The sequence below is a fragment of the Planosporangium spinosum genome (assembly GCF_049999945.1).
Classification (GTDB): domain Bacteria; phylum Actinomycetota; class Actinomycetes; order Mycobacteriales; family Micromonosporaceae; genus Planosporangium; species Planosporangium spinosum.
The window spans coordinates 170,408-226,046 of sequence record NZ_JBLYUB010000004.1; the positions used below are offsets into that span (position 1 = coordinate 170,408).

Consider the following 55,639-nt stretch of genomic DNA (forward strand, 5'->3'; position numbering starts at 1 on the left):
TCCGACGCCCAGCATGCCCGGATCGTCTCCGCGATCCTGGCCGGCGACCCGGCCGGGGCCCGTACCGCCATGGAGGAGCACTGCGACGCGACCGCGACGCTCTTGCGCGGCCTGCTCAGTTAATGGTTCGCTATTAGTCCTTTGATTGGGGTGAGGCTGGATGCTCACGCTCGAGGAGCTGCGCGTCGCCGTCGCCGAGTCCACGATCGACACGGTCGCCCTCGCCGCCACCGACATGCAGGGACGGCTGCAGGGCAAGCGGTTCCACGCCCAGCACTTCCTGGACGAGGTCGTACCCGGTGGCAGTGAAGGCTGCAACTATCTGCTGGCCGTCGACGTCGACATGAACACCGTCGACGGCTACGCGATGTCGAGCTGGTCGAACGGGTACGGAGACTTCGCGCTGGTGCCCGACTTCGACACCCTGCGCCGGACACCCTGGCAGCCCGGCACCGCCCTGGTCCTGGCCGACCTGACCTGGTTCGACGGCGCCCCGGTCGCCGCCTCGCCCCGCCAGATCCTGCGCCACCAGTTGGCGCTGCTGCGCGCGCACGGGCTGGTCGCGTACACCGGCACCGAACTGGAGTTCGTCGCCTACCGCGACTCCTACGAGGACGCCTGGCGCACCGGGTACCGCGACCTGACACCGGCCAACCTGTACAACGTGGACTACTCGCTGCTCGGCACGGCCCGGGTCGAGCCGCTGCTGCGCCGCATCCGGCGCGAGATGGCCGGCGCCGGGCTGGCCCCGGAGAGCGCCAAGGGCGAGTGCAACCTCGGCCAGCACGAGATCGCCTTCCGGTACGCCGACGCACTCACCTGCGCCGACAACCACGCCGTCTACAAGAACGGGGCGAAGGAGATCGCCGCGCAGGAGGGCATGGCGCTGACCTTCATGGCCAAGCCCAACGCGCGCGAGGGCAACTCCTGCCACATCCACTTCTCGCTGCGCTCGGACACCGGTGAGCCGCTCTTCGGCGACGGCCACGGCATGTCGACGCTGATGAAACAGGCGCTCGCCGGGGTGCTCGCGACGATGCGGGAGTTCACCCTGCTGTACGCGCCGAACATCAACTCGTACAAGCGGTTCCAGCCGGGCTCGTTCGCCCCGACGGCGGTGCGCTGGGGTACCGACAACCGCACCTGCGCGCTGCGCGTGGTCGGCCATGCCCCGCACGCGCTGCGCTTCGAGAACCGGGTACCGGGCGGCGACGTCAACCCGTACCTGGCCATCGCCGCGATCGCCGCCGGGGTGCGGTACGGCGTGGAGAACGCCCTCGAACTCGAGGACGCGTTCGTGGGCAACGCCTACGCCGACGACACCGCGCCGCGGGTACCCGGCACGCTGCGCGAGGCGGCACGGCTGTGGGAGTCGGGAAAGGTCGCCCGGCAGGCGTTCGGCGACGACGTGGTCGCGCACTACGCCAACGCCGCGCGGGTGGAGGTGGCCGCCTTCGACGCGGCCGTCACCGACTGGGAGCTCTACCGCGGCTTCGAGAGGTTGTAGGCCATGAAGGTGATCAACCCGGCGACCGAGGAGGTCGTCGCGGACGTCGAGGCGACGGGGCCGCAGGCCACCGACGCCGCGATCGACCGGGCCGCGCGGGCGTTCGAGTCGTGGCGGGCGGTGGCGCCGGGCGACCGGGCCCGGCTGCTGCGCCGGTTCGCCGCCGCCGTCGACGCGCACCTCGACGAGCTGGCCGGCCTGGAGGTGCGCAACTCCGGGCACACCGTCGGCAACGCCCGGTGGGAGGCCGGCAACGTCCGCGACGTGCTCGACTACTACGCCGGCGCGCCGGAGCGGCTGTCCGGCCGGCAGATCCCGGTACCGGGTGGCCTCGACGTGACGTTCCACGAGCCGCTCGGCGTGGTCGGGGTGATCGTGCCGTGGAACTTCCCGATGCCGATCGCCGGCTGGGGGTTCGCGCCGGCACTGGCCGCCGGCAACACCGTCGTGCTCAAGCCCGCCGAGCTGACCCCGCTGACCGCGCTGCGCCTGGCCGAACTGGCCCTCGAGGCGGGCATCCCGGAGGGCGTCTTCACCGTCCTGCCCGGCAAGGGCTCGGTGGTGGGGCAGCGGTTCGTCACCCACGCAGGCGTCCGCAAGGTCTGCTTCACCGGCTCCACCGAGGTCGGCAGGCAGATCATGGCCGGCTGCGCCGACCAGGTGAAGCGGGTGACCCTGGAACTGGGCGGCAAGAGCGCCAACATCGTGTTCGCCGACGCCGACCTGGCGGCCGCCGCCGCGGCCGCGCCCGCCGGGGTCTTCGACAACGCCGGCCAGGACTGCTGCGCGCGCTCACGCATCCTGGTCGAGGCGGCCGTGTACGACCGCTTCCTGGAACTGCTGGAGCCGGCCGTCACGGCGTTCCGGGTCACCGACCCGGCCGACGAGTCGGCGCAGATGGGCCCGCTGATCTCGGCCCGGCAGCGGGACGTCGTCGCCTCCTACGTGGACGGTGCCGAGGTGGCGTTCCGTGGCTCCGCACCCGACGGCCGCGGTTTCTGGTACCCGCCGACCGTCCTGCTCGCCCGCGACGGCCGGGAACCGCACTGGCGGGAGGAGGTCTTCGGCCCGGTCGTCTCCGTGCTGCCGTTCGATTCCGAAGCCGACGCCGTCCGGATCGCCAACGACACCGAGTACGGCCTGTCCGGCTCGATCTGGACCCGGGACGTCGGCCGGGCGATCCGGGTGGCCCGGGGGGTGGAGTCGGGCAACCTGAGCGTCAACTCGCACTCCTCGGTGCGTTACTGGACGCCGTTCGGCGGCATGAAACAGTCCGGCCTCGGCCGCGAACTCGGCCCCGACGCCCTGGCCTCCTTCACCGACATCAAGAACGTCTTCATCTCGACGGAATCATGATCCTGACGGATTTTCCGTGTCCCAGCACGGAAAATCCTTCAGGATCACGGGATAGGGGAGGGCCCAGTGGATCGGTTGCGGGACCGGGTGGCCGTGGTCACGGGAGGCGGCAGCGGCATCGGGCTGGCCACCGCCCGCCGGTTCGCCGCGGAGGGCGCGAAGGTGGTCGTCGCCGACCTGGACGCGGCCTCCGGCGAGGCGGCGGCCAAGGAGGTCGGCGGCGAGTTCGTCGCGTGCGACGTGTCGGTCGAGGCGTCGGTGGCCGGGCTCTTCGACGGCGTGGCCGACCGGTACGGGCGGGTGGACGTGGCGTTCAACAACGCCGGTATCTCGCCGCCCGACGACGACTCCATCCTCACGACCGGGCTGGACGCCTGGGAACGGGTGCACCGGGTCAACCTCACCAGCGTGTACCTGTGCTGCAGGTACGTCCTGCCGCACATGCGCCGGCAGGGTAAGGGATCGATCATCAACACCGCGAGCTTCGTCGCGCTGATGGGGGCGGCGACGTCGCAGATCGCGTACACCGCGAGCAAGGGCGGGGTGCTCGCGATGACCCGCGAACTGGGGGTCCAGTTCGCCCGGGAGGGGATCCGGGTCAACGCGCTGTGCCCGGGCCCGGTCTCCACCCCGCTGCTGCGGGAGCTGTTCGCGTCCGACCCCGAGCGGGCGGCCCGCCGGCTGGTACACGTACCGATGGGGCGGTTCGCCGAGCCGTCCGAGATCGCGGCGGCGGTGGCGTTCCTGGCCAGCGACGACGCCTCGTTCATGACCGCCGCGGCGTTCGTGGTGGACGGCGGTATCACCGGTGCGTACGTCACCCCGCTGTGAGAGGTTGACCGGCATGGGGCGACCCGTGATCGGACTGACGACGTACGCGGAGGAGGCCCGGTTCGGGCTCAACGACACGGTCGCCGCGGTCCTGCCGCTGTCGTACGTCCGGTCCGTGCACGCCAGTGGCGGCCGCGCGGTCCTCATCACCCCCGACGCGCCCGACGTCGACGCGCTCGACGGCCTGGATGCGATCATTTTCACCGGCGGCTCCGACGTCGACCCGGCGCTCTACGGGGAGCCGCCGCACCCGACGAGCTATGTCAAACCGGAGCGGGACGCCGCCGAGCTGCTGCTCCTGCGGGCGGCGCTCGACGCCGACCTGCCGGTCCTCGGTATCTGCCGGGGGATGCAGTTGCTGACCGTGGTGTACGGCGGCCGGCTGCACCAGCACCTGCCGGAGGTGTTCGGCCACGACAACCACCGGCCGGTCAGCGGCCCCAGGTTCGGTGAGCATCCGGTGAACCTGGTACCGGGCAGCGCGTGTCACCGGATCCTCGGGGGGTCGGTCGTGGTCAACTCCTTCCACCACCAGGGGGTCCGGGACGCCGGGCGGCTGCGACCCACCGGGTGGTGCCCGGAGGACGGATTGATCGAGACCGTCGAGGATCCGGACCGGACGTTCGTCGTCGGCGTGCAGTGGCACCCGGAGGAGACCGCCGACCTGCGGCTCTTCGTGGCCTTGGTGGCCGTGGCGGCCGCGCTGTCCGCGGGATGACATTCCCTGGGCAACGGGCGGCCGGCTTGGGATCATGCCCGTATGGGCAAGGTGTATGAGGCGATCGACGACCGGCTGCGCGATTTCCTGCTGGCCCAGAGAGTGTTCTTCGTGGCGACCGCACCCAGCGGTGCCGAGGGCCACGTCAACCTCTCGCCGAAGGGGCTGACCGGCTGCTTCACGGTCCTCGGTGACCGTCGGGTGGCCTATCTCGACTACACCGGCAGCGGGGCGGAGACGATCGCCCACCTGCGGGACAACGGCCGGATCGTGCTGATGTTCTGTGCCTTCGACGGGCCGCCCAAGGTCGTCCGCCTGCACGGCCACGGTGAGGTGGTGCGCCCGGCCGACCCCGGCTTCGCCGCGCTCGTGACGGAGTTCGCCGAGCCGCCGCAGCCCGGCCTGCGCTCGATCATCGCCGTGGACGTGACCCGGGTGAGCGACTCCTGCGGGTACGCGGTGCCGCTCATGGAGTACGTCGGCGACCGCGACCTGCTGACCCGCCACAACGGCCGCAAGACCGACGAGGAGCTCGCCAGGTATCACGCGACCCGCAACGCCGCCAGCGTGGACGGCCTGCCCGCCCTGACCCCCTGACCCGCCGCCTGCCACGCCCGGTGGCCCGGCTGCCGCGCCGGGTGTGATGGCACCGGTCGATGCGGCCGGCCTGCGGATAGTCTGGTGGACATGACCGTCCGTGCCCCGCTGACCCCCGGTAAGCAGTCCCCCTGGCGGCAGGTGCCGTCACACATCGAGCGCCCGGAATACGTCGGACGCAAGGGGCCGAAACCACACCGTGGCTCCGACATCCAGAGCCCGGAGACGATCGAGAAGATGCGGATAGCCGGGCGTCTCGCCGCTCAGGCGACCCAGCTCGCCGGCGAGCACTGCAAGCCGGGCGTCACCACCGACGAGATCGACCGGGTGGTCCACGAGTTCCTCTGCGACCACGGCGCCTACCCCTCGACGCTCGGCTACAAGGGCTTCTCCAAGTCCTGCTGCACCTCGCTGAACGAGGTCATCTGCCACGGCATCCCGGACTCGACGGTGATCGAGGACGGCGACATCATCAACGTCGACGTGACCGCGTACATCCACGGCGTGCACGGTGACACCGACGCCACGTTCTGCGTCGGGAACGTCTCCGAGGAGGTGCGCCTGCTGGTGGAGCGCACGCACGAGGCGATGATGCGCGGCATCAAGGCCGTCGCCCCCGGCCGGCCGATCAGCGTGATCGGGCGCGTCATCGAGTCGTACGCCAAGCGCTTCGGCTACGGCGTGGTGCGCGACTTCACCGGCCACGGCATCGGCGAGACGTTCCACTCCGGCCTCTACATCCCGCACTACGACAACCCGCAGCTCACCACCGTCATGCAGCCCGGGATGACCTTCACCATCGAGCCGATGATCACCCTCGGTACGCATGAGTACGAGATGTGGCGCGACGGCTGGACGATCGTGACCAAGGACCGTAAGTGGACCGCCCAGTTCGAGCACACACTGGTCGTGACCGAAGATGGGTGTGAGATTCTGACGCTTCCCTAGGAGCAGGTACGTGACAGACACCCCGGAGGAATCGACCACGGGCCTGCGACTGGCCCCCGGCATGGTGCCCGGCGCCGGTCGGCGGCCGTTGCGCGACGCGGATGCCGTCCCGGCGGCACACGACGAGGCGCACCACGCCGACGTCTCCGGCGGCTGGCTGCGCGCCGCGGTGTTCGGCGCGATGGACGGCCTGGTCACCAACATCGCACTGATCGCGGGTGTGGGCGGCGGCGGGGTCGGCGCGCGCAACATCGTGCTCACCGGTGTCGCCGGGCTGGTCGCCGGCGCGATCTCGATGGCCCTGGGCGAATACACCAGCGTGCGTACCTCGAACGAGCAGGTCGAGCACGAGGTGGCCAAGGAGCGCCGGGAACTGGAGCGCAACCCGGCCGCCGAGGCCCGGGAGCTGGCCGAGCGCTGGATCGCGCGCGGACTGGAGCCCGAACTGGCCCACGAGGTCGCCACCGCGGTCGGGCGCGACATCGACCAGGCGGTACGGGTACACGCGCAGGAGGAGCTCGGCGTGGACCCGCACGAGACGCCGAGCCCGTGGACCGCGGCGATCTCGTCGTTCGTGTGCTTCTCGATCGGCGCGCTGGTGCCGCTGCTGCCGTACCTGCTCGGGGCGCAGGCGTTGTGGCCGGCGCTGGTGGCGGGCGCGATCGGGCTGTTCGTGGCCGGTGCGCTGACCGCCCGGTTCACCAACCGCACCTGGTGGAGCAGCGGCCTGCGCCAGCTCGTCTTCGGCATCGCCGCCGCCGGGATCACCTTCATGATCGGCAAGGGGATCGGCACCACGGTCGGCTGACGGCGGCCGGGGACGATCCGTGACGACGGCGGTGGCCGGGAAGACCCGGCCACCGCCGCGCCGTTCACAGGCGCCGTTCGACCGGTAGCCGGGAGCGCGTGAGCAGCCCGGCCCCGAGCATCGCCACCGCCGGTACGACCAGCAGCGCCACCGCCAGGTTCAGCCACGGCACGGTGATCGGGTACGGCGCCGGGGCCGGCCAGGTGTCGGCGTTGCGCCGGTTGAGCGCGGCCAGCACCGCTACCGCCGCGCCGAGCCCCGCACCGGCGCCGAGCAGGGAACCGAGGCCGGCGATCACACCGCTCTGGCTGAGCGACAGCCGCCGTCGCAGCCCCGGTGACGCCCCGACGGCCGCGAGGGTGGCCAGGTCCGGTCGGCTGTCGGCGGCCGCCAGCCCGGTCGCGACCCCCGCCGCGCCGAGCGCGATCACCGCCGCGGCGGCACTCAGCACAATCATCATGAGGCTGAGGTCGCTGCCGGGCCCGTCCTCCACGCTCCACGCGTAGTGGTCGTCCAGGTGCCGCAGGCCGGCGGTCAGCCGGTCCCGCTCGGCCTGGGTGGGTACGTGGGTCGTCGCCGCCACGAGACCCTTCACCTGCTGCTCCAGGCCCGCTTGCCGGGCGACCACGGGGGAGATCACCGCCTGGGCGGTGGCCGGCCCGCCGTCGAGGGCGTACGCCCGCGCCCGCACCGATGCCAGCAGCGCCGGTGGCGCCGGGGAGACCTCGGCGCGCGGGTGGACCGCGAGGTCGATCGTCACCTCGCCGTTCTCGACGAAGTCACGGTCGAAGACCACGATCCCGCCGGCCCGCAGCGTCTCGACGGCCCGGCGGAGCCCGTCCCCGCCGGCGCCGGTGAGCGTCGCGAGGTGGGTGCCGTCGTCCACCACGAACGGCGCGCTGACGACCGCGTACGACCACGACAGTTTGGTCCGGCAGCGCGGATCACGGGCGGCGGCCCGCTGCTCGGCGCTGGTCAGCTGCCGCTGCTCGCCCTCGCCGGTGAACGGGCAGCGCCGGTCGAGCGGTACCCGCAGGCTCGGTACGCAGGCCTCCTCGGACGCGGTGGGCCGGCACTCGGCGCCGACCACCGGTACGACGTCCCGGGCGGCCAGGCTCGTGCGAAGCACGTCGGTCACCTCGGCGACGGGCGGTGCCGCCACCGTGCCGGCGTTGCCCGGGCCGTCGTCGAACGACACGCTCGCGTACCCGTGCGGGAGGGTCGGCACGTACTGGTTGCGCTGCTGGAGGTCGACGCCGCTCTGGTACACCCCGAGCGCCACGCTGCCGGCGACCGCGGCCATCACCGCGGAGATCGCCGGGGCGGCAGCGGCGCGGTTGCGCGCGGTGTCGCGCAGCGCGACACGCGCCGAGAGCGGCAGCACCCGGGCCATCCGGGCGACCAGCCCGACGAGCGCCGGGGTGCACAGCACCAGGCCGAACTCGCCGACGACCAGCCCGGCGAGGATGAGCGACGTCGATACCCGCCAGGCGCCGAGGGTGCCGAGGGCCGCGCCGGACACCGCGACTCCGGCGCCGAGGGCGAGCCATCGCTTGCGCGACCGGGTGGCGCCGCGGCGGCCGGCGAGCGCGGCCACCACGTCCTGCCGCGCCGCCACGAACGCCGGTACCACCGCCGCGAGCAGCGCCGTGAACAGGGCGAACGCGATGATGCCGGCGAGCGCTGACGGGAAGACCCGGTAACCACCCGCACGGGCGTGGACCAGGTACTCCTCCAGCGGCCACCGGGCGGCGAAGGCGGCCACGATGCCGACGGCGATGCCGGCCAGCGCGCCGGCGATTCCCAGCACCACCCCGTCGGCGAGCACCACCCGGCGCAGGTGCGCGGGCGTCGCGCCGTTCGCGGCCAGTAGCGCCAGGTCCCGCTGGCGGCGGCGGGCACCGACGGCGAACGCCGGCCCGGCCAGCAGGACGATCTCCAGTACCGCCATGCCGACCACGAGCGCGCCCAGCGACACGGTCTCCACGGTCGTGGAACCGCCCTGAACCACCGGGACGACGTCGCTCGCCGCGGGTGGATGGCGGATCACGTCCCGGGACAGGGCCACCACGCCGCGCCGGTTGAGTTGCCTGACGTCGGACCACCGCAGCGGCGCGGGGGTGTCCACCAGCCAGCGTTCACCGGCGTTCGAGACGGCCTTGCCGGACGGCACATGCGCCGGGTCGAAGAGCGCGATCTCACGGAGCTGGTCGGGGAACTCGACCACCCCGACGACCCGGTAGGGCTGCCCGTCGGACAGGCGCAGCGTGCCACCCGCGCCGGCCCCGGTACGGGCGACGGCCGCCCGCGACAGCGCCACCTCACCGGGCCCGTGCGGGGCCCGGCCGTGACGCACCTCGGCGATGCCACGGGTGATCGGGTCGGTCAGATCGAGGGCCCGTCCCTCCAGGTCGCCGACGCCGGTCGCGGTGTGCACCTGTACGGCGAACGTGACCTCGGAGACCAGGCGGGTCCCCGACGGCAGCGCCGCCCGCACGGCGTCCCGGGCCGCGGCCGCGTCCGGGTCGGCCGGCGGGTCGGGGTCGAGGTCGTCCGGCGCCCAGATCAGCCGGTCCGGCTCCTGGTGTACCGGTCCGTCGGCGGCCCGGATCACCAGGGCGTCGGCGGCTCCCGCCGTGCGCTCCAGCTTCTCCATCGGCCGCAGCGTGAACATGTCCACCGTGGCGGCGGCGAAGGCGAGGGCGGCGACCGGCAGCCCGATCATGGCGATGACCAGCGCCGACCGGCCCTTGCCGCGCCGGGCCTCGCGGCGGGCGACCCGGAGCGCGGCATGCCATCCGCTCCACCACCGGTTCACGCGCCGGCCCCCGGTGCGGCCAGCAGCTGCTCGGGCTGCGCGAGTGGGCCGGAGGAGTCGACGACCACCCCGTCGCGCAGGAAGATCACCCGGTCGGCCCAGGCGGCATGGCGCGCCTCGTGGGTGACCAGCACCCCCGCCGCGCCGGCGTCGATCCTGGCCCGCAGTACCCGCAGGACGGCCTCGCCGGTCTCGGAGTCGAGCGCGCCGGTGGGCTCGTCGGCGAGAACCAGTCGGCGCGGTCCGACCAGGGCGCGGGCGATGGCCACCCGCTGCTGCTGGCCGCCGGACATCTGGTCGGGGAACCGGTCGGCCAGGTGGGTCAGCTCCAGTTCGGCCAGCGACCGCAGGGCCTCCCGCCGGGCCTTGCGCACTCCGACGCCGTCTAGCTCCAGCGGCAGCGCCACGTTCTCCGCCGCGGTGAGGCTGGGCAGCAGGTTGAACGCCTGGAAGACGTATCCGATGCTCCGGCGGCGTACCTCGGCCAGCCGGCGGCGGGACATCGTCCCGAGTACCTGGCCTTCGACCGCGACCTCGCCGCTGGTGGGGCGGTCGAGGCCGCCGGCCAGGTTGAGCAGCGTCGACTTGCCCGAGCCGGAGGGCCCCATGACCGCGACCAGCTCACCGGGGCGCACGTTCAGGGAGAGTCCCCGCAGCGCGTGTACGGCGGTGTCGCCGTCGCCGTGGGTGCGGTGGACGTCGCGCAGTTCCAGCACAGTCACCGCTGCCGCACCTCCGCCTCGGACGGGGCAGGCTCCGGCGGGACGGCCGCCGCGCGTGGTGCGGGCCGGTGCCGCACCAGGCTCGCCTCGCAGTGGTCCAGCCAGCGCAGCTCGGCCTCGGCCTGGAACAGCATCGCGTCGAGGACCAGCCGCCAGGGCAGGTCGGTCGCGGCGTCCGAGCCGGCCTTGAGCCGGGTGTACTCCTGCAGGGTCCGCATGGTCGCGGTGCGCTGGGTCTGCACCACCGCGCGGACGTCCACGCCGGGGGTGGTGAGCGCGAGCGCCAGCTTGATCGCCAGCTCGTCGCGGGGCCGGTCGGCGCGACTGATCGGGGTGGCGAACCACACCGCGAGCTCCGCCCGCCCGGCGTCGGTGATCTCGTACGGCCGCTGGCCGGCCTCCGACTCCGGCAACGGGCGCACCTGGCCGTCGCGTTCCAGGCGGGACAGCGTCGTGTAGACCTGGCCGATGTTGAGCGGCCAGGTGCCTCCGGTGGATTCCTCGAAGGCCGTGCGTAGCTGGTAGCCGTACATCGCCCCGCGTTCGAGGAGGGCGAGCAGGCCGAACTTGATCGACATAAATACTGAGTATGTATACCGAGTATGGTCGACGCAAGCTGCCACGCCGGGGAGCGGGATTCCCGGAGAGTGGCGCCGTCGGGAGCGGGGGCGTGAGAACGGCGCCGGACGCTACCGGCCGGGGAACGGCACGGTGGCCGGCTTCACCCCGGCGAGGGTCCGTGCCTTCGCCGCGCGGACCGCGCAGTCGACCAGGGCGTCAACGGCCAGGGCCCGGTCGTCGCCGGTGACCTCCGGCAGGGCCTGCCGCCAGATCGCCGCGCAGCGCTCCTCGACGGTGACCATGAGGCGCAGCGCGGCGGCCTTGTCCGGAACCGGCTCCGGCAGCGCGTACGCGGGCTCCGCCGGCGGTGCCGAGACCCGCAGGGCGCGCAGGCGCTCGGTCAGCTTGTCCCGGCGCGAGCGGTGGGCCGACTCGCCGGCCACCGCCACCGGGGCGGTCGCGGCGTCGAGGCGGGCGCCGAGCGCCCCGTACGCGTAGATCGCGGCATGCTCGGCGCGCAGGGCGTCCACCAGTCGGCCGGCGCTCACCGGCCCGCTCCGCCGGGCCGGACCACGCGGTGATCCACGGTCACGACAGCACCTCCACGTGGCTGGCGCGGGCGGCGGCGATGCAGCCGAGCAGTACGGCCCGGTACGACGGCGCGGACAGGCAGGCGGTCCGGGCCGCCGCGGCGGCATCCTTCTCGGCCCTGTGCAGCGCGGCCAGCGCGCCCGCCGGGTCGGTGGGTGAGTCGGCGGCGGCGTTGCTCGACGCCGGCGGGGTGTCGAGGCCGGGGCCGATCTCGCGGGCCAGCGCCTCCAGGTGCGCGCGGTGGGTGTCGCGCAGCGGACCGAGCCGATCGGCGAGCGCCGGCTGCGCGGTGAGCGTGGCCTCGTACCGGGCCAGCAGGGCGGCGGTGTCGCGGTAGAACGGGTTCAGTGGGTCGGGTGCCACCGGCGGCCGGCCCTCGCGCTGGGTGCCGTCGCAGCCGGACAGGGCGACGACGGCGGCCACGCCGCCCGCCGTCGCCCGCAACACCGTTCGCCGGGTGTACCCCTCGCGCCTCCGGTCGTATCCGCGACGCTCATCGCCGTTGTGCACCGGCACAGTCAACACCATGGCTTCAACCGGAACCGTCAGGTCCTCGCCGCCACCCCGCGCGTCGGCGTGGCGGCGGGTGCGTACTCCGCGCCCGGCGGGCGCGCCGGCCCGGGGTACTCCACGTCCTGGTGATCGCACCGTGCGGAGTACTCCGTGTCCCCGATCGGAGCGGCACCGGTACACGCGGCACGGCCACGCGTTACGCTCAGGCCACAGGCCACCCGCGTCGCGACGTGGGTGGAGGCTCAGCTGCCTACGATGTCGCTGCTGGTGACGTCGTGACGACGACCGGGGAGGGGTGTGGACATGCCACAGCAGCGCCGCCGCCATGCCAGCGAGCGCGCGACCGCCCGGCCCCGGCCAGCGGCCAGCGGTGACCTCGCCGCGCGGCGCTCCCGGCTGCAGGTGGTCGTCGAACCGATCGTGACGGCGGCGGGTTACGACCTGGAGGGGCTGTCCCTCACCCGGGTCGGCCGACGCCACCAGGTCCGGATCACGGTCGACAGCGACCACGGGGTGAACCTCGACACGGTCGCGGAGCTGTCCCGCAACGTCTCGGCGGCGCTCGACGAGGCCGAGGAGTCCGGTGACGACCTGGTCGTGGGGGAGTACGAGCTGGAGATCAGCTCGCCGGGGGTCGACCGGCCGTTGACCCTGCCGCGCCACTGGCGACGCAACGTCGGCCGCCTGGTGAAGGTGACCGCCGCCGACCGGTCGGTGGTGGGCCGGATCACCGCCGCCGACGACGCCGGTGTCGACCTCGAGGTGGAAGGCCAGCCGCACCGGCTGGAGTACGCGCAGCTCGGGCCCGGCCGAGTACAGATCGAGTTCAACAGGCTGACCGAGCTCACCGATTCCGAGCTCGACGAGATCGACGACGAGGAAGAAGGCGACGAGGAGTGAACATCGACCTCGCGGCTCTCCGCGCACTGGAGCGCGAGCGGGAGATTCCGTTCGACACGATCCTCGCCGCGATTGAGACCGCGTTGCTGACCGCGTACCGCCACACCGACGGGTCGAACCCGCACGCCCGGGTCGAGATCGACCGCCGGACCGGAGCGGCGACGGTGTACGCGCAGGAGCTGGGGCCGGACGGCACGATCCTGCGGGAGTACGACGACACCCCGCACGACTTCGGCCGGATCGCGGCCATGACCGCGAAGCAGGTCATCCTGCAGCGGCTGCGCGAAGCCACGGACGAGGCGCACTTCGGGGAATACGCGGGCCGTGACGGGGACTTGGTAACAGGTGTGATTCAGGCCCACGAGGCGCGGGCGGAGAAGGGCATCGTCCAGATCGACCTGGGCAAGCTGGAGGCGAGCCTGCCGGCCGCCGAGCAGGTGCCGGGGGAGGTGTACGAGCACGGCCAGCGGATCAGGTGCGTGGTCGTCCACGTCGCCAAGGGCTTCCGGGGTCCGCAGATCACCCTGTCGCGGTCCCACCCGGCCCTGGTCAAGAAGCTGTTCGCGCTGGAGGTTCCGGAGATCGCCGACGGCACGGTGGAGATCGCGGCCATCGCGCGGGAGGCCGGGCACCGCAGCAAGATCGCGGTACGGGCGACCGCACCCGGGGTCAACGCCAAGGGTGCCTGCATCGGGCCGATGGGCAGCCGGGTCCGCGCGGTGATGAGCGAACTCCACGGTGAGAAAATCGACATCATCGACTGGTCGGACGACCCGGCCACGTTCGTCGGCAACGCACTCTCGCCGGCCAAGGCGCTGCGGGTGGAGGTCGTGGACCCGGTCAACCGGGCGGCCCGGGTGACCGTGCCCGACTTCCAGCTCTCGCTGGCGATCGGCCGGGAGGGGCAGAACGCCCGGTTGGCGGCGCGGCTGACGGGGTGGCGGATCGACATCCGGCCGGACACCGAGACGGTGGCGCAGTCGGCCTCGGAGCGGGCGGGCGAGGTGGGCTGACTTCCACTCTGCGCCAGAGGGTAGACTTGTTCAGTGGTACGTCGCGCACTTCCGGTGACGGTCGGGCTTGCCCGGCCGGTGCGCACTTGTGTCGGTTGCCGGAAGCGCGTGCCAGCCTCCGAGTTGCTGCGGGTAGTCGCGATCGAGAACGGTGCTGACCGGTTCAGCCTCGCGCCCGATCCGGCACGCAGACGGCCGGGCCGGGGCGCACATGTGCATCCTGACCCGGCATGTCTCGCGCTGGCGGAGCGTCGCCGCGCCTTCGGGCGCGCGCTTCGCGTCTCCGGTGTCATCGACATCGGGCCGCTAGCCGAGGCTGTCGGCGCCCATCCCGGTCCACTCGGAACCACCGATGGTGGGAGCGTCCCGCCCCACCCGGACCAGCAAGGTAGGACGACCAACATGAGCACACGATGAAGTCACTGACATGATCAGGCTTCTAGTGCACGAGTGAGGTCGGCGCGGGTTCGCCGCTGCCGGCCTCGGAGTTAGGAGTGCAGTGGCAGGCAAGGCCCGCGTACACGAGCTCGCCAAAGAGCTCGGGGTCGAAAGTAAGAACGTACTCGCCAAGCTCAAGGAGATGGGCGAGTTTGTGAAGTCCGCGTCCAGCACGGTCGAGGCGCCCGTCGCCCGCCGGCTGCGGGCGGCCTTCGAAGCGGGGTCGGCGGCGCCATCCGCCCCGGCCGCCCCCGCCGCGCCCTCGGCGCCGGCTCCCGCCGCGCCCGCAGGCGAGTCCAAGGTGTCGGCCCGTCCGGCGCCTCCCAAGCGCGCGCCGCAGCCGGCTCCGCCGGTACGGCGGGGACCGGTCCCCGGTCCGCCGCGTCCGCAGCAGCCGGTGACCAAGCCGGCCAGCGCGCACGACATCGAAGTGGCGGCCGCCGAGGCGCGTGCCGCCGCGCTCAAGGCCGAGCAGGAGGCCCAGGTCAAGGCCGCCCAGCAGGCCGCTCAGCAGCGCGAGACCGTTCGTCGGGAACCCCCGGCCGGCGGTGCGCCGACTCCGGGTCCGCGCCCGGGCCCGCGTCCCGCGGCCCCGCAGCCCGCGGCTCCGCGTCCCGGTCCCGCCGGGGCTCGCCCCGGTGCGCGTCCCCCGGCGCGTAGCGGTGGCAACAACCCGTTCGGAATCAACCCGGCCGGTGGCGGCGGCGGTGCGTCGCGGCCCACGCCGGCCGGCATGCCCCGGCCCAACCCGGCCAACATGCCGCCGCGGCCCAACCCGGCCAACATGCCGCCGCGGCCCAACCCGTCCCAGATGCCCAGCCAGCGTCCGGTCCGTCCGGGTGGCCCGGGTGGCGGTGCGGGTCGTCCCGGTGGCGGTGGCTTCCGTGGCGGCGGTGGCGGCGCCGGTCGTCCCGGTGGCGGCGGCTTCCGTCCCGGTGGCGGCGGCGGTGGCGGTGGCGGCGGCTTCCGTCCCGGTGGTGGCGGCGGCGGCGGTGGCTTCCGTGGCGGTCCCGGCGGCGGTGGCGGCGCTCCTGGCGCTGGTGCCGGCGTAGCGGGTCGTCCCGGTGGCGGCGGCGGTCGTGGTCGCGGTGGCGGCACAGCCGGTGCGTTCGGGCGCCCCGGTGGCCGGCCGACGCGTGGTCGCAAGTCGAAGAAGCAGCGGCGTCAAGAGTTCGACAACCTGTCTGCTCCGCAGATGAGCTCGGGCGCCCCGCGCGGTCAGGGCCAGGTTGTCCGGCTGTCGCGTGGTGCTTCGCTGTCCGACTTCGCCGACAAGATCAACGCGAACCCCGGCTCGCTGGTCCAGGAGATGTTCAACCTGGGCGAGATGGTGACGGCGACCCAGTCGTGCTCCGACGACACGCTGCTGCTGCTCGGCGAGCACCTCGGCTTCGACGTGCAGATCGTGAGCCCCGAGGACGAGGACCGCGAGCTGCTCGCGCAGTTCAACATCGACCTCGACGCCGATGTTGACGAGGAGCGGCTGGTCGTCCGGCCGCCGGTGGTCACCGTCATGGGCCACGTCGACCACGGTAAGACCAAGCTGCTGGACGCGATCCGGCACGCGAACGTGGTCGCGGGCGAGGCCGGTGGCATCACCCAGCACATCGGTGCCTACCAGGTCGCGGTCGAGCATGACGGCACCGAGCGGGCGCTGACGTTCATCGACACCCCGGGTCACGAGGCGTTCACCGCCATGCGTGCCCGTGGCGCCCAGGTGACCGACATCGTCGTGCTGGTCGTCGCGGCCGACGACGGCGTGATGCCGCAGACCATCGAGGCGCTCAACCACGCCAAGGCGGCCGAGGTGCCGATCGTGGTCGCGGTCAACAAGATCGACAAGCCGGAGGCCAACCCGGACAAGGTGCGTCAGCAGCTCACCGAGTACGGCCTGGTCGCCGAGGAGTACGGCGGCGACACGATGTTCGTCAACGTCGCGGCGAAGCCGGGTATCGGCATCGACGACCTGCTCGAGGCGATCCTGCTCACCGCCGACGCGTCGCTGGAACTGCGGGCGCCGGTCGACGGGCACGCCCAGGGTGTCGCGATCGAGGCCCACCTCGACCGCGGTCGGGGCCCCGTCGCCACGGTGCTCGTCCAGAAGGGCACGCTGCGGGTCGGTGACTCGATCGTCGCGGGCAACGCGTACGGCCGGGTCCGGGCCATGCTCGACGAGAACATGCAGCCGGTGTCCGAGGCGGGCCCGTCCCGTCCGGTGCTGGTGCTCGGTCTGACCGCGGTGCCGGGAGCGGGTGACACCTTCCTGGCCGCCGACGACGACCGGACGGTCCGCCAGATCGCCGAGCAGCGGCAGGCTCGCCGCCGCGCGGCGCAGATGGCGAACTCGCGCGGTCGGGCGACGCTGGAGACGCTGTTCGAGCAGATGAAGGAGGGCGAGAAGACCTCGCTGGCCCTCATCATCAAGGGCGACGTGTCCGGTTCGGTGGAAGCTCTCGAGGACGCCCTCGTCAAGATCGACGTCTCCGACGAGGTGCATCTCAAGATCATCCACCGCGGTGTCGGTGCGATCACCCAGGACGACGTCAACCTGGCGAGTGCGTCGGACGCGATCATCATCGGGTTCAACGTGCGGCACGCCGAGCGGGTCCGCGAGCTGGCCGACCGCGAGGGCGTGGAGATGCGGTACTACACCGTCATCTACCAGGCCATCGAGGAGATCGAGGCCGCGCTCAAGGGGCTGCTCAAGCCCGAGTACGAGGAGGCGCAGCTCGGTACCGCCGAGGTGCGCGAGGTGTTCCGCTCCTCCAAGGTCGGCATCATTGCCGGCTGCCTGGTCCGCTCCGGTCTCATCCGGCGCAACGCCAGGGCTCGGGTCGTCCGCGACGGTGCCGTCGTCGCCGAGAACGCGACCATCGCGTCGCTGCGCCGGTTCAAGGACGACGCCACCGAGGTCCGCGAGGGCTTCGAGTGCGGTATCACGCTCGGTGGCTTCAACAACATCCAGGTCGGCGACGTCATCGAGACGTTCGAGATGCGCGAGAAGCCGCGCAGCTGACGACCTCGTAACGCGGACCGGCCCCGGGGCGACCATCCCGGGGCCGGTCCGCCTTCCGGGCCGGTACCGCCGGGCCGGTGAAGCCCGCGGCCGGCCGCCGACGGTCGCAGGCTGGTGACGCCCGCCGGCCCGGCGTGGTCGGTGCGGATAACCGTTAGCCGCCCGGCGTATCAAGATCTAGACTTTGAGCGTGTACACCGGAACCGCGGTCTTCGACATGTTGTTGCCCGGCGACTGTCATTCGTTGAAGGCCAAGCGGTCGTACGTGCGGCCGATCATCGCCGCGCTCCGCAAGTTCGAGGTGTCGGCCGCCGAGGTGGGCGCCCTGGACCTGCACGGACGGGCCGAGATCGGTGTAGGGGTGGTCGCTGCCGACGCCGGTCACGTCGCCGAGGTCCTCGACTCGTGCGAGAAGGCGGTCGTGCGCCGCCCCGAGATTGAGCTGTTGTCGGTGCGGCGGCGGTTGTACGGCGAGGACGACTAGGTCGTGTAGGTCGCGCCGCGGCCCGGGTACCAGGTGGTGCCCAGGAGACCCGGTGCGGCGGGTACTGCCCGGGCGCGTGGGTGCGGCGCGGGTAAGGTCGAGACGTTGGTGGACATGCGGAGGTGAGCGACATGACGGACCCGGCCCGGGTGCGCCGGCACGCCGAACGAGTGCGGGAACTCGTCGCTTCGGTGGTGCGTACGCAGATCAAGGACCCGCGACTCGGCATGATCACGATCACCGACGCCCGGATCACCGCCGACCTGCGCGAAGCCACCGTCTTCTACACGGTGCTCGGTGACACCGCCGCCGAGGCGGGCACCGCCGCCGCGCTGGAGAGCGCCAAGGGCCTGCTGCGCAGCACGGTGGGCAAGGCGCTGGGTCTGCGTCATTCGCCGGCGCTCACGTTCGTCCTCGACAATGTGCAGGATCAGGCGAAGCACATCGACGAACTGCTGGCGGCCGCGCGCAACGCCGACGCCGAGGTGCAGCGCCGGGCGGCCGGTGCGAAGTACGCGGGCGACCCGCAGCCGTACCGGGTCGAGGAGAGCGACGACGAGGACCAGGAGATCCTCGCCAGTCGCGACCAGAGCTGAATTCAGGGGTAACTCAGGGAGCACAACCCCTTACGGTGCGCTCGGCGCGCCGGTGACAATGCGGGGATGGATCAATCCTCGCAGATGACCGTCGATGCGCCGAGCGGGTGGGCGCGGCCACTGGTCCTCGTGCCGGTGTTCGCGCTGATCTCTCTGGTCGGTGCGCTCTTTCCCTCGTTCTCCTTCGGCGCCGAGGCGTTGATCCTGGCGGTCGGTGGCGCGCTGTTCTGGCTGGGCATGTCGACCCGGTTGCCGCGCCGGGACCCGGTGCGGCGGCTGTCGAGGCGGGCGAACTGGTGGCTGGTACCGGCCCTCGCGATCGGCATTGTGGAGGCGGTCAACTTCCTGGCCGGCTCGACCGACCACGCCCCGACGCTGTCGCGGCTGCTCGATCCGATCCTGGAGGGGTATCCGGCCCGGGCCGCCGCGTACTTCGGCTGGCTCACCGGGTACTGGGGACTGGTGCGCCGGTGATCGTCGCACGGGATCTGGCGATCGTGGCTTTCCTGTCAGGGTTCGTCCTGGCCATCGGCATGGAATGGGCGGCACGGCGACCGGGCTCCACGCTGCCGACCCTCGGCACGCTGTGCGGCTTCGTCATGCGGTACCGGATCCGCCGGGTGCCGGTCGGCCGGATCGTGATGTTCAGCTTCTGGTGGTGGCTGGGCTGGCACTTCCTGGCCCGCTGAGCCGCCCTCTCGGGATGTCTGTGTCCTGGATTTTGAGAATGGCGGGCACATCCTGAAACTGAACGTTAACTTAGACAGCGTGACGCATCCCGTACTCATCCTTCGCCGCCGCGGCGGGGCCTGCTCCTGACAGGCCAGCTCCCCGCCGCGGGTGTTCCGCGCTGGCCGAGGAGATCCGCCCGCAGGCGGCCGGGGAGCGAGGCGAAGGTGCGCACGGCAATACCGTCACTTCGGTTCATGAGGGTCGACCCACCCCGTCGACTCGGCTCCCGTGGGGCAGCACCCCGACCGGCGACCCCGGTCCGGTGGGCCCGACGAACCAGCCGTGCAACGACGTCCGAGGGGACCTGTCATGTCTGACCAGAAGAAGGCCGAGCCCAAGCCCCAGCCGACCACAAAGGACATCCGCGACCAGGCTCGTGCGGCACTGCAGATGTCGATGGACCGGCGCGGCTGACCAGCCGTCGTGGTGACGCCGCGGTGTGTCGGTGACCGCGGCGTCATCACCCCCCGGTGCGCCGAGCCCGGCACGTCCAGCCGGGCGCACCGGGTGTCCGTCCTCGCCGACCGCGCGGGCCATGCGTCCGGTCGCCCGTCCGGCGGTCGGCTCCCGCGTCCCGGATTGTAAGTAGCAGGTCGGCTTGCCAGCCTTACCTGAACCGTGCCAGTATCCGGGGCGATGAGCTCTCCCGCCGGTACCGTGCCCGACCTTCGCAGGGTGGCCGCGCTCGCGCTGCCGGCGCTCGTCGTCCTCGCCGCCGAACCGCTGTACGTCCTCGTCGACACGGCGGTCGTCGGGCACCTGGGCTACACCCAGCTGGCCGCGCTGGCCATCGGCGGCAACGTCATGACCGTCGCCGCCTGGCTGGGCACCGTCCTCGCGTACGGCACCACCGGGCGGTCCGCCCGCCGCTACGGCGCGGGGGACCGGGCCGGCGCGGTCGCTGAAGGGGTACAGGCCTCGTGGCTGGCCCTCACCGCCGGTGTGGTCATCATCGTCCTGACGCAGGTGCTCGCCGGCCCGCTCACCAGCCTCCTCGCCGGGGACAGTCCCGAGGTGGCCGCGGCTGCCGCGCGGTGGTTGCGCATCGCGTCGCTCGGCGCGCCCGGCCTGCTGCTCGCCACGGCCGGCAACGGCTGGCTGCGCGGCGTGCAGGACACCCGGCGGCCGATGTACTACGTGCTCGGCGCCAACCTGCTGTCCGCGGTCGCGTGCCCGGTGCTCGTGTACAGCGCCGGCCTGGGGTTGACCGGATCCGCCGTCGCGAACGTCGCCGCCCAGACGGTCTCCGGCGCGCTGTTCGTCCGCGCCCTGGTCACCGAGCGGGTGTCGGTGCGCCCGCGGCCCGCGGTACTGCGCCGGCAGCTCGTCCTCGGCCGGGACCTGCTGCTGCGGGGAGCGGCGTTCCAGGCCTGCTTCATCTCCGCCGCGGCGGTCGCCGCCCGGTTCGGGTCCGCCGCCCTGGCCGCCCACCAGATCGCGCTGCAGCTGTGGTTCTTCACCGCCCTCGTCCTCGACGCGGTCGCGATCGCGGCGCAGTCGCTGGTCGGAGCCCATCTCGGCGCAGGCGAGGCGGGCGAGGCCAGGAGCCTGGCCCGGCGCATCGTGGTGATCGGCCTCGCCTCGGGTACCGCGTTCGCGATCGTGATCGGTGGCGGAGCCGGGCCGCTGCCGAAGCTGTTCTCGACCGATCCGCAGGTGTACCTGCAGGCGATGCGGGCCTGGCCGTGGTTCGTCGGCATGCTGCCGCTGGCCGGCGTGGTGTTCGCGCTCGACGGGGTGCTCATCGGTGCCGGAGACGTGCGCTACATGCGCAACCTCACGGTCGTGGCGACCCTGGGCGGCTTCCTGCCGGCCATCTGGCTGGCGTACGGCCTGGGTCTGGGACTGGGCGGGGTGTGGGCCGGCCTGACCCTGTTCATCGTCATCCGTCTCGTGGCGCTGCTGGCCCGGATGCGGTCCGGCCGGTGGGCGGTCGTGGGCGTGGGGCGCTGACGGTCGGAGGGGCGGCACCGGCGACCGGGTGGGCGGTGGTCGGCGGGGCGCGCCGACGATCTGGAAGGCTGGATCCCCGTGAGCAAGCAACCACCGGGGCCGGGCGGCCTCGTCGTCGTCGACAAGCCGGGCGGCATGACCTCCCACGACGTGGTCGCGCGGGTGCGGCGCCTGGCGCACACCCGTCGGGTGGGCCACGGCGGCACACTCGACCCCATGGCGACCGGGGTGCTGGTGATCGGCGTGGAGCGGGCCACCCGGCTGCTCACGTACGTCATCGGCAGCACCAAGCGCTACAGCGCCACCATCCGGCTGGGCGAGTCCACCGTCACCGACGACGCCGAGGGTGAGGTCACCGCGCGTGCCAGCGCCGCCGGGGTCACCGAGGACCGGGTGCGGGCGGAGCTGGCGAACCTGACCGGCGAGATCCAGCAGGTACCCAGCGCGGTCAGCGCTATCAAGATCAACGGCCAGCGGGCGTACCAGCGGGTACGCGCCGGCGAGGAGGTGGAGCTCGCCGCCCGCACGGTGACGGTGTCCCGGCTGGTCCTCGGCGACCTGCGCCCGGCCGACGGCGACCGGCTGGACCTCGACATCGACGTGGAGTGCTCGTCGGGTACCTACATCCGGGCGATCGCCCGCGACCTCGGCGCGGCCCTCGGGGTCGGCGGGCACCTGACGGCGCTGCGCCGTACCGCGGTCGGCGCGTTCACCCTCGCCGAGGCGCAGACGCTGGAGGCGTTGGCCGAGCGGGACGACCCGGTCACCCTGCCGATGTCGGTGGCGGCCGCGCGGTTCTTCCCGCGCCGCGACGCCGACGCCGCCGAGGCGCGCGTGCTCGGGCACGGCGGACCGCTGGACGCGATCGGGATGGCCGGCCCCTACGCGGTTTTCGGCCCCGACGGTGAGGTGATCGCGGTCGTGGTGGAGCGCGGCGGCCGGGCGAAAGCCGAAATCGTCCTCGCACCGGCCGGATAGGCGTCGGCGCATATCGTCCCCGCTCCGGCCGGATAGTCTTTGGCACATGCAGCGGTGGAGGGGATATGACGCGGCCCCCGGCGGTTGGGGTCGCGCGGTCGTCACGATCGGGGTCTTCGACGGGGTGCACCGCGGGCACCAGGAGATCATCGGGCACGCCGTGAAGCGGGCCGGTGAGCTGGGCGTGCAGTCGGTGGTGGTGACGTTCGACCCGCACCCCTCCGAGGTGGTACGGCCGGGGTCGCACCCGGCTGTGCTGACCGAGCCGGCCCGCAAGGCGGAGCTGATCGAGGAGCTCGGTGTCGACGTGCTCTGCGTGCAGCCGTTCACGCCGGACTTCTCCCGCCTGCCGGCGGAGGAGTTCGTGCACGACGTGCTGGTCGAGCACCTGCACGCCGCGCTGGTCGTGGTGGGGGAGAACTTCCGGTTCGGCCACCGGGCGGCCGGCGACATCGCGCTGCTGCGGCGGCTCGGCCGTACCTTCGGCTTCGGCGTCGAGGCGGCGCCGCTGCTCACCGACGACGCCACGGTGTTCTCGTCCACGTACATCCGCGCCTGCGTCGACGCCGGTGACGTGACCGCCGCGGCGCGGGCGCTGGGCCGCCCGCACCGGGTGGAGGGGGTCGTGGTCCGGGGTGACCGGCGCGGCCGTGAACTGGGCTTCCCGACGGCCAACCTGCTCACCGGCCCGCACGCGGCGATCCCGGCCGACGGCGTCTACGCCGCCTGGCTGGTGCGGGGCCGCGGCGAGCGGCTGCCCGCGTCGGTCTCGATCGGCACCAACCCGACCTTCTCCGGCCAGGAGCGCCGGGTCGAGGCGTACGTGCTGGATTTCGACGGCGACCTCTACGGCGAGCGGCTGGCGCTCGACTTCGTCGCGCACCTGCGCGAGCAGCGCACCTACTCCGCGATCGAGCCGCTGGTGGCGCAGATCGGCGAGGACGTGGCGCAGACCCGGGAGGTCCTGCGCGGATGAGGCCGGCGCCGGACCGGCTGATTCGTCAACTGCCGGCCCGCGCCGGGGTCGCCATCGGGTACGTCGTCGCCCTCATCGCCACGACGCTGCTCTTCCGTGGCCTGCCGGCCGACGGTCGCCGCGCCTGGCTGGCGTGGACCAGTACCAACCTGGAAAACCTGGGCGACCATCCGCTGCGGTCGCTCGTCGTCTCCGGCCTGTTCAGCGACGGTGGCCTGGTGGGCTGGGCGCTGACGGCGGCGGTCGGCCTCGGTGTCACCAACTGGGCCCTGGGCAACTGGCGGACCGCGGCGCTGATCGCGGGTGCGCACGTCGGTGGCACGCTGATCAGCCAGGGGATCCTGGCGTACCGGATCGCGGGCGGCCAGGCGCCGGTCGGTGACCGGTCCATCGTCGACGTCGGCCCGTCGTACGTCGTGGCGTGTGCCCTCGTCGCCGGCGCGCTGTACGGCCTGGGTGCGCAGCGGCTGCCGGCCGTGGTGTGCTTCGGGCTGTTCGCCCCGAACGCGTTCCTCGGCCTGCCGACCCTCCAGGTCGCCTCCGTGGGGCACCTCTGCGCGGTCGTGTTCGCGGTCGCCGTGGGCTGGCCGCTGTGGCGCTCCGGGCGCCCCCGGGTGGCTGATCCGTCCCCCGGCTCGGGTGCCGGTACCGCATCGGCGCCCGTCGTGAGCCGGTCGCGGTTGGGTTTGTTACGCTAGTGGAACGCCAGGCGACTGGCGTGGGTCCGCGTGCCTGCACGACGCCGCGGGTGCGGACCGCCTACCGCTCAACCGTTAGGGAGATCATGGCGCTCGAAGCCGCTGTGAAGCAGCAGATCATGAAGGAGTACGCGACCTCGGAGGGTGACACCGGTTCGCCCGAGGTCCAGGTCGCGATGCTCACCAAGCGCATCCAGGACCTGACCGAGCACCTGAAGACGCACAAGCACGACCACCACAGCCGGCGCGGCCTGCTGCTGCTGGTCGGCCGGCGCCGTCGGCTGCTCAACTACCTGCAGAAGACCGAAATCCAGCGGTACCGTTCGCTGATCGAGCGGCTCGGTCTGCGCCGGTAACAGGTCGTCAGGGGGAGCGAACCGAGGTGATTACCGGTCGCTCCCCCGACTTGTAATGTCACACTGGTACGAAAGCCGCAGGGACCCGTCGGCGCACCGGTCCTCGGTAGTGGCTTCCGGGGGATCAGCTCCACCACCCGAGAGCTTCGATCGAAGACCGGCCGCGGACCAGCTCCCTAGCGGGTGTACCACGACCCGTGAGGAGTGAAAACTCACCATGACTGACGGTAGCAACCTCGGCACTCAGAGTAGCCGGGCCGTCATCGACAACGGCAGCTTCGGTACCCGCGAGATCGTTTTCTCGACCGGACGACTCGCCCGCCAGGCCGCCGGCTCCGCGACCGCTCAGCTCGGCGACACCGTGGTGCTCTCTGCCACCACCGCCAGCAAGCAGCCCAAGGAGCAGTTCGACTTCTTCCCTCTGACGGTCGACGTCGAGGAGCGGATGTACGCCGCGGGCCGCATCCCCGGCTCGTTCTTCCGCCGCGAGGGGCGTCCCAGCGAGGACGCGATCCTCACCTGCCGCCTGATCGACCGCCCGCTGCGCCCGAGCTTCGTCAAGGGCCTGCGCAACGAGGTCCAGGTGGTCGAGACGATCCTCGCGCTCGACCCGTCCCACCCGTACGACGTGGTGGCGATCAACGCCGCGTCGCTGTCGACGAAGCTGTCCGGCCTGCCGTTCAGCGGCCCGATCGGGGCGACCCGGATCGCCCACGTCGACGGCCAGTGGGTGGCGTTCCCGACCCACGAGGAGCTGGAGCGGGCCACCTTCGACATGGTCGTCGCCGGGCGCATGCTGCCCGACGGCGATGTCGCGATCATGATGGTCGAGGCCGAGGCGACCGAGAACACCGTCGCCCTGGTCGCGGGCGGTGCTCCGGCGCCGACCGAGGAGGTCGTCGCCGGCGGCCTGGAGGCGGCCAAGCCCGCCATCCGCGAGCTGTGCCGGGCCCAGGACGAGCTGGCCGCGGTGGCCGCCAAGCCGACCGTGGAGTTCCCGGTCTTCCTGGAGTACTCCGACGACGTCTTCGACGCGGTCGCCGAGGCCGTGCGGTCCGACGTCGCCGAGGCGCTGCGCATCGCCGGCAAGGCGGAGCGGGAGGACGCGCTCGACCGGATCAAGGAGAAGGCGTTCGAGGCCGTCGCCCCCCGCTTCGAGGGGCGTGAGAAGGAGATCGGCCCCGCGCTGCGCTCACTGATCAAGCAGGAGGTCCGCAGCCGGGTGCTGCGCGACCAGGTGCGCATCGACGGCCGCGGCCCGCGCGACATCCGCGCGCTGACCGCCGAGATCGGCGTCCTGCCGCGGGTGCACGGCTCGGCCATCTTCGAGCGCGGCGAGACCCAGATCCTGGGCGTGACCACGCTCAACATGCTGCGCATGGAGCAGGCGCTCGACACGCTCTCCCCGGCCAAGAGCAAGCGCTACATGCACAACTACAACTTCCCGCCGTACTCGACCGGTGAGACCGGCCGGGTCGGCTCGCCCAAGCGGCGCGAGATCGGCCACGGCGCGCTCGCCGAGCGGGCCCTCATCCCGGTGCTCCCGTCGCGGGAGGAGTTCCCGTACGCGATTCGCCAGGTCTCCGAGGCGCTCGGCTCCAACGGCTCCACCTCGATGGGTTCGGTCTGCGCGTCGTCGATGTCGCTGCTGTCCGCCGGTGTGCCGTTGAAGGCGCAGGTCGGCGGCGTCGCGATGGGTCTGATCTCGGACGAGGTCGACGGTAAGACCACGTACGTGACCCTCACCGACATCCTCGGTGCCGAGGACGCGTACGGCGACATGGACTTCAAGGTCGCCGGTACCCGGGAGTTCGTCACCGCGCTGCAGCTGGACACCAAGCTCAACGGCATCCCGTCGGACGTCCTGGCGGGCGCGCTCCAGCAGGCCCACGACGCCCGGCAGACGATCCTCGACGTGATGGACGACGCGATCGCCGCGCCGGCCGGCATGTCGGAGTACGCGCCGCGGGTCACCACGGTGAAGATCCCGGTCGACAAGATCGGCGCGGTCATCGGCCCGAAGGGTCAGATGATCAACGCGATCCAGGACGAGACCGGTGCCGACATCACCATCGAGGACGACGGCACGATCTACGTCGGCGCGACCAACGGCCCATCGGCCGAGGCCGCGGTCGAGCGGATCAACGCCATCGCCAACCCGACGCTGCCCAAGGTGGGCGACCGCTTCCTCGGTACGGTCGTGAAGACCGCTCCGTTCGGTGCGTTCGTGTCGCTGCTGCCCGGCCGCGACGGCCTGCTGCACATCTCCAAGGTGGGCAACGGCAAGCGGGTCGAGAAGGTCGAGGACTTCCTCAACGTCGGCGACAAGGTCGAGGTCCAGATCGCCGACATCGACCAGCGCGGCAAGATCTACCTGGACAAGGTGCGTCCGGAGGGTGAGGAGGCGCCGGCCGCCGCCGAGGGCGGCGAGCGTCCCGCCGGCCGGGACCGGGGCGACCGGGGGCCGCGCGACCGCGGTGAGCGCGCCGAGCGCGGCCCGGGCCGCGAGCGGGGCGACCGTCCGCAGCGCGACAGCGCCGCGGGCGAGAGTGATGGCGAGGGCGGCGGCGAGGGCGGCGGCGAGCCGCGCCGTCGGCGCCAGCGGCACAGCTGATCCACGCCGGCATGGCGCACACGCCTGTGGCGGACGCGCTGGGCGGCACGGTACGTCGTACCGTGCTGCCCAGCGGTCTGCGCGTACTCACCGAGGCGATCCCCGGCACCCGTAGCGTCTCGTTCGGCATCTGGGTGTCGATCGGCTCCCGGGACGAGACCCCGGAACTGTCCGGCGCGTCCCACTTCCTCGAGCACCTGCTGTTCAAGGGCACCCGCCGGCGCAGCGCGCTCGACATCTCCGCCGAGATCGAGGCGGTCGGTGGCGAGACCAACGCGTTCACGGCGAAGGAGTACACCTGCTACTACGCGCGGGTGCTCGACGCGGACCTGCCGCTGGCCATCGACGTCATCTGCGACCTGGTCGCGGACTCGGTGCTCGCCGAGGCCGACGTCGAGACCGAGCGGGGCGTCATCCTCGAAGAGATCGCGATGGTCGACGACGAGCCCGGCGACGAGGTGCACGACCTGTTCTCCGACGCCGTGTACGGCGACCACCCGCTGGGCCGGCGGATCTCCGGGACTCCTCAGTCGATCGCCGCGCTGACCCGTGACCAGATCATGGCGTTCTACCGCGGCCGCTATGGCGCGCCGACGGTCGTGGTCACCGCCGCCGGCAACCTCGACCACGCCGAGGTCGTCGACCGGGTCGCGGCCGCCTTCGGGCGCAGCCGGTACTTCGACGGCATCGGCGAGCCGGCGCCCCAGCGGCGCTGCGACGGCATCGTGCCGGTCGCCGCGCGGCAGGTGAAGGTGGAGAACAAGGACACCGAGCAGGCGCACGTCGTCCTCGGCTGCGCCGGCCTGACCCGCAACGACGACCGGCGGTTCGCGCTGGGCGCGCTCAACAACGTGCTCGGCGGCGGCATGTCGAGCCGGCTGTTCCAGCAGATCCGGGAGCGCCGGGGCCTGGCGTACTCGGTCTACTCGTACACGTCGCAGTACGCCGACTCCGGTCTGTTCGCCGTCTACGCCGGCTGCGCGCCGGGCAAGGTCGACGAGGTGCTGGCGCTGACCCGGGACGAACTGGCGCGGGTGGCCGCCGAGGGCGTCACGGACGCCGAGGTCGCCCGCGGCAAGGGGATGCTGAAGGGCGCCCTGGTGCTGGGCCTGGAGGACACCGGTTCGCGGATGAGCCGGCTGGGCAAGGGGGAGCTGCTCTACCGGGAGATGCTCTCGGTGGACGACCTGCTGGCCCGCATCGACGCGGTGACCCCGGACGATGTCCGGGCGGTGGCCGCAGAGGTACTGGTCAATCCAGCGTCGCTGGCGGTGATCGGCCCGTTCGACGATCACGACTTCTCCGGCGTCGTCGAATAGGCCCCCGACAGCGCCGTGCATTAGGTTGGCATCGTGGACGACGAGCGTGAGCCCATCAGGGTAGGTGTACTCGGCGCCCGGGGCCGGATGGGCACCGAGGTGTGCAAGGCGGTCGACGCCGCCGACGATATGGAACTCGTGGCGATGGTCGACGACGGTGACTGGCTGTTCAACGTCTCCGACGCCGGCGCCGACGTGGTGGTCGACTTCACCACGCCCGACGTCGTGATGGACAACCTGCACTGGTGCATCGACCAGAACATCAACGTCGTCGTGGGTACCTCGGGCTTCTCCGAGTCCCGGCTGGAGCGGGTGCGCTCGTGGCTCGCCCACAAGCCGGACCTCGGCGTCGTCGTCGCGCCGAACTTCGCCATCGGCGCGGTGCTGATGATGGACTTCGCCGCCCGCGCGGCGCGGCACTTCGAGTCGGTGGAGATCGTCGAGATGCACCACCCGAAGAAGATCGACGCGCCGAGCGGCACGGCGGTCCGCACCGCGGAGATGATCGCGGCGGCACGGGCCGGCATGCCGCCCATGCCCGACGCCACCAAGGAGGAGATGGCGGGTGCCCGCGGCACCCTGGTGGAGGGCGTGCGGGTGCACTCGCTGCGCGCCACCGGCCTGGTCGCCCACCAGGAGGTGCTGCTGGGCACCGAGGGTGAGACGCTGACGATCCGCCACGACTCGTTCGACCGCAAGTCGTTCATGCCCGGCGTCCTGCTGGCCGTTCGCCAGGTGGTCCAGCGTCCCGGCCTGACCGTCGGCCTCGGCCCGCTGCTCGACTAGGTGGCTGGGTCCGACCGCCGCGCGCCGGCGGGTGGCCGCGCGCCCCTGGTCATCGCGGCCACCCAGCCCCCGTGCCGGTCGTCCGACGTCGCGGTCAACGTCGCGGCGCACGCGGCGACGGTCCGGGCGGCGGGTGCCCGGGTGGTGGTCTTCCCCGAGCTCTCCCTGACCGGGTACGAACTGGACGCCCCGGCGGTCGGCACCGGGGACGCGGCGCTGGCGCCCCTCGTCGAAGCCTGCGTCGACACGGGTTCGCTGGCGCTGGTGGGCGCCCCCGTGCGGGACGCCGACGGCCGCGCGTCCATCGCGACGATGGCCGTCGACGGCACCGGCGCCACCGTGGCCTACCGCAAGCGGTACCTGCACGGGGACGAGTTCGACCGGTTCTCGCCGGGCGGCAAGCCGGTCGTCATCGACGTCGACGGTTGGCGCCTCGGCCTGGCCATCTGCCGGGACACCGGCGTCCCGCAGCACGCGGCCGACACCGCCGCCCTCGGCATGGATGCCTACGTCGCCGGCGTGCTGCACCGCGCCGACGAGGTGGCCGTCATCGAGGAGCGCGCCCGGAGGGTCGCGACCGACCACGGCGTCTGGGTGGCGGTGGCCAGCTTCGCCGGGTCGACCGGTGGCGGCTTCGACCGGGCCGCCGGCTGTTCGGGCATCTGGGCACCCGACGGCACCATGGTCACCCGGGCGGGGACCGACGTCGGCGCCGTCGCACGCGCGACGCTCGGCTGACCGCGGAAACCGACCGCGCGACGCGCGGCTGACCGGCCGGCGCCCGTCAGCCCGGTTGCCCGGCCGCGTCGGCGGGCGGTACGGCCGCCGGGTCGGCCGTCAGGTCGACGTGCAGCCGTAGCTGCGGTACCAGCAGGTCGTCCACGTCGAGGGCGCGGCGCGCGCCGTCGGGCTCCCAGCCGGCCGAGCCGAGGAAGTTCCGGGTGGCCGGGTCACGCTCGTACGCCCAGGCCACGGCGGTGCGGAAGCCGTCGGCGCGCCACAGGTCGACGCCGGCCGAGAGCAGCCGGCTGCCGTGGCCCCGCCGTCCCCACCGGGGCTCGACGAGCAGGTCGGTGACCGCCGCGACGTCGGCGGGCAGCGGCTCCTCGTCGGGCGCCAGCGCGGCCTCGTCGGCCGGCCCGGTGGCCAGGAAGCCGACCAGTTCGGCCGGCCGGTCACCGCTGTCGGCCTGCTCGAAGGCGATCAGTACCCGGTGCCGTGGCGACGGCGGGGCGGTGATCGCCTCCCGCCACCGCGCGGTGAGCCACTCAGGGTCCAGGTCGTCGAGTACCTGCCGGGGGATGAGCCGGCGGTACGCCACCCGCCAGGTGGTGAGCTGAATGCGCGCGATGTCGCCGGCTTCGTCTGGGCGCGCCGGCCGGACGTACCCGAGTGCCACGGTGGGACAGCGTACGGCCGGCGCCGTCCGCGTGATCAGGCGGGATCGACGGTGAACCGGATCGTGGGGACCTCGACCCCGCCGTCGACCGGATGTGATCCGGCCGCGCCGTCGGCGACGAACCCGTACCGCTCGTAGAACCGGCGCGCCCGGTCGTTGCCGTCGAGCGCCCACAGCCGTACCGGGCGCCGGCCGGTACCCGTGAGGTGGCCGACCGCGGCGTCCATCAGCGCTCGCCCGACGCCGCCACCCCAGTGCGGCGGGTCGACGTAGATCGCGTAAACCTCGCCCGCGTCGGGGGAGTCGGGGCGGGCGGTGCCGTCCCGGTAGGTGCCGGCCGACGCGAATCCGAGCACCGCCGCGTCGCGCACGGCGACGAACACGACCGCGCCGGGCTGCGGTCGGGCCAGCAACTCGCGCCAGCGGGCCGCCCGGTCGGCCGGGTCGAGTCCGGCTAGGACGGCCTCGGGCATCAGCCCGCGATAGCCGGCCTGCCAGGACCGGACGTGCACGGCCCCGATCGCGTCGGCGTCGTCCACCGTGGCCGGCCGGACCCTCACCACATCCATGGACGCCGTTGTATCAGCGGTTGTCGCACCGGTCGACGGGTTTTCGTCGGACCCGGCGGCTACCCTCGCCGCTGATGGTCGTCGAATCACTCTCACCAGCACAGGCCCGCCGGATCGCACTGGCGGCGCAGGGCTTCGCCGATCGGCGGCCGGGCGGGGCGGTCGACCTGCGGCACCTGCGCCGGGTGGTGCGCCGGGTCGGGCTGCTGCAGATGGACTCGGTCAACGTCCTGATGCGGGCGCACTACATGCCGCTCTACAGCAGGCTCGGGCCCTACCCGCGCGAGCTGCTCGACCGCGCCGCCTACCGGGCGCCGCGCGAGCTGTTCGAGTACTGGGGGCACGAGGCGTCGTTGCTGCCGGTGTCGTTGCAGCCGGCGCTGCGGTGGCGGATGGCGGGTGGTCACGAGTGGGGCAGCGTCGCGCGGATCAACCGTGAGCGGCCCGACCTGGTCCGCTGGGTGCTCGACGAGGTGCGGGCCAAGGGGCCGCTGACGGCGGCCGAGATAGAGGACGACGTCCCGGTCCGCCGCGAGCACTGGGGCTGGAACTGGACGGACGTGAAGACCGCCCTGGAGTGGTTGTTCTGGCGCGGCGAGGTCCTGGCCGCCCGGCGCAACGGCGCCTTCGCCCGGGTCTACGACGTGCCGGAGCGGGTGCTGCCCCGGGCGGTGCTGGAGACGCCGACCCCGACGCCGGCCGACGCGCACCGCGAGCTGGTCCGGGTGGCCGCGCGGGCCCTGGGCGTGGCGGCGGAGAAGGACCTGCGCGACTACTTCCGGCTGGGGGCCGAGCCCACCCGCGCCGCCGTGGCCGACCTGGTCGAGGCGGGGGAGCTGCTGCCGGTGGCGGTCGAGGGCTGGCCACAGCCGGCCTACCTGCACCCCGATGCCCGGCTGCCGCGCCGGATCGACGCGGCGACCCTGGTCAGCCCGTTCGACCCGGTGGTGTGGGAGCGTTCACGCACCGAGCGGCTGTTCGGCTTCCGCTACCGCATCGAGATCTACGTGCCGGCCGCCCAGCGCGTGCACGGCTACTACGTGCTGCCGTTCCTGCTCGGTGACCGCCTCGTGGCGCGGGTCGACCTCAAGGCCGACCGGCAGGCGGGGGTGCTGCGGGTGCCCGCCGCCTGGGTCGAGCCGGCGCCGGCGGGCCGGGCCGGGCGCGGCCACCCGGCACCGGGCGACGTGGCCGAGGCGCTGGCCGCCGAGCTGCGGCGGCTGGCCGGGTGGCTGGAGCTGGACGCGGTCGCGCCACCGGACGGCGGGGACTTCGCGGTACCGCTGCGGGCGGCGCTGTGCGCCCCGGCGCCGGCCGGGCCGGCCGGACCGGTCGGGCTGGACGCCTCGGCCGCACCGGCGCCCGAGGCGGCCGGTGTACCGTAAAGAAGATCTCCACGGTGCACCCGACCCCTTCGACCTCGACGAGGCAGTGATGAGCCTGACGAGCGAACCCGCGGCCGCCTACCCGGCGCCACCGGCGTACGCGGTGCCCGCGCCAGGTCGGTTTACCCGGTTTGTCATGCGGTTCGCCGACCGGACGCCCGTCTGGGCCGGCCCGGCAGCCATCGCCGTCTGCTTCGGTGGCGCGGTCGGCTACGTCCTGGCCACCGATCCCACGAGTTCGGACGCCTTCTCGGCACCGACCTGCCTGCTCAAGCTCACCACCGGGTTCGACTGTCCCGGCTGCGGCGGCACCCGCGCGTTCTGGTACCTGATCCACGGCAACCTGCCGCAGGCCGCCCGCAACCACGCGCTGTTCGTGTTCGCGGTGCCGTTCCTGCTGTACATGTACGTCGCGTGGACGGCCAAGCTGATCGCCAAGCGGGACGTGCTGCCCACCTTCCGGCTGTCGCCGCTGACCCTGTCGGTGTTCCTGGCCGTCTGGTTCGGCTTCTCGGTGCTGCGGAACCTGCCCTGGGCGCCGTTCACCTGGTTCTACGTCTGATCACCGGGCTCGGCCTCATCGTCCGGCCCGACGCCTGGCCACACCGGGGCGCGGACCGGCCTCCGCGCCCCGGTGTGACTCACGCGGCGGCGGGCAGCGACGCGCGGTGCACGTCGATGTCGCCGCTGACGGTGCGCACCTGGAGCGTGAGGGACGGGGTCGCCTGCTCGTCCTGGTCGCCCGGCATCGCGAGGTCGGTGCGGGTTCCACCGGACACCGAGCTGAGGTCGAGCCACACCCCGATCCCGGTGGCGACCCCGATGGTGACGTCGCCGGAGGCGGAGTTCACCCGTACCGTGCCGGTCGTCGCGGTGCCGATCCGGAGGTCGCCGGAGGCCGTCGTGGCGCGCACCGACCCGCCCGCGTGGTCGAGGCTGATGTCGCCGCTGGCGGAGTGGGCGGTGGCGTCGCCGCCGACGTACCCGACGGTGATGTCGCCCGAGGCGCTGTTGAGCTTGAGGTCGCCGTCGACCCGCCCGACCTGCAGGTCGCCGCTGGCCGCGTGGACCGACGCGTCACCGGTGACGTGGTCGAGGGCGAGGTCGCCGGAGGCGGTGGCCAGGCTCGCGGAGCGGTAGCGACCGGACGCCCGGACGTCGGCGGAGGCCACCTTGACGGCGAGGACGCCGTCCTGCGGCAGCCGTACGGTGACCCGGACCCGGGGGCCGCGCCGGAACAGCCAGCCGGTCCACTCCGGAGCCTCCACGACGAGGGTGCCGTCGCGCAGGTCCACGCGGGTCCGGGCGGCCGCGTCGCGGGCGGCGTCGCTGCCGTCGTAGGGGGCGACCTCCACGGTCGCGGTCCGGCGGTCCTCGGCGACGATCTCGGCGGCTCCGCCGGCGATGCGCAGCGAGAGGGTGACCGGCTCGGGGCAGTCGAACTCGTACATGATGGTCTCCTTGGAGGGGGCTTCAGGACTGGGCGAAACCGGTGATGCGGCGGCCGCGGTGCGGCCGGGTGGGCCCGGCGCTGACCGGGCCGGTGTGCAGGGCGGTCCCGATCGCGCGGACCAGCCAGGCGTTGACCGATACGCCCTCGGCGGCGGCGGCACGCTCGACCTGTCCCTTGAGCTGCTCGGGTAGCCGGAGGGTGACTCGCGCCAGATCAGCCGGGTCGGTGGCCGGCGGGGGTGCCGGAGCGGGGGTGGCGACCTGTGGCGTCTCGGTGACCACGAGGTCGGCTTCCCGGCCGCGGAGCCGCACCTCGACGCTCGCCGAGTCCAGCCGCGTGGTGATCTCGGCGGTGGCATCGGACAGCGCTTCCAGCAGGCACAGCCGGGCGGACGCCTCCAGCGACCCGGCCAGCAGGTCGGCGGCGCGGGTGACGTCGGGACCGCCGGGGGCGGCGGCTGCGGCGAGGTCGCGGCGGAGCGCTTCGAGATACGGGCTCAGATCCATGACTTCACTATGACGTCAAATATGACGTCAGTCAAGCGCCAGGGCGGCGTCATGTCCGCCTCGGGGGCCGAGTGCCCAGCTCACAGGTCGACCGATCAGGCCACAGGCCGAGCGACTAGCCTGGTTCTGTCCGCCCGAGAAGGAGGCAGTCGTGGCCGAGGTCGTGTCGCCGCAGGTGCGAATGGTCGGGTGGACCCACTTCGAACCGCCCGACGACGTGCCATGGGCCACCGACGCCGAGGGTGGACAGGCGCTCGTCGAGTTCGCCGGCCGGTCCTGCTACCAGTCCTGGTCCAAGCCCGTACCGGCGACCGCGACGAACGCCGGCTACCTGCGGCACCTCATCGAGGTCGGCCACCTGTCGGTACTTGAGCACGCCGTCGCCACGTTCTACCTCACCGGGGTCTCCCGGGCTCTCACCCATCAGCTCGTGCGGCACCGGCACCTGTCGTACTCGGAGCTGTCGCCGCGCTACCTGGCCGAGCCGGAGGCCGGAATCGTGGAACCGGAGGCCGTCGCCGACGACCCGGAGCTGCACAAGGCGTTCGTGGAAGCGGCGGAGGCGAGCGTCCGCGCCTACCATGAGATCCTGGAGGGGTTGGAGCGAAAGCTCGCCGACGGGACGGGTGCGGTTCTGCGGCGCAAGCAGGCCCGACAGGCGGCGCGAGCGCTGCTCCCCGGCGCCATGGAGACCCGCATCGTGGTCACCGGCAACTACCGGGCCTGGCGGCACTTCGTAGCCGCCCGGGCCACCGAGCACGCCGATGTGGAGATGCGCCAGGTGGCGGTGGCGTGCCTGCGTGAGCTGCAGCGCGTGGCGCCGAACGCGTTCGGTGACTTCGCCATCTCCACGCTCGCCGACGGTACGCAGATCGCGGCGAGCCCGTACGCGTGGGAGGCGTGATCGGTCGTGAGGACTTCGAGGGCAGAGATCAACGGCTACGACGGCACGCTAGGTTGTGTGCTATGACCCGCAGTGCTCCGGACCCGCGCCGCCCCTTCGGCCGTCTCGTCACCGCCATGGTGACGCCGTTCCACGCCGACGGCTCGCTCGACCTCGACGGTGCCGCCCGGTTGGCCACCTACCTTGTCGACGAGCAGGCCAACGACGGCATCGTGGTGAACGGCACGACGGGGGAGTCGGCCACGACCACGGACGCCGAGAAGGACGCCGTGCTGCGGACCGTCCTGGAAGCCGTCGGCGACCGGGCGCACGTCATCGCCGGGGTCGGCACGGCCGACACCCGCCACACCGTGGAGCTGGCCCGCGCCGCCGAGAAGGCCGGCGCGCACGCCACCCTCGTGGTCACGCCGTACTACAACAGGCCGCCGCAGAGTGGCGTGCTCTACCACTTCCGGACCGTCGCCGACCAGTGCGGCCTGCCGATGATGGTGTACGACATCCCGGGCCGCACCGGCACGCCGATCGAGACCGAGACGATGGTCCGGCTGGCCGAGCACGAGCGCATCGTCGCCGTCAAGGACGCCAAGGGCGACCTCACCGAGGCCGCCTGGGTGACCAGGCGCACCGACCTGGCCGTGTACTCCGGTGACGACAAGCTGACGCTGCCGCTGCTGTCGGTGGGTGCGGTCGGGGTGGTCGGCGTGCCGAGCCACCTGTTCGGCAGCCGTACCAAGGAGATGATCTCCGCGTACGAGTCGGGCGACGTCACGCGGGCCCTCGAACTCCACCATGCGCTGCTGCCGGTCTTCGAGGGCTTCTTCCGTACCCAGGGGGTCATCCTCACCAAGGCGGCGCTCATGCTCCAGGGCCTGCCGGCCGGTCCGGTCCGCCCGCCGCTGTGCGAGGCCAGCCCCGCCGAGATCGCCCGGCTGCGCGAGGACTGCGCCGCGGCCGGCCTGACGCTCGGCGACGCCACCCGCGCGGCGGTCATCGAGTCGCACGCGTCGACGACACATCATCTGGGAGTAACCGAGTGACCGAGGCACACCGCGACCTGGCTCCGCCACCGCCGCTGGCAAAGGGGGCGCTACGCGTCACGCCACTCGGCGGCCTCGGTGCGATCGGCCGCAACATGACCCTGTTCGAGTACGACGGCAAGCTGCTGATCGTCGACTGCGGGGTGCTCTTCCCCGACGTCGACCAGCCCGGCGTCGACCTGATCCTGCCGGACTACTCGTCGATCCTCGACCGGCTCGACGACGTCCAGGCGATCGTGCTCACCCACGGCCACGAGGACCACATCGGTGCCGTGCCGTACCTGCTGGCGCACAAGAAGGACATCCCGCTGGTCGGCTCCCAGTTCACGCTGGCGCTGGTCGAGGCGAAGCTCGCGGAGCGGCGCATCCAGCCGTACTCGATGACGGTACGCGAGGGGCAGACAGAGCGGCTGGGCCCGTTCGAGTGCGAGTTCTTCGCGGTCAACCACTCCATCCCGGACGCGCTCGCGGTTGCGATCACGACACCGGCCGGCACCGTCCTGCACACCGGCGACTTCAAGATGGACCAGTTGCCGCTGGACGGCCGGCTGACCGACCTGCCCGGCTTCTCCCGGCTCGGCGCCGAGGGCGTCGACCTGCTGCTGTCGGACTCGACCAACGCCGAGGTTCCCGGTTTCGTCACGCCGGAGCGGGAGATCGGCCCGGTGATCGACCGGATCTTCGACCAGGCCCGGGGCCGCATCATCGTGGCGTCGTTCGCCTCGCACGTCCACCGGGTGCAGCAGGTCTTCGACGCCGCCGCGGCGCACGGACGCAAGGTCGCCCTGATCGGCCGGTCCATGGTCCGCAACATGGGCATCGCCCGCGACCTGGGCCTGCTGCGCATCGAGCCCGGCCTCGTCGTCGGGCTGGACGAGGCCACCACCCTCCCGCACGGCGAGATCGTGTTCATGTCCACCGGTTCGCAGGGCGAGCCGATGAGCGCCCTCGGCCGGATGGCCACCGGCGACCACCGGCACATCACCATCGAGTCCGGCGACACCATCGTGCTGGCGTCCTCACTCGTGCCTGGCAACGAGACCGCCGTGTACCGGGTGATCAACCAGTTGTCCCGGGCCGGCGCGACCGTCATCCACAAGGACGTCGCGAAGGTGCACGTCTCCGGCCACTCCGCCGCCGGTGAGCTGTTGATCCTGCTCAACACGATCAAGCCGCGCAACTTCATGCCGGTACACGGCGAGTGGCGCCACCTGCGGGCGCACGCCCGGCTGGCGATCGAGTCCGGCGTACCCGCCGACCGGGTGGTGCTGTGCGAGGACGGCGACGTGGTCGACCTCGTCAACGGCAAGGTGCGCCTCGCCGGGCACATCAAGTCGCGGTACGTCTACGTCGACGGCCTCGCGGTCGGGGACGTCGGCGAGTCGCTGCTGACCGAGCGGCGCATCCTCGGCGATGGCGGCTTCATCGCGACGACCGTGGTGGTCGACTCGGTCAACGGCAAGGTCGTCGGCGGCCCGACGGTGTCGGCGAAGGGCTTCTCCGAGGACCCGGCGGTCTTCGAGGCGGTCCTGCCGCTGGTGACCGAGGCGCTCGACCGGGCCGCTCAGGACGGCATCAGCGACCCGCACCAGCTCCAGCAGATCGTCCGCCGGACCGTCGGGCGCTGGGTCAACGAGAAGTACCGGCGCCGGCCGATGATCGTACCGACGGTCGTCGAGGTGTAACGCCGGTATTTGCGGATCTTGGACACCTGGCGGGCCTATCGCACCGCCAGGTGTCCAAGATCCGTGCGTTGGTCGGCCGTACGCCGCCCGACCAGGCACGCCGGGTCCAGCTCGACGGTCAGCAGCTCCCGGCGGCCGACCATCAGCGGCAGCGACGCGGGTTGGCCGGCCGGGTACAGGGTGGTACGCCAGTTGCCGTCCTCGCCGAGCATCCGCACCACGATCGCCGGGACCGGGCACAGGTGCTCCCACCACGGCTGCAGTTCGACCCGCCAGTAGCAGGGGATGCCGGCGGCCGGGTACAGCCAGTTCTTCGTGACCCGGCCGGTCGTCACCGACGGCGGTGACACCACCTCGACGACGGTGTGTACCAGCGCCGCCGGGACGCCCCGCGGCACCTCGTCCGGGTCGGCCGTGGTGACCAGCAGGTCGGGGGTGGTGCCGTCGCCGTTGGGCAGCCGGACCGCGCTGTTGCGGATCACCTCGACCTCGGGAGGCAGAGCGGCCGCGACGAGCGTACGCAGGCGGTCGGCGGCCAGGTTGTGCCGTGGCTGCGCGGCGGGCGACACGACCAGCTCACCTTCTAGGACCTCGTAACGCAGCCCGTTGTCGGGCAACGTGAACAGAGTGTCCACGGTGAACGGTGGTCGTGGCCACGCGGGGTGCCGTCCGGACGTCGCCACAGGTACTCACCTCCCCACCGGGAGTATGCACCGGGCCGCGCGGGTCCGCCCGGCGCGGTGGCTCGCGGTCCCATCGGATCGGATCGTCACGGCGTCCCCCGACGGCGACCGTCATCCGCCGCGCGGCGCTCTTCGTACCGCAGGGCCGCCACGGCCTGCTGGTACCGCCAGATCCCGTCGACGAGCCGGCGCAGCCCGGCCAGCGTCGCGTCGTGGTCGCCGGTACCGAGGAATCTGACCTTGACGGTCTGGCTCTCGTGCACGACCAGGACCGGTCGGCCGTCGTCGGCGTGTTCGACGGCTGCCCCGAAGCCGTCCCGATCGAGGCTCACGGGGGTACGGGGTCGTCGTCAGCGGTCTGCACGTCCTGTCTCCGTGGGTAGGGGATGAGGGCTTTCCCGGCCGGCCTGTTCGCGGAGTTGTTGCATGACGATCTCCATGCGGGCGCGGGTGTCGAGCTTGACCTGCTCCTCGCGAGCGAGCCGTCGCGGCGGGCAGGGATGGCGTAGTCCGCAGCGGCACCGCCACGGTCGCCACCACTGGCGACGGTGCCGCCGGAGCATGCCGTTGATGTCGCGCTGGTCCACGTCGGAACCTTCCCGGTGCGCCGGGGACGGGGATGTCGAGGTCCAGAGCCGGCGGGGCTGACAGGCCTGGGGAAGCGAGCCGGTGGGCGCCAGCCCTGGACCGTTCCCTCAGCCCCGGGTGGTGCTCGGGGACGGGAGGGCTGAGAGCGGGCGAAGTCCGAGGTTGCCGACCAGGACCGCGGCCCGCTCTCGCGAGGGAGTCTGCACTACTTTGCATGCAGAGTTCAACGGCTTTGCATGCAAAGTTTGCGGACCTGTGCAGCGTGTTTGATCCAGGACGTCGCGGCGTGGTCGAATCCTTGTGCCGACCAGGGAGTTCCGCGACCATGACCGAGCCCGCGTACGAACGCATCCGTGACGAGCTGCGCCGCCGAATCGAGAGCGGCGAGCTGGCGCCTGGCGCGAAACTGCCGACCCATTCGGCGCTTGCCGCCCACTACGGCGTCTCCGTCCAACCCGTCCGCCAGGCTCTCCTGCTGCTGGAACAGGTCGACCGGCTGATCGTGAGTTACCAGGGGAAAGGCGTGTTCGTCGCCGACCGGGCCGGGGATTTTCGGCCATAGCCACAGCCGCCGCGTAGCCGTGATCACCCCCGGGGTACGGAGCCAGGAGTATTTCGTGATGCCCGCCGTCTCGAAGACCCAGAACCTGGTCAACTATTTGCGCGGTGAGATCGAGTCGGGCCGGTTGAAACCGGGCGACACGATCCCCCGTGCGACCAAGTTGCGCGAGAAGCACGGCGTGTCGATCACCGTGGTGCGTGGGGCGGTCAACTACCTGAAGGCGACCGGTGTACTGGCCGGCGTACCGGGGGTTGGGGTGTTCGTCGCGGAGCGAGCGCAGGAATAGTTCCCCTTGATCGTCGCTGGGGGCTTGTCGAACTTGATCGAATCCTTGCGTCGGCCAGGGAGCCTTGTCGCCATGCCTGCCGTACCGCTTTACGAGAACATCCGTGCCGACCTGCGCCGCCGCATCAGCGCGGGCGAGTGGGCGCCGGGTGTCCAGATCCCGACGCAACAGGAGTTGGCCGCGCACTACGGAACGTCTCTACAGCCGGTCAAAACCGCCTTGTGGATGCTGGAACTCGACGGTGTCGTGATTCGCCGCCAGGGCAAAGGCGTGTTCGTCGCTGACCGGACGGCAGACTCCGACGCTTAGCGGCAGCCGCCAACGTCACCGAGGTCAGCAGGCCCACCATCGCAGACGCGTGGTGATGGGGACCGACTTCCAGGTGTACGCCCCGGCGTGGCGCTACTCGTCGAGTACGGCGACGTCGAGCCGGCGCAGCCGGTCGTGATCGGCGACCACCTCGATGCCGATGATCTTCCCAACTCTGATCGTGAAGGTCAGGACCGTGGACAGCCGGCCCTGCGGGGCCACCACGATGCCGGCCGCCCCGTCGACCAGGGCGGGCCGTGCGTACCGGGCGCCCCGCGCGAAGGTGAGTGCCTGCCGCGCCACGGCCGCCGCGCCGTGTACCTCGACGGGCGTCGCGGTGGGCGCGGCGGCAGCGTCGGCCCGGACCATGACGTCGGGGTCCAGCAGCGCGACGAGAGCGTCGAGGTCCCCGTCCCGGGAGGCGGCGAGGAAGGCGGTGACGATCTCCCGCTGGCGGGCCGGGTCGCCGGCCGGATGGTCGACCGCCCGTACCCGGCGGCGCGCCCGGCTGGCCAACTGCCGCACCGCCGCCGGGGACCGCTCCACGATGTGGGCGATCTCACCGAACGGTACGTCGAACAGGTCGTGCAGCACGAACGCGAGCCGCTCGGCCGGGGTCAGCCGGTCGAGCACCACGAGCAGCGCGAGACCGACGGAGTCGGCCAACAGCGCCTCGCGCTCCGGGTCGATGCCACCCGCACCGTCCGGTACCGGGTCCGACGCGCCGGCCTCCAGCGGCTCCTCCCGTCGGGACCTGCGGGTGCGCAGCATGTCCAGGCACACCCGGGCGACGACCGTGGTCAGCCACCCGCCGAGGTTCTCCACGCCGTCCGTGCCGGTACGGCTCAGCCGCAGCCACGCCTCCTGAACGGCGTCGTCGGCCTCGCTGAGCGAGCCGAGCATCCGGTACGCCACCGCCCTCAGGCGTTCGCGATGGGCCTCGAACCGGCGGGCGAGCCCGTCCCCGTCGTCCACTGTCACAACCCCTCCGTCGCGGTCCGTCATAGCGATGACGGACGGATCCCCACCGATGTGACGAGGACGGACAACGCATGGCACCCATCGTGTTCACCATCGAGATCGCTCTCCCGCCGACCGGCGTCTTCGCGTACGTCACCGACGTCCTGCGCTTCCCCGAGTGGCAGAAGGACGTGGTCGGCGTGCGGATGGTAGATGGACAACCACCCCGCGTCGGTGCCCGGTTCACCACGACCCGCCGCATCGGCCGCGCCGAGCGGACCATGACCCAGCAGATCACCGAGATCGACCCGTCGCGACGCTGGGCCGCCCGGGGCGTGGACGGTCCCGTCCGCCCCCACGCGGCCGTCACCGTCGAACCGTGCGGCGACGGCACCCGCTCCCGGATCACTCTCGCGCTGGACTACGAGGGACACGGAATCGGCGTCCCGCTCCTGCCGCTCGTACGCCGGCAGACCCGGGCCGGGGCGCCGATCAGCCTCGGCAACCTCAAGAAGCGGCTGGAAGGCGCCGGTTCCGACGGTGAGCCGGGCGCGCCGTCGGATCGCTCGTGACGAGTCGGACGGCGGCCGTATCGACCGGTGGACGTCGATCGCCCACGCGTGGCGGGGCCTACCCTGAATCCATGGCCTATCGGCTGCTGGTCACCGCGATCCTCGTCACGCACTTCGGGTACCTGGCGTACGTGGTGCTCGGCGGCCTGCCGGCCATCCGCTGGCCGCGGCTGTTCTGGCCGCACCTCGCGGCGGTGGCGTGGGGGTTCGCCGTCACCGCGTTCCGGCTGCCCTGCCCGCTGACCGCAGCCGAGGACTGGGCCCGGCGTCAAGCCGGCGAGGCCGGGCTGACCAGGGGATTCATCGATCGCTACATCGAGGGCGTGCTGTACCCGGCGCGCTACACCGAGCTGCTGCGGCTGCTCGTCGCGGTCGTCGTGGCCGGCACCTGGCTGCTGGCGTACCGCAGGTGGCGGGCGGGGCGCGCGGTGGTGGGCGCCGGCTCCGCCACCCGGTGACCGGGGCACGTCTCACGCCGGTACACCCGGTGACCGGGGTGCGTCTCACGTCGGTACGCCCGGCGCGTCTCACCCCGTCCATGGACCGACGCCGCTACGGTGGCACCGTGGCGAGCCGTACCTCTCAGACGAACCGGCGCACGGGCACCTCCGCGCGCGGCGCCTCGCCCAAGCGTGCCACCGCGGCGAAGAGCACCGGCCGCGCCGCCTCGACCCGGGGCGCCACGGCGCGCGGCCGCACCACGCAGGCCCGCGCGGCGGCCCGGCCGCGGCGGGCCGCGGCCCGCCGCCGCGGGGGGAACCCGGCCGGCTTCGGCCTGATCGCCAGGGCGGTTGTCGGGCTGTGGATGGGCCTGGCGCATGCGTTCGGCTGGGTCGCCCGCAGCATCGGCCGGCAGGCGGCCAGCGCCAGGGAACTTGACCCCGAGCACCGACGCGACGGCGGCGGCCTGGCCCTGATCGGGCTGGCGCTGGTGCTCGGCGTCGCGATCTGGGGCAACTCCGGCGGGCCGGTCGGGCAGTGGCTGTCCGGCGTCACCCGTACCCTCTTCGGTTCGGTCTCGCTCACGCTGCCGTTCCTGCTGGTGGTCGGTGGCGTCCGGATGATGCGTACGCCCGCCGAAGAGGAGGAGAGCGGCCGCGGTCGGGTCGTGGTCGGCTGGACCGCGATTTTCCTCGGCGTCGCCGGCCTGTTCCACCTCGGCTTCGGCCAGCCGACCGCGCCGTCGCAGATGGACAAGGCGGGCGGCCTGCTCGGCCGCGCCAGCGGTGGCCTGATCGCCGCCGCCGTGAGTCCCTGGGTGGCCGTCCCGCTCCTGATCATGCTGAGCCTGTTCGGCATCCTCGTGGTCACCGCGACGCCGGTCAACCAGATCCCCGAGCGGCTGCGGCAGATGCGCGACCTCGCCATGGGCATCCCGCCGGCCGACGAGATGATCGACGAGGATCTGCGCGACGACGAGGCCGACGCCGAGCACGGCGCCGGGCTCAAGCGCCGCTCCACCCGCCGCCGCAGCGCCGCGCCGGCCGGTGACCCGTTGCTCGCCGAGGCCGCGCTGGACGCGGCCATGGCCGACGAGGCCGAGCGGCAGGCGACCGGCGACAGCCTCGCGGCGTACGAGACCGTGGCCCTGTCGCGGACCGAGAAGCCCAAGGAGAAGCGGCCCAAGCCGCCGCCGGAGCACTCGCCGCTGCCGACCCGGGCCGAGCAGCTCGCGCTCACCGACACCGACTACAAGCTGCCGCCGCCCACCCTGCTGGCCAAGGGTGACGCGCCGAAGGCACGCACCCGCGCCAACGACGAGGTGATCCAGTCCCTTCAGGGGGTGTTCGAGCAGTTCAACGTGGACGCCGCGGTGACCGGGTTCACCCGCGGCCCCACCGTCACCCGGTACGAGGTGGAGGTCGGCCACGGCGTCAAGGTCGAGCGGATCACCCAGCTGACCAAGAACATCGCGTACGCGGTGAAGTCGCCCGATGTGCGGATCATGAGCCCGATCCCGGGCAAGAGCGCGGTCGGCATCGAGATCCCCAACCTCGACCGGGAGAACGTCACCCTCGGCGACGTGCTGCGCTCCCGGGAGGCGGTCTCCGACCACCACCCGCTGCTGGTCGGGCTGGGCAAGGACATCGAGGGCGGGTACGTCACGGCCAACCTGGCCAAGATGCCGCACATGCTGATCGCGGGTGCGACCGGTGCCGGTAAGTCGTCCTGCATCAACTCGCTGCTGGTGTCGCTGCTGAGCCGGGCCACCCCGGACGAGGTGCGGCTGCTGCTGGTCGACCCGAAGCGGGTGGAACTCACCGCGTACGAGGGGATCCCGCACCTGGTCACGCCGATCGTGACCAACCCGAAGAAGGCCGCCGACGCCCTCGACTGGGTCGTGCGCGAGATGGACATGCGCTACGACGACCTGGCCGCCAACGGCGTGCGCCACATCGACGACTACAACAAGAAGGTACGGGCCGGGCAGATCACCGCCCCGCCGGGCAGTGAGCGGGTCATCCGCCCGTACCCGTACCTGATCGTGATCGTCGACGAGCTGGCCGACCTGATGATGGTCGCGCCCCGTGACGTCGAAGATTCGATCGTCCGCATCACCCAGCTCGCCCGGGCCGCCGGCATCCACCTGGTCCTGGCGACCCAGCGGCCGAGCGTCGACGTCGTCACCGGTCTGATCAAGGCGAACGTGCCGTCCCGGCTGTCGTTCGCCACCTCCAGCCTCGCCGACTCGCGGGTCATCCTCGACCAGCCCGGCGCGGAGAAGCTGATCGGCCGCGGCGACGGGCTGTTCCTGCCGATGGGCGCGTCCAAGCCGATCCGGGTACAGGGCGCCTGGGTCGACGAGCGAGAGATCAACGCGGTCGTCAGGTTCTGCAAGGACCAGCGGGAGCCGGAGTTCCGTCCGGACGTGACCGCCCCGAAGGAGAGCGAGAAGAAGAAGGTCGACGAGGAGATCGGCGACGACCTCGACCTGCTGCTCCAGGCGATCGAACTGGTGGTCACGTCGCAGTTCGGATCGACCTCGATGCTGCAGCGCAAGCTGCGCGTCGGCTTCGCCAAGGCCGGCCGGCTGATGGACCTCATGGAGACGCGTGGGGTGGTCGGCCCGTCGGAGGGGTCGAAGGCCCGCGACGTGCTGGTCAAGCCGGACGAGCTGGCCGAGATCCTGGCCAACCTGCGCGGCGAGGACTCCTGATCGCTCCTGGCCGTGATCACAGAGACATTTCCGTGATCACGAGGAGTAGGGGTACCGGGGGCGCGCGGCGACCTCGGTACCCTCGGAACATGTCGAAAAATCCCGCTGGCGACCGTCGCGTGGCCCTGCTGACCCTGGGCTGCGCCCGCAACGAGGTCGACTCGGAGGAACTGGCCGCCCGGCTGGCGGCCGACGGCTGGCGGGTGAGCACCGACGGCGCGGGCGCCGACGTGGTGCTCGTCAACACCTGCGGCTTCGTGGCGCAGGCCAAGCAGGACTCGATCGACACGCTGCTGGCGGCCTCCGACACCGGCGCGAAGGTGGTCGCGACCGGGTGCATGGCCGAACGGTACGGCCGGGAGCTGGCCGACAGCCTCCCCGAGGCCGACGCGGTACTGGGCTTCGATCACTACCCGGACATTTCGGCGCGGCTGTCGGAGGTGCTCGAAGGACGGAAGATCGAGTCCCACACGCCCCGCGACCGGCGTACCCTCCTGCCGCTGACCCCGGTGGAGCGGCGCGCGACGACCGACGTGGTGGTACCCGGCCACCTGACCGTCGACGAGCACACCCCGGCGCACCTGCGCGGGGTGCTGCGCCGGCGGCTGGACAACGGGCCGGTGGCCTCGCTCAAGCTGGCGTCCGGCTGCGACCGGCGGTGCGCGTTCTGCGCGATCCCGTCCTTCCGCGGCGCGTTCGTGTCCCGTACCCCCGACGAGATCCTCGCCGAGGCCGAGTGGCTGGCCGGCTCGGGCGTCCGGGAACTGGTCCTGGTCAGCGAGAACTCCACGTCGTACGGCAAGGACCTGGGTGACCCGCGGGCGCTGGAGAAGCTGCTGCCGCAGCTCGCCGCGATCGACGGCATCGTGCGGGTGCGCGCGTCGTACCTCCAGCCGGCCGAGACGCGCCCCGGACTGGTCGAGGTGATCGCCACCACGCCCGGCGTCGCGCCCTACTTCGACCTGTCCTTCCAGCACGCCAGCGAGCCCGTGCTGCGCCGGATGCGCCGGTTCGGCTCAACCGAGCGGTTCCTGGAGCTGCTCGCGTCGGCCCGGGCGCTCGACTCCGAGGCCGGTGCCCGGTCCAACTTCATCGTGGGCTTCCCCGGCGAGACCCGGGCCGACGTCGACGAGCTGGTGCGCTTCCTGGAGGCGGCGCGGCTGGACGCGGTCGGCGTGTTCGCCTACAGCGACGAGGACGGCACCGAGGCGGCCACGCTGCCGGGCAAGGTCCGCGCGGACACGGTCCGGCGCCGGTACCAGAAAGTCACCGACCTGGTCGAGCAGCTCTGCGCGCAGCGCGCCGACGAACGGGTCGGCTCGGTCGTCGAGGTGCTGGTGGACAGTATCGACGAGGACGGGGTCGAGGGTCGCGCGGCGCACCAGGCACCCGAAGTGGACGGTTCCACCACGCTGGTCGACGGCGGATTGGAGCTTTCGACCCTGCGCCCCGGCGACCTCGTCGCGGCCCGGGTCACCGGCAGCTCGGGGGTGGATCTGGTAGCGGTACCCGAGAAGGTGTTGTCGCCGGCGAGCGTCTCGTGACGGCCGAGCCGACGCCGGTGCCGGCCCGCCGGGTGCCGCTGCTCAACGTCGCGAACGCCCTGACCGGCCTGCGGATCGTCCTGGTGCCGGTCTTCCTCGCGGTCACCGTCACCTCCGAGATGACCCGGCCGGGCTGGCGGATCGCCGCCTGCGTGACGTTCTGCGTGGCGTCGGTGACCGACTTCGTCGACGGCTGGATCGCGCGTACCTGGGACCTGGTGACCTCGTTCGGCAAGGTCGCCGACCCGATCGCGGACAAGGCGCTCACCGGCACCGCGCTGCTCCTGCTGTCCGCGTACGACCGGCTGAGCTGGTGGATCACCGGCATCATCCTGGTACGCGAGATCGGCGTGACCGTGCTGCGCTTCTCGGTGCTCCGCCACGGGGTGATCCCGGCGAGCCGGGGCGGCAAGGTCAAGACCGCGCTGCAGATCCTCGCCATCGCCTGCTACCTGCTGCCGCTGTCCGGGGCGGTGGCGTGGGTCGGCGACTGGGTGATGGCGCTGGCCGTCGTGGTGACCGTGGTCACCGGCGTCGACTACGTCCTGCGCGCCATGCGGCTGCGCCGGGCCGGCTGACCCCGGTGGCCGCCGCCCGGGCGGCGGGGTGGCGTACCGGGCGGTTGGTCGATGGCCCGGGCGGGCATGATGTCGGCAGCGGGTGTGAGGCGGGGGGTGCCATGACGGAGTTGGCCGGACCGGTGCTGCGGCTGCTGGGTGAGCGGCGGGAGACACTCGCCGTGGCGGAGTCCCTGACCGGGGGCCTCCTGGCCGCCACGATCGTGGACGTACCGGGCGCCAGCGCGGTCTTCCGGGGCGGTCTGGTGGTGTACGCGACCGATCTCAAGCGGACACTGGCCGGCGTACCGGGCGAGCTGCTGGCCGAGCGTGGGCCGGTCGACCCGGACGTGGTGCTGGCGCTCGCCGACGGGGCCCGGCGGGCCTGCGGGGCCGACTGGGGGCTGGCGACCACCGGCGTCGCCGGCCCGGAACCGCAGGCCGGGATGCCCGTCGGCACCGTCTATCTGGCCTGTCGCGGTCCGGCCGGGGGAGAGGTGCGGGGGATGACGTTCGAGGGTGACCGTGCCGACGTTCGCGCCGGTGCGGTAGCGGCAGCCCTCGACCTGCTGGCCGGAACTCTCCGCGGCACGTCCTGAGGGGCCTCCCCCTTTTCGGTACGGGTCTGCCAAGGGAGGGTGTCGCCGGAGCGTAAACCGGGTACCTTTGCATGACTGGGTTCGCCCCGAACATCTGGGTTGTCGATAAAAGGGGGTGCGATGGTCCTGCTCCGTCGGGTGATCGGCGATGCGCTCCGGGCGCGGCGCCAGTCCCAGCAGCGCACCCTCCGTGAAGTGTCGACCGCGGCGAATGTCAGTCTCGGCTATCTGTCCGAGATCGAGCGGGGCCAGAAGGAAGCCTCCAGCGAACTCCTCTCCTCGATCTGTGACGCCCTGGGCGCCCAGCTCTCCGAGGTGCTGCGCGAGGTCAGCGACACCCTGGCGCTCGCCGAGCAGATGGCGGACGTGCTCGTGCCGGTCGGCGGCCCGGCTGCGGACGGCGCTGCCACGGTCGCGAAGCCGGACACGACGCCGGCTCCGGCGGCCCGTGTCGCCAGGGCGACGGCGCGCCCCGCCAAGGCGAAGATCACCGATGGTGAGGTCTCCGTTGCGGTACGCCACGATGGTCCACTGAAGACCACGCTGCGCGCGACCCGCGCGGGCCGGCAGCAGTCCGACCGCGACGTCGTCCGCGCCGCCTGACCGGCTCGCCCGCGCAGTCGGACAGGATCGTCGTCCCCCGCCCTGAGATCGGCTTTTTCGCGTCCACCTGCCACACTGAGGGCTCTCCATCGGCCGGCGTGCGCCGGCCAGGTCCCCTCGGAGGCGATGCTGGTGGTACTCGACACCTCGCCGCGGCGGCGTAACCCGCTGCCCCTCGTCATTGCCGTCGTCATCGGCCTCGTTGCGATCATCGGGATCTACCTGGTGCTGAAGCCGTCCGGTGACGGCCGGTCCACCGCCGCCCGTGGCGACTGCGTCGCGTTGACCGTCGCCGCGTCCAGCGAGAAGTCGGCGCTGCTGTCCGACCTGGCCGCCGGGTACAACGGGAGCGGCCGGACCTTCGGCGGCACGTGCGCCGATGTGAAGGTCGTCAGCAAGGCGTCCGGCGCGGCGATGGAGGCGCTCGCCGCGGGCTGGGACGCCGGGCGTGACGGCGGCCCCGCGCCGCAGGTGTGGAGCCCGGCGTCCTCGTCCTGGGTGTCGCTGCTGCGCCAGCGCGTCGCCAGTACCGACAAGGGCACCCTCGTCGACGACACCAAGCCGGCCTCGATCGCGCAGTCTCCGCTGGTCCTCGCGATGCCCAAGCCGATGGCCGAGGCGCTCGGCTGGCCGGGCAAGCGGCTGGGCTGGTCGGACGTTCTCGGACTGACCAACGACCCGAACGGCTGGGGTGCCGTCGGCCACCCCGAGTGGGGCAGTTTCCGGCTCGGCAAGACCAACCCGCACTTCTCCACGTCCGGTCTCCACGCGACCGTCGGATCGTACGTCGCGGCCACCGGGCGATCCGGCGACCTCACCGAGGCCGACCTGGCCGACCCGAAGGTGCTCGACTTCGTCAAGGGCGTCGAGGCCGGTGTCGTCCACTACGGGGACACGACGCTGACGTTTTTGGCCAACCTCGCCGATGAGGACGCGCGTGGCCGGGGCATGAACTACATCAGCGCGGTCGCCGTCGAGGAGAAGTCGGTCTACGACTACAACCAGGGCAACCCGACCGGCGACCCGAAGCTCGCCGGCAAGGGCCGCAAGCCGCGGGTACCGCTGGTCGCGGTCTACCCGAAGGAAGGCACGCTGGTCTCGGACAACCCGTACGTGGTGCTCGCCACCGCGAGCGACGAGCAGAAGGCCGCCGCGGCGGACTTCCTGGCGTACCTCCAGCAGTCGCAGCAGCAGAAGCGGTTCACCGAGGCCGCCTTCCGGACCTTCGACGGCAAGCCGGGCCCGGCGCTGTCGCAGGCCAACGGGGTCCTGCCGGACCAGCAGGTGGACGTGCTCGACCCGCCCGCATCGGCGGTCCTGGCGAAGGCGCTCGGCACCTGGGACATCCAGCGCAAGCGGGCCCGGGTGCTGCTGGTGCTCGACGTCTCCGGCTCGATGGCCGACGATGCGGCCGGCGGGCGGTCCAAACTCGAACTGGCCAAGCAGGCGGTGCTGCGGTCGATGGGGCTGTTCGCCGCCGACGACGAGGTCGGACTGTGGACGTTCTCCACCGAGCAGCGTGGGGCGACCACCCCGTACACCGAGCGGGTGCCGATCGGGCCGGTGTCGGGCAACTCCGGGCGGATCACGCAGGTCGTCAACGCCTTGTCCGCCGAGGGCGGCACGGCGCTGTACGCGTCAACCCGGGCGGCGCAGCAGAAGCTGCTGGCCAGCGCCGCCCCGGACCGGATCAACGCGGTCGTCGTCCTGACCGACGGCAAGAACGAGTACCCCAAGGACAGCGACCTGAACGGCCTGCTGCGCGACCTCGACGCCAGCAACCTGGAGAACTCGGTGCGGGTGTTCACGATCGCGTACGGGGACAAGGCCGACCTGGACACGCTCCGGCGCATCTCGTCGGCGTCGCGGGCGGCGGCGTACGACGCGCGCAACCCGACCAGCATCGACACCGTTCTCGTCAACGTGATCAGCAACTTCTGACGGGGCGGCGGATGGCTCTGCGGGAACAGTTGACCGAGCCCTGGGGCATCGTGGCCGCCGGGCTGCTCGGCGGGGTCGGCGCGGCGGTCACCGGTGCGCTGGCCCCCGGCGGGTTGCTCGTCGGCGTACCCGTCGGTCTCGGCGTCGCGGGTGTGGTGTACGCGGTGCGGGTGGGGCTGGGGGCGCTCACCGACTCCGGTGCCCGACCGGTACCCGCGGGGTGGGTCGACCCGCGGCTGCCCACGCCGCCCCGGGGCAGCCCGGCCGAGCAGTGGCTGAGCCGGGCCGAACGGGCGGTCGGCACGCTCCGGCAACAGACCCGGTCGTCCGGTGACCCGGTGCTGCGCGGTCAGATCGCCGGCGTCGACGACGAGGCGGCCGGGGCGCTGGCCGACCTGCGCCGCTTCGCCGGGCAGGTGACGCTGCTCGAGCAGACGATGGCGAGCATCCCGGTCGACCGGCTGCGCCGCGACCACGCCGCGATCGAGCGGGGCCTGCGCGGGTTACCGGCGGGCCCGCTGCGGCAGGAGCAGGAGCGGGCCCTGGGGGCGGTGGGTGACCAGCTGGCGGTCGCGGAGCGGCTGACCGAGGCCCACCGGATGCTCCTGGCGCGGATGCAGTCGGCCGCACTCGGGCTGGAAGGGCTGGTCGCCCGGCTGGCCGAACTGCTCGCGCTGCACGCCACGACCGGGGGCGAGCAGATGACGGCGACCCGGCTGGCGGAGCTGACCGGCGATCTGGAAGGGATGCGGGCCGGCCTCGCGGAGGCGGAGCGGGTGTCCCGGACGGCGCTCGCCGGGGGGACTCCGGTCGACGGCGCCTGACCGGATGGTCCGGTCGGGAGCGCGCTACCCGGCCGGGTGGTCCGGTCCGGGGTGGTAGACCCGGCCGGGTGGTCCGGTCTGGGGCAAATGTTCGGTTGCAAATCAGGGATCTCCCGCAGGGCCCGTGACGCTCTAGCGCCCGCCTGCGACGATGGAGACACGTTCCAAGAGAAAATTGCCGGCGCCGCGTCAAGGACGGTCGAGTTGACCGCCCGCGTCACGGCGGTCGGCACCGGTCGAGCCGACACGTAGACGTGTGACCAGCACGAGGCGTGCGGAGCGGCCGGGGTCGGCCGCGATGCACCACGGCGATACCAAAGCCGCAGAGAGGACCTTTCAGAGATGGCGAATCCGTTCGCTAAGGGCTGGCGATACCTGATGGCGCTGTTCGGCGCCAAGATCGACGAGTACGCCGATCCCAAGGTGCAGATCCAGCAGGCGATCGAGGACGCGCAGCGCCAGCACCAGGCCCTCGTCCAGCAGGCCGCTGCCGTCATCGGCAACCAGCGCCAGCTGGAGATGAAGCTGTCCCGGCAGATGGCCGAGGTGGAGAAGCTGCAGGGCTCGGCCCGTCAGGCGCTCGTACTGGCCGACAAGGCGCGGACCTCCGGCGACGAGCAGGAGGCGGCGCGCTACGAGAACACCGCGCAGACCTTCGCCACCCAGCTGGTCGCCGCCGAGCAGTCGATGGAGGATCTGAAGACCCTCCACGACCAGGCGCTGGGCGCCGCCACCCAGGCGCGTCAGGCGGTCGAGAACAACGCGATGATCCTGCAGCAGAAGATCGCCGAGCGCACCCGGCTGCTCAGCCAGCTCGAGCAGGCCAAGATGCAGGAGACCGTCGCCCGCTCGCTGGAGTCGATGAGCTCGCTCGCCGCGCCGAGCAACACCCCCTCGCTGGAGGAGGTCCGCGAGAAGATCGAGCGGCGTTACGCCAACGCCATGGGCCGCGCCGAGCTCGCGTCCAACTCGGTCGAGGGGCGCATGCTCGAGGTGCAGAAGTCGAGCCTGGACATGGCGGGCGCGTCCCGGCTGGACCAGATCCGCGCCAGCATGGCCGGTGAACAGCTGGCCAGCGCGCCGCAGCAGCCGGCGGTGGAGCAGGGGCCGGCCCGCGACGCGGCCGGCGTCGCCCGGCTGGACCAGCTGCGGGCCAGCATGTCCAAGGACAAGCCGACCGGCGACGCCGCCTCGGCGGGCTGACCGGGCAGACCGAGGAGGGCGGCGTGCGAGCAGCAGCGGACCCGCGGGCGAGGCATTTCCGGCAGTTGCACCGGCTGCGCCGGTCGGCGCGGGGCTGGACGGTCCGCGCCGGCCTGTTCACCGGCGCGGCCGCTGTGCTCCTGCCGTACCACGGGCTGGGGCTGCCCGACGCGCTGTGGGCGGCCGCGGCCGGCGGATCGCTCGCCATGGCCGGTCTCCGCTGGGCGGAGGTCCGATCGTTCGCCGCGCTGCCCGCCCCGCCTCCGCCGGACCCGGCGCTCGCCGCCGAACGGACCCGACGGGGACTGGAGTCGCTGGTCCGGCGGCTACCCGCCGGGGAGAGCGTGCTCGACGAGGTGCGGCGCCAGCGTGACCGGGTACGGCTGCGCGGCACCGCGGTCGCGCCCGCGTGGCAGCGGCTGGACCGGGCCGCCGCCGTCCTCGCCGGGCTGTCCGGCCGGCTCGACGGGCCGGCCGAGCCCGCCGTACAGGAGGCCGCGGTCGCCGAACGGGCGTTGCGGGACCTGGCTGAGCGGGCGGCCGGGGTGGAGCGGGCCGCCCGGCTCGCCCCCGGTGAGGCGCTCACCCGCGCCCACGCCGAGCTGGTGGCGCAGTTCGAGGAGGGCGTCGCGGCGTACGAGCAACTGGTCGGCGCGGCCGCCGGTTACGTGGCCGAGGACGGGCGGCCGGTCGGGGAGAACGTCGCCGCCGGCCGGCTGCGGGAGGCCACCGACCTGCTGCGGGGGATCGCCGCCGGCCTGTCCGAGCTGCGCGCCTACTCGTAGGTTTCCCGTGCTCCGTCCCGCGGGTCCATCCGTCCCGCGGGGTTCACGGGAGGGAGCCCGGCCCGACCTGCCAGCCCGGCCCCGGCCCGGCCTCGCCCGGCCCGGGGCCGGGCTGGCAGGTCGGGCACCAGTACGTGATCCGCTCGTAGTCCCCGGTGTTGGCCCGCCGGATCGTGGTGCCGCAGCGCCGGCACGGCGACCCGGCCCGCTCGAACACCCACTGCTTCTCGCCCCGGCGCAGTGAGCCGGTGGTCGCCTGGTCCCACCGGCCCCGATTGGCCGCCATCAGCCGCTGTGCCAGGTCGACGAGTCCGTCCAGGTCGTCGACCTCGGACACCGGCGTCCACGGCGACACGCCGCGCAGGAACAGCGTCTCGGCCTTGTACAGGTTGCCGATGCCGGCCAGGTTGCGCTGGTCGAGGAGCGCGTCCGCGATGGCCCGGTCGGGCCGCGACCGCAGCCGGCGGGTCGCCTCGGCCGGGTCCCAGTCGGCGCCCAGCAGGTCGGGGCCGAGGTGGCCGACCAGTCGGCGTTCGTCGGCGGTCGGTACCAGCGCCAGCTCGTGCAGGTGGAAACCGACGGCCACGTGGGCGGCCGTGTACAGGGCGACCCGGATGGTGTGCGGCCGGCCGCCGCGCCACCGCTCGCCAGCGGCGTAGATCCGCCACGCGCCGTCCATGCGCAGGTGGGAGTGCAGGGTGTACCGCTGGTCGGCCGGCGTGACCAGCCGCAGTAACAGGTGCTTGCCCCGGCAGGCGGACTCGACCACGGTCCAGTCGCTGACGTCGGCGCCGGCCAGGCGGGGTACCCGGAAGTCGCCGCGCTGGATCCGCTGGCCGGTCAGCGCGCGACCGACGATCTGGGCCGTGTTCCACACGGTGTCACCCTCGGGCACAGCCTCCGACTCTACGATCGTGCACATGGGCGTGACGATCCGCACCGCGGCCAGGCGCGACCTCGACGTCGTCGTGGAGTTGTCGGCAGAGCTGTTCGCCGAGGATGCCGGGCAGTACGACCCCCACACCGACCTGGACTGGCCACGGCGCGAGGGCCACGAGTACTTCGGGGGCCTGCTGAGCGGGCCGACCACGCACTGCTGGCTGGCCGAGGTGGACGGGGCGGTCGCCGGCTCGCTGGTGGGCCGGATCAGCCGGGAGTCCACCGTACGGCCGGTCCGGGTGGCGGAGCTGGAGAGCATCTACGTGCGGCCGGAGTACCGCGGTCAGGGCGTGGCCGACGGGCTGATCGCCGCGTTCGTCGAGTGGGCCCGGCTGCGGGGCGCCAGGATCGCGTCGGTCACCGCGTACGCCGGGAACGCGCGGGCGATCGCCCTGTACCGCCGTAGCGGCTTCGCGCCCAAGAGCGTGCAACTGGAGATGGCGCTGTGAGCGCCGCGCCGACAACCGCCCGCTGAGCGGCCGGTCCGGCGCCGGCCCGCCCCCGACCGGCCGCCGGCGGAGCGGCCACGACCGGTCGGTCACTGACGTGTCGCCGCGCCGACGCCCTGACGTCTTCTGCCCGCATGCTCGTACCTGCAGCGCCACCGTAAATTCATCGACCCTGTTATTGCATAACGTTTGCAGCAAAGTAGGCTCGGCATTAGCGACCTTGAGAGGGAGTCGACGGTGCACATTCCAGACGGTTACCTGAGCCCGCAGACCTGCGCGGCGGCGTACGTCGTGGCCGTTCCGACCTGGGCGGTCGCCAGTAACCGGGTCACCCGGGTGGTCAAGACCCGCAACGTGCCCACGCTGGCCATCCTCGCCGCGCTGAGCTTCCTGGTCATGATGTTCAACATCCCGATCCCGGACGGCACCACCGCCCACGCCGTCGGGGCGGTGATCATCGCGATCGTCTTAGGCCCGTGGGCCGCGGTCATCGCCGTCTCGGTGGCGCTGCTGTTCCAGGCGCTGCTGTTCGGTGACGGGGGGGTCCTGGCCTACGGGGCCAACGTGGTCAACATGGCGATCCTCATGCCGTTCCTCGGCTACGGGGTCTACCGCCTGGTCGCCGGCCGCTCACCGCTGACGTCGCGGCGGCGCATGGTGGCCGCCGCGATCGCCGGGTACGCGGGCATCAACGCGGCGGGCTTCGCCACCGCCGTCGAGTTCGGCATCCAGCCCGAACTGTTCCACACCGCCTCCGGCGCCCCGCTGTACTCGCCGTACCACCTGTCTCAGACGATCCCGGCGATGATGCTGGCGCACCTCACCATCGCCGGTGCCGCCGAGGCGATCCTCACCGGAGGTGTGTTCGCGTACCTGGCCCGCGCCGACGCGCGTCGGCTGGCGGTGACGCACCGCGACATCCCGGTGGCCGCCGGCGACACCCCGAAGACCGGCGACGCGGCCGCGCCACCGGCCCGCCGGCTCACCCCGGCCCGGCTGTCGCTCGGCTTCGTCGCCCTCATGGTGCTGCTGACCCCGCTCGGCCTGCTCGCCCCCGGCGGGGCGTTCGGCGAGGACGCTCCCGAGGACCTCAACCTGGGCCAGTTCGGCCTGAGCAGCGTCCCGGCCGGCCTGGCCCGCTACAACGGCTTCTGGAGCCACACCCTGCTCGGCGACTACGGCTTCCACGACGGCCGGCACGCCAACCTCGCCTACATCCTGTCGGCGGTGGTCGGTATCGCCGTCGTCGGCGCCGCCATCTTCGCGGTCGGCACGGTGGTCACCTGGGTCACCCGCCGTCGCGGCGCGGCC

General features: G+C 72.5%; 58 protein-coding genes and 1 pseudogene (2 of these 59 cut by a window edge). 46 read left to right on the forward strand and 13 right to left on the reverse strand.

Annotated features, from left to right (window positions below; all coding sequences use genetic code 11):
- The 8 genes from ACNTMW_RS07475 to ACNTMW_RS07510 all read left to right on the forward strand — a co-directional run.
- Positions 1-123, forward strand: the end of a protein-coding gene (locus ACNTMW_RS07475) for a FadR/GntR family transcriptional regulator (protein ID WP_426632672.1). It extends 609 nt beyond the left edge of the window; 123 of the gene's 732 nt are visible here — the last part of the coding sequence; the start codon falls outside the window, past its left edge; its stop codon occupies positions 121-123.
- Positions 124-160: 37 nt separating this feature from the next.
- Positions 161-1,507 carry a glutamine synthetase family protein gene (locus ACNTMW_RS07480; RefSeq protein WP_426632673.1) on the forward strand — a complete coding sequence of 449 codons (1,347 nt, stop codon included), beginning with the start codon at positions 161-163 and terminating at the stop codon, positions 1,505-1,507.
- A gap of 3 nt (positions 1,508-1,510) precedes the next feature.
- On the forward strand, positions 1,511-2,863 hold the full coding sequence (locus ACNTMW_RS07485; protein WP_426632674.1) for an aldehyde dehydrogenase family protein: 1,353 nt from the start codon (positions 1,511-1,513) through the stop codon (positions 2,861-2,863).
- 66 nt (positions 2,864-2,929) lie between these two features.
- The gene (locus tag ACNTMW_RS07490) at positions 2,930-3,694 is read left to right on the forward strand and encodes a 3-oxoacyl-ACP reductase (RefSeq protein WP_426632675.1); all 765 of its coding nucleotides are present in this window, start codon (positions 2,930-2,932) and stop codon (positions 3,692-3,694) included.
- Between the two features lie 13 nt (positions 3,695-3,707).
- A complete protein-coding gene (locus ACNTMW_RS07495; RefSeq protein WP_426632676.1) occupies positions 3,708-4,412 on the forward strand; it encodes a gamma-glutamyl-gamma-aminobutyrate hydrolase family protein in 705 nt (234 codons plus the stop codon).
- A gap of 42 nt (positions 4,413-4,454) precedes the next feature.
- A complete protein-coding gene (locus ACNTMW_RS07500) occupies positions 4,455-5,009 on the forward strand; it encodes a pyridoxamine 5'-phosphate oxidase family protein (RefSeq protein WP_426632677.1) in 555 nt (184 codons plus the stop codon).
- Between the two features lie 90 nt (positions 5,010-5,099).
- On the forward strand, positions 5,100-5,957 hold the full coding sequence (gene map, locus ACNTMW_RS07505) for a type I methionyl aminopeptidase (protein ID WP_426632678.1): 858 nt from the start codon (positions 5,100-5,102) through the stop codon (positions 5,955-5,957).
- Positions 5,958-6,018: 61 nt separating this feature from the next.
- Positions 6,019-6,765: a VIT1/CCC1 transporter family protein gene (locus tag ACNTMW_RS07510; protein WP_426632852.1), complete on the forward strand. Its 747-nt coding sequence runs from the start codon at positions 6,019-6,021 to the stop codon at positions 6,763-6,765.
- A 64-nt stretch (positions 6,766-6,829) separates the two neighbouring features.
- Here the strand turns inward: ACNTMW_RS07510 and ACNTMW_RS07515 are convergent, their stop codons facing one another.
- The 5 genes from ACNTMW_RS07515 to ACNTMW_RS07535 all read right to left on the reverse strand — a co-directional run bounded on the left by ACNTMW_RS07515 (position 6,830) and on the right by ACNTMW_RS07535 (position 11,985).
- Positions 6,830-9,583: an FtsX-like permease family protein gene (locus ACNTMW_RS07515; RefSeq protein WP_426632679.1), complete on the reverse strand. Its 2,754-nt coding sequence runs from the start codon at positions 9,581-9,583 to the stop codon at positions 6,830-6,832.
- Positions 9,580-10,305: an ABC transporter ATP-binding protein gene (locus ACNTMW_RS07520; protein ID WP_426632680.1), complete on the reverse strand. Its 726-nt coding sequence runs from the start codon at positions 10,303-10,305 to the stop codon at positions 9,580-9,582. The genes ACNTMW_RS07515 and ACNTMW_RS07520 overlap by 4 nt, the downstream gene beginning before the upstream one ends.
- On the reverse strand, positions 10,302-10,883 hold the full coding sequence (locus ACNTMW_RS07525) for a PadR family transcriptional regulator (protein WP_426632681.1): 582 nt from the start codon (positions 10,881-10,883) through the stop codon (positions 10,302-10,304). Before ACNTMW_RS07525 ends, ACNTMW_RS07520 begins: the two co-directional genes overlap by 4 nt.
- A 111-nt stretch (positions 10,884-10,994) precedes the next feature.
- Complete coding sequence (locus tag ACNTMW_RS07530) at positions 10,995-11,414, reverse strand: ferritin-like domain-containing protein (protein ID WP_426632682.1); 420 nt, start codon at positions 11,412-11,414, stop codon at positions 10,995-10,997.
- Positions 11,415-11,454: 40 nt separating this feature from the next.
- Entirely contained in the window at positions 11,455-11,985 is a 531-nt protein-coding gene (locus ACNTMW_RS07535; RefSeq protein WP_426632683.1) for a hypothetical protein, read from the reverse strand.
- Between the two features lie 288 nt (positions 11,986-12,273).
- Here ACNTMW_RS07535 and rimP point away from each other — a divergent pair, with 288 nt between their 5' ends.
- The 17 genes from rimP (at position 12,274) to ACNTMW_RS07620 (ending at position 29,567) form a co-directional block, all read left to right on the forward strand.
- Positions 12,274-12,870, forward strand: a complete 597-nt coding sequence (rimP, locus tag ACNTMW_RS07540) for a ribosome maturation factor RimP (protein ID WP_426632684.1) — start codon at positions 12,274-12,276, stop codon at positions 12,868-12,870.
- Positions 12,867-13,883, forward strand: coding sequence for a transcription termination factor NusA (gene nusA / locus ACNTMW_RS07545; RefSeq protein ID WP_426632685.1), 1,017 nt, complete (start codon positions 12,867-12,869; stop codon positions 13,881-13,883). Before rimP ends, nusA begins: the two co-directional genes overlap by 4 nt.
- Positions 13,884-13,991: 108 nt before the next feature.
- Positions 13,992-14,300: a YlxR family protein gene (locus ACNTMW_RS07550; RefSeq protein ID WP_426632686.1), complete on the forward strand. Its 309-nt coding sequence runs from the start codon at positions 13,992-13,994 to the stop codon at positions 14,298-14,300.
- An 82-nt stretch (positions 14,301-14,382) separates the two neighbouring features.
- A complete protein-coding gene (gene infB, locus ACNTMW_RS07555; RefSeq protein WP_426632687.1) occupies positions 14,383-17,337 on the forward strand; it encodes a translation initiation factor IF-2 in 2,955 nt (984 codons plus the stop codon).
- A gap of 190 nt (positions 17,338-17,527) precedes the next feature.
- On the forward strand, positions 17,528-17,821 hold the full coding sequence (locus ACNTMW_RS07560) for a DUF503 domain-containing protein (RefSeq protein WP_426632688.1): 294 nt from the start codon (positions 17,528-17,530) through the stop codon (positions 17,819-17,821).
- A gap of 131 nt (positions 17,822-17,952) precedes the next feature.
- The gene (gene rbfA, locus ACNTMW_RS07565) at positions 17,953-18,417 is read left to right on the forward strand and encodes a 30S ribosome-binding factor RbfA (RefSeq protein WP_426632689.1); all 465 of its coding nucleotides are present in this window, start codon (positions 17,953-17,955) and stop codon (positions 18,415-18,417) included.
- A 66-nt stretch (positions 18,418-18,483) separates the two neighbouring features.
- Positions 18,484-18,891, forward strand: a complete 408-nt coding sequence (locus tag ACNTMW_RS07570; protein ID WP_426632690.1) for a hypothetical protein — start codon at positions 18,484-18,486, stop codon at positions 18,889-18,891.
- Positions 18,892-18,950: 59 nt separating this feature from the next.
- The gene (locus tag ACNTMW_RS07575) at positions 18,951-19,106 is read left to right on the forward strand and encodes a DUF6186 family protein (RefSeq protein ID WP_426632853.1); all 156 of its coding nucleotides are present in this window, start codon (positions 18,951-18,953) and stop codon (positions 19,104-19,106) included.
- Between the two features lie 679 nt (positions 19,107-19,785).
- Positions 19,786-21,102, forward strand: a complete 1,317-nt coding sequence (locus tag ACNTMW_RS07580) for an MATE family efflux transporter (protein ID WP_426632691.1) — start codon at positions 19,786-19,788, stop codon at positions 21,100-21,102.
- A gap of 135 nt (positions 21,103-21,237) precedes the next feature.
- Complete coding sequence (gene truB, locus ACNTMW_RS07585) at positions 21,238-22,080, forward strand: tRNA pseudouridine(55) synthase TruB (protein ID WP_426632854.1); 843 nt, start codon at positions 21,238-21,240, stop codon at positions 22,078-22,080.
- Positions 22,081-22,126: 46 nt separating this feature from the next.
- Complete coding sequence (locus tag ACNTMW_RS07590) at positions 22,127-23,056, forward strand: bifunctional riboflavin kinase/FAD synthetase (protein ID WP_426632692.1); 930 nt, start codon at positions 22,127-22,129, stop codon at positions 23,054-23,056.
- Positions 23,053-23,754 carry a rhomboid-like protein gene (locus tag ACNTMW_RS07595; RefSeq protein WP_426632693.1) on the forward strand — a complete coding sequence of 234 codons (702 nt, stop codon included), beginning with the start codon at positions 23,053-23,055 and terminating at the stop codon, positions 23,752-23,754. Before ACNTMW_RS07590 ends, ACNTMW_RS07595 begins: the two co-directional genes overlap by 4 nt.
- 86 nt (positions 23,755-23,840) lie before the next feature.
- The gene (gene rpsO, locus ACNTMW_RS07600) at positions 23,841-24,110 is read left to right on the forward strand and encodes a 30S ribosomal protein S15 (RefSeq protein WP_426632694.1); all 270 of its coding nucleotides are present in this window, start codon (positions 23,841-23,843) and stop codon (positions 24,108-24,110) included.
- A 217-nt stretch (positions 24,111-24,327) separates the two neighbouring features.
- Positions 24,328-26,724 (forward strand): polyribonucleotide nucleotidyltransferase, encoded by a 2,397-nt coding sequence (locus ACNTMW_RS07605; protein WP_426632695.1) that lies wholly within the window; start codon positions 24,328-24,330, stop codon positions 26,722-26,724.
- Between the two features lie 11 nt (positions 26,725-26,735).
- The gene (locus tag ACNTMW_RS07610; RefSeq protein ID WP_426632696.1) at positions 26,736-28,043 is read left to right on the forward strand and encodes a M16 family metallopeptidase; all 1,308 of its coding nucleotides are present in this window, start codon (positions 26,736-26,738) and stop codon (positions 28,041-28,043) included.
- Between the two features lie 33 nt (positions 28,044-28,076).
- The gene (dapB, locus tag ACNTMW_RS07615) at positions 28,077-28,829 is read left to right on the forward strand and encodes a 4-hydroxy-tetrahydrodipicolinate reductase (RefSeq protein ID WP_426632697.1); all 753 of its coding nucleotides are present in this window, start codon (positions 28,077-28,079) and stop codon (positions 28,827-28,829) included.
- Entirely contained in the window at positions 28,830-29,567 is a 738-nt protein-coding gene (locus tag ACNTMW_RS07620) for a carbon-nitrogen hydrolase family protein (RefSeq protein ID WP_426632698.1), read from the forward strand.
- Positions 29,568-29,613: 46 nt separating this feature from the next.
- Here the strand turns inward: ACNTMW_RS07620 and ACNTMW_RS07625 are convergent, their stop codons facing one another.
- Positions 29,614-30,228: a GNAT family N-acetyltransferase gene (locus tag ACNTMW_RS07625; RefSeq protein WP_426632699.1), complete on the reverse strand. Its 615-nt coding sequence runs from the start codon at positions 30,226-30,228 to the stop codon at positions 29,614-29,616.
- Between the two features lie 35 nt (positions 30,229-30,263).
- Positions 30,264-30,797, reverse strand: a complete 534-nt coding sequence (locus ACNTMW_RS07630; RefSeq protein WP_426632700.1) for a GNAT family N-acetyltransferase — start codon at positions 30,795-30,797, stop codon at positions 30,264-30,266.
- A 71-nt stretch (positions 30,798-30,868) separates the two neighbouring features.
- Here ACNTMW_RS07630 and ACNTMW_RS07635 point away from each other — a divergent pair, with 71 nt between their 5' ends.
- Both ACNTMW_RS07635 and ACNTMW_RS07640 read left to right on the forward strand, forming a co-directional pair.
- The gene (locus ACNTMW_RS07635; protein ID WP_426632855.1) at positions 30,869-32,182 is read left to right on the forward strand and encodes a winged helix-turn-helix domain-containing protein; all 1,314 of its coding nucleotides are present in this window, start codon (positions 30,869-30,871) and stop codon (positions 32,180-32,182) included.
- A 49-nt stretch (positions 32,183-32,231) separates the two neighbouring features.
- Entirely contained in the window at positions 32,232-32,744 is a 513-nt protein-coding gene (locus ACNTMW_RS07640; protein ID WP_426632701.1) for a DUF2752 domain-containing protein, read from the forward strand.
- 79 nt (positions 32,745-32,823) lie between these two features.
- Here ACNTMW_RS07640 and ACNTMW_RS07645 read toward each other — a convergent pair whose 3' ends face one another.
- Both ACNTMW_RS07645 and ACNTMW_RS07650 read right to left on the reverse strand, forming a co-directional pair.
- A complete protein-coding gene (locus ACNTMW_RS07645) occupies positions 32,824-33,633 on the reverse strand; it encodes a DUF4097 family beta strand repeat-containing protein (RefSeq protein ID WP_426632702.1) in 810 nt (269 codons plus the stop codon).
- A 22-nt stretch (positions 33,634-33,655) separates the two neighbouring features.
- Positions 33,656-34,141, reverse strand: a complete 486-nt coding sequence (locus ACNTMW_RS07650) for a toxin-antitoxin system HicB family antitoxin (RefSeq protein ID WP_426632703.1) — start codon at positions 34,139-34,141, stop codon at positions 33,656-33,658.
- Positions 34,142-34,322: 181 nt separating this feature from the next.
- On the opposite strand from ACNTMW_RS07650, the gene thyX reads away from it, so the two are divergent.
- The 3 genes and pseudogenes from thyX (at position 34,323) to ACNTMW_RS07665 (ending at position 37,767) form a co-directional block, all read left to right on the forward strand.
- Positions 34,323-35,045 (forward strand): FAD-dependent thymidylate synthase, encoded by a 723-nt coding sequence (gene thyX, locus ACNTMW_RS07655; protein WP_426632856.1) that lies wholly within the window; start codon positions 34,323-34,325, stop codon positions 35,043-35,045.
- Between the two features lie 62 nt (positions 35,046-35,107).
- A pseudogene (dapA, locus tag ACNTMW_RS07660) lies at positions 35,108-36,010 on the forward strand (4-hydroxy-tetrahydrodipicolinate synthase); the annotation flags it as partial.
- Between the two features lie 68 nt (positions 36,011-36,078).
- A complete protein-coding gene (locus ACNTMW_RS07665) occupies positions 36,079-37,767 on the forward strand; it encodes a ribonuclease J (protein ID WP_426632704.1) in 1,689 nt (562 codons plus the stop codon).
- Positions 37,768-37,802: 35 nt separating this feature from the next.
- Here the strand turns inward: ACNTMW_RS07665 and ACNTMW_RS07670 are convergent, their stop codons facing one another.
- The gene (locus ACNTMW_RS07670; protein ID WP_426632705.1) at positions 37,803-38,402 is read right to left on the reverse strand and encodes a Uma2 family endonuclease; all 600 of its coding nucleotides are present in this window, start codon (positions 38,400-38,402) and stop codon (positions 37,803-37,805) included.
- A 134-nt stretch (positions 38,403-38,536) separates the two neighbouring features.
- Positions 38,537-38,782, reverse strand: a complete 246-nt coding sequence (locus ACNTMW_RS07675) for a hypothetical protein (protein ID WP_426632706.1) — start codon at positions 38,780-38,782, stop codon at positions 38,537-38,539.
- Between the two features lie 581 nt (positions 38,783-39,363).
- Between ACNTMW_RS07675 and ACNTMW_RS07680 the strand changes: the two genes are divergently transcribed.
- The 3 genes from ACNTMW_RS07680 (at position 39,364) to ACNTMW_RS07690 (ending at position 40,195) form a co-directional block, all read left to right on the forward strand.
- Positions 39,364-39,600, forward strand: coding sequence for a winged helix-turn-helix domain-containing protein (locus tag ACNTMW_RS07680; RefSeq protein ID WP_426632707.1), 237 nt, complete (start codon positions 39,364-39,366; stop codon positions 39,598-39,600).
- Between the two features lie 58 nt (positions 39,601-39,658).
- Positions 39,659-39,886 (forward strand): winged helix-turn-helix domain-containing protein, encoded by a 228-nt coding sequence (locus tag ACNTMW_RS07685; RefSeq protein WP_426632708.1) that lies wholly within the window; start codon positions 39,659-39,661, stop codon positions 39,884-39,886.
- A gap of 72 nt (positions 39,887-39,958) precedes the next feature.
- A complete protein-coding gene (locus ACNTMW_RS07690) occupies positions 39,959-40,195 on the forward strand; it encodes a GntR family transcriptional regulator (protein WP_426632709.1) in 237 nt (78 codons plus the stop codon).
- Between the two features lie 93 nt (positions 40,196-40,288).
- On the opposite strand, the gene ACNTMW_RS07695 is transcribed toward ACNTMW_RS07690, so the two are convergent.
- Positions 40,289-41,170 carry a sigma-70 family RNA polymerase sigma factor gene (locus tag ACNTMW_RS07695; protein ID WP_426632857.1) on the reverse strand — a complete coding sequence of 294 codons (882 nt, stop codon included), beginning with the start codon at positions 41,168-41,170 and terminating at the stop codon, positions 40,289-40,291.
- Between the two features lie 77 nt (positions 41,171-41,247).
- On the opposite strand from ACNTMW_RS07695, the gene ACNTMW_RS07700 reads away from it, so the two are divergent.
- The 11 genes from ACNTMW_RS07700 to pspM all read left to right on the forward strand — a co-directional run bounded on the left by ACNTMW_RS07700 (position 41,248) and on the right by pspM (position 52,940).
- Positions 41,248-41,727 (forward strand): SRPBCC family protein, encoded by a 480-nt coding sequence (locus ACNTMW_RS07700; RefSeq protein WP_426632710.1) that lies wholly within the window; start codon positions 41,248-41,250, stop codon positions 41,725-41,727.
- A gap of 71 nt (positions 41,728-41,798) precedes the next feature.
- Positions 41,799-42,185, forward strand: a complete 387-nt coding sequence (locus ACNTMW_RS07705) for a DUF2784 domain-containing protein (protein ID WP_426632711.1) — start codon at positions 41,799-41,801, stop codon at positions 42,183-42,185.
- Between the two features lie 107 nt (positions 42,186-42,292).
- Positions 42,293-44,884, forward strand: coding sequence for an FtsK/SpoIIIE family DNA translocase (locus ACNTMW_RS07710; RefSeq protein WP_426632712.1), 2,592 nt, complete (start codon positions 42,293-42,295; stop codon positions 44,882-44,884).
- An 89-nt stretch (positions 44,885-44,973) separates the two neighbouring features.
- Entirely contained in the window at positions 44,974-46,428 is a 1,455-nt protein-coding gene (gene rimO / locus ACNTMW_RS07715; protein ID WP_426632713.1) for a 30S ribosomal protein S12 methylthiotransferase RimO, read from the forward strand.
- Complete coding sequence (pgsA, locus tag ACNTMW_RS07720; protein WP_426632714.1) at positions 46,425-47,006, forward strand: CDP-diacylglycerol--glycerol-3-phosphate 3-phosphatidyltransferase; 582 nt, start codon at positions 46,425-46,427, stop codon at positions 47,004-47,006. The genes rimO and pgsA overlap by 4 nt, the downstream gene beginning before the upstream one ends.
- Before the next feature lie 101 nt (positions 47,007-47,107).
- Positions 47,108-47,584 (forward strand): CinA family protein, encoded by a 477-nt coding sequence (locus ACNTMW_RS07725; protein ID WP_426632715.1) that lies wholly within the window; start codon positions 47,108-47,110, stop codon positions 47,582-47,584.
- Positions 47,585-47,704: 120 nt separating this feature from the next.
- On the forward strand, positions 47,705-48,187 hold the full coding sequence (locus tag ACNTMW_RS07730) for a helix-turn-helix domain-containing protein (RefSeq protein WP_426632716.1): 483 nt from the start codon (positions 47,705-47,707) through the stop codon (positions 48,185-48,187).
- Between the two features lie 126 nt (positions 48,188-48,313).
- Positions 48,314-50,128, forward strand: coding sequence for a substrate-binding and vWA domain-containing protein (locus tag ACNTMW_RS07735; protein ID WP_426632717.1), 1,815 nt, complete (start codon positions 48,314-48,316; stop codon positions 50,126-50,128).
- Positions 50,129-50,139: 11 nt separating this feature from the next.
- Entirely contained in the window at positions 50,140-50,952 is an 813-nt protein-coding gene (locus ACNTMW_RS07740) for a hypothetical protein (RefSeq protein ID WP_426632718.1), read from the forward strand.
- Positions 50,953-51,294: 342 nt separating this feature from the next.
- On the forward strand, positions 51,295-52,155 hold the full coding sequence (locus ACNTMW_RS07745; protein ID WP_426632719.1) for a PspA/IM30 family protein: 861 nt from the start codon (positions 51,295-51,297) through the stop codon (positions 52,153-52,155).
- A gap of 23 nt (positions 52,156-52,178) precedes the next feature.
- A complete protein-coding gene (gene pspM / locus ACNTMW_RS07750) occupies positions 52,179-52,940 on the forward strand; it encodes a phage shock envelope stress response protein PspM (RefSeq protein WP_426632720.1) in 762 nt (253 codons plus the stop codon).
- A gap of 43 nt (positions 52,941-52,983) precedes the next feature.
- Here pspM and ACNTMW_RS07755 read toward each other — a convergent pair whose 3' ends face one another.
- Complete coding sequence (locus ACNTMW_RS07755; RefSeq protein WP_426632858.1) at positions 52,984-53,835, reverse strand: DNA-formamidopyrimidine glycosylase family protein; 852 nt, start codon at positions 53,833-53,835, stop codon at positions 52,984-52,986.
- Between the two features lie 25 nt (positions 53,836-53,860).
- On the opposite strand from ACNTMW_RS07755, the gene ACNTMW_RS07760 reads away from it, so the two are divergent.
- Positions 53,861-54,328, forward strand: coding sequence for a GNAT family N-acetyltransferase (locus tag ACNTMW_RS07760; protein ID WP_426632722.1), 468 nt, complete (start codon positions 53,861-53,863; stop codon positions 54,326-54,328).
- 237 nt (positions 54,329-54,565) lie between these two features.
- Positions 54,566-55,639, forward strand: partial view of a cobalt transporter CbiM gene (gene cbiM / locus ACNTMW_RS07765; protein WP_426632723.1) — the 5' portion only. It continues 39 nt past the right edge of the window; 1,074 of the gene's 1,113 nt are visible here — the first part of the coding sequence; the start codon lies at positions 54,566-54,568; its stop codon lies off the right edge, out of view.

What these genes read in the sequence shown, in the direction of transcription:
- ACNTMW_RS07480 (WP_426632673.1), top strand. Translation starts at nt 161, where the DNA reads ATGCTCACGCTCGAGGAGCTGCGCGTCGCCGTCGCCGAGTCCACGATC.
- ACNTMW_RS07485 (WP_426632674.1), top strand. Translation starts at nt 1,511, where the DNA reads ATGAAGGTGATCAACCCGGCGACCGAGGAGGTCGTCGCGGACGTCGAG.
- ACNTMW_RS07495 (WP_426632676.1), top strand. Translation starts at nt 3,708, where the DNA reads ATGGGGCGACCCGTGATCGGACTGACGACGTACGCGGAGGAGGCCCGG.
- ACNTMW_RS07500 (WP_426632677.1), top strand. Translation starts at nt 4,455, where the DNA reads ATGGGCAAGGTGTATGAGGCGATCGACGACCGGCTGCGCGATTTCCTG.
- map (WP_426632678.1), top strand. Translation starts at nt 5,100, where the DNA reads ATGACCGTCCGTGCCCCGCTGACCCCCGGTAAGCAGTCCCCCTGGCGG.
- ACNTMW_RS07510 (WP_426632852.1), top strand. Translation starts at nt 6,019, where the DNA reads ATGGTGCCCGGCGCCGGTCGGCGGCCGTTGCGCGACGCGGATGCCGTC.
- ACNTMW_RS07525 (WP_426632681.1), bottom strand. Translation starts at nt 10,883, where the DNA reads ATGTCGATCAAGTTCGGCCTGCTCGCCCTCCTCGAACGCGGGGCGATG.
- ACNTMW_RS07535 (WP_426632683.1), bottom strand. Translation starts at nt 11,985, where the DNA reads ATGGTGTTGACTGTGCCGGTGCACAACGGCGATGAGCGTCGCGGATAC.
- rimP (WP_426632684.1), top strand. Translation starts at nt 12,274, where the DNA reads ATGCCACAGCAGCGCCGCCGCCATGCCAGCGAGCGCGCGACCGCCCGG.
- rbfA (WP_426632689.1), top strand. Translation starts at nt 17,953, where the DNA reads ATGACGGACCCGGCCCGGGTGCGCCGGCACGCCGAACGAGTGCGGGAA.
- ACNTMW_RS07570 (WP_426632690.1), top strand. Translation starts at nt 18,484, where the DNA reads ATGGATCAATCCTCGCAGATGACCGTCGATGCGCCGAGCGGGTGGGCG.
- ACNTMW_RS07575 (WP_426632853.1), top strand. Translation starts at nt 18,951, where the DNA reads ATGGAATGGGCGGCACGGCGACCGGGCTCCACGCTGCCGACCCTCGGC.
- ACNTMW_RS07580 (WP_426632691.1), top strand. Translation starts at nt 19,786, where the DNA reads ATGAGCTCTCCCGCCGGTACCGTGCCCGACCTTCGCAGGGTGGCCGCG.
- truB (WP_426632854.1), top strand. Translation starts at nt 21,238, where the DNA reads ATGACCTCCCACGACGTGGTCGCGCGGGTGCGGCGCCTGGCGCACACC.
- ACNTMW_RS07590 (WP_426632692.1), top strand. Translation starts at nt 22,127, where the DNA reads ATGCAGCGGTGGAGGGGATATGACGCGGCCCCCGGCGGTTGGGGTCGC.
- ACNTMW_RS07595 (WP_426632693.1), top strand. Translation starts at nt 23,053, where the DNA reads ATGAGGCCGGCGCCGGACCGGCTGATTCGTCAACTGCCGGCCCGCGCC.
- rpsO (WP_426632694.1), top strand. Translation starts at nt 23,841, where the DNA reads ATGGCGCTCGAAGCCGCTGTGAAGCAGCAGATCATGAAGGAGTACGCG.
- ACNTMW_RS07605 (WP_426632695.1), top strand. Translation starts at nt 24,328, where the DNA reads ATGACTGACGGTAGCAACCTCGGCACTCAGAGTAGCCGGGCCGTCATC.
- ACNTMW_RS07610 (WP_426632696.1), top strand. Translation starts at nt 26,736, where the DNA reads ATGGCGCACACGCCTGTGGCGGACGCGCTGGGCGGCACGGTACGTCGT.
- ACNTMW_RS07630 (WP_426632700.1), bottom strand. Translation starts at nt 30,797, where the DNA reads ATGGATGTGGTGAGGGTCCGGCCGGCCACGGTGGACGACGCCGACGCG.
- ACNTMW_RS07640 (WP_426632701.1), top strand. Translation starts at nt 32,232, where the DNA reads ATGAGCCTGACGAGCGAACCCGCGGCCGCCTACCCGGCGCCACCGGCG.
- ACNTMW_RS07645 (WP_426632702.1), bottom strand. Translation starts at nt 33,633, where the DNA reads ATGTACGAGTTCGACTGCCCCGAGCCGGTCACCCTCTCGCTGCGCATC.
- ACNTMW_RS07650 (WP_426632703.1), bottom strand. Translation starts at nt 34,141, where the DNA reads ATGGATCTGAGCCCGTATCTCGAAGCGCTCCGCCGCGACCTCGCCGCA.
- thyX (WP_426632856.1), top strand. Translation starts at nt 34,323, where the DNA reads ATGGTCGGGTGGACCCACTTCGAACCGCCCGACGACGTGCCATGGGCC.
- ACNTMW_RS07680 (WP_426632707.1), top strand. Translation starts at nt 39,364, where the DNA reads ATGACCGAGCCCGCGTACGAACGCATCCGTGACGAGCTGCGCCGCCGA.
- ACNTMW_RS07685 (WP_426632708.1), top strand. Translation starts at nt 39,659, where the DNA reads ATGCCCGCCGTCTCGAAGACCCAGAACCTGGTCAACTATTTGCGCGGT.
- ACNTMW_RS07690 (WP_426632709.1), top strand. Translation starts at nt 39,959, where the DNA reads ATGCCTGCCGTACCGCTTTACGAGAACATCCGTGCCGACCTGCGCCGC.
- ACNTMW_RS07700 (WP_426632710.1), top strand. Translation starts at nt 41,248, where the DNA reads ATGGCACCCATCGTGTTCACCATCGAGATCGCTCTCCCGCCGACCGGC.
- ACNTMW_RS07705 (WP_426632711.1), top strand. Translation starts at nt 41,799, where the DNA reads ATGGCCTATCGGCTGCTGGTCACCGCGATCCTCGTCACGCACTTCGGG.
- rimO (WP_426632713.1), top strand. Translation starts at nt 44,974, where the DNA reads ATGTCGAAAAATCCCGCTGGCGACCGTCGCGTGGCCCTGCTGACCCTG.
- ACNTMW_RS07725 (WP_426632715.1), top strand. Translation starts at nt 47,108, where the DNA reads ATGACGGAGTTGGCCGGACCGGTGCTGCGGCTGCTGGGTGAGCGGCGG.
- ACNTMW_RS07730 (WP_426632716.1), top strand. Translation starts at nt 47,705, where the DNA reads ATGGTCCTGCTCCGTCGGGTGATCGGCGATGCGCTCCGGGCGCGGCGC.
- ACNTMW_RS07735 (WP_426632717.1), top strand. Translation starts at nt 48,314, where the DNA reads ATGCTGGTGGTACTCGACACCTCGCCGCGGCGGCGTAACCCGCTGCCC.
- ACNTMW_RS07740 (WP_426632718.1), top strand. Translation starts at nt 50,140, where the DNA reads ATGGCTCTGCGGGAACAGTTGACCGAGCCCTGGGGCATCGTGGCCGCC.
- ACNTMW_RS07745 (WP_426632719.1), top strand. Translation starts at nt 51,295, where the DNA reads ATGGCGAATCCGTTCGCTAAGGGCTGGCGATACCTGATGGCGCTGTTC.
- ACNTMW_RS07760 (WP_426632722.1), top strand. Translation starts at nt 53,861, where the DNA reads ATGGGCGTGACGATCCGCACCGCGGCCAGGCGCGACCTCGACGTCGTC.